Raw genomic sequence first — 57,671 nt, 5'->3', positions numbered from 1 at the left:
GCGAAATGCAGGACGGCTTCTACGTCAACCTCGGCATCGGCATCCCGACCCTGGTGGCCAACTACATCCCCGACGGCATGGAAGTGATGCTGCAGTCGGAAAACGGCCTGCTGGGCATGGGTCCGTTTCCTACCGAAGACACCATCGACGCCGACATGATCAACGCCGGCAAGCAGACCGTTACCGCACGCATCGGCGCCTCGATTTTCTCTTCCGCCGAATCCTTCGCCATGATTCGTGGCGGGCATGTCGACCTCACGGTACTCGGCGCCTTTGAGGTGGATGTACATGGCAACATCGCGTCCTGGATGATCCCAGGCAAGCTGGTCAAGGGCATGGGCGGCGCCATGGACCTGGTGGCCGGCGCAGAAAACATCATCGTGATCATGACCCACGCCTCCAAGGACGGTGAGTCCAAGTTGCTCAGCCAATGCAGCCTGCCGCTGACCGGTGCCAACTGCATCAAGCGCGTGCTGACGGACCTGGCCTACCTGGAAATCGAAAATGGCGCTTTTGTCCTCAAGGAACGCGCACCTGGCGTCAGCGTTGAAGAGATTGTCAGCAAGACCGCCGGTAAACTGATCGTCCCGGACCACGTTCCAGAAATGCATTTCCAGTGAGGACAGATTCCATGCAAGACGTCGTGATTGTTGCTGCCACCCGCACCGCCGTGGGCAGCTTCCAAGGTGCCCTGGCGAGCATCCCGGCACCGGAACTGGGCGCTGCGGTGATCCGCCGCCTGCTGGAGCAGACGGGTCTCGATCCTGCGCAAGTGGATGAAGTGATCCTCGGCCAGGTGCTGACCGCAGGCAGTGGCCAGAACCCGGCGCGCCAGGCGTCGATCCTCGCCGGCCTGCCGCATGCGGTGCCGAGCCTGACCTTGAACAAGGTCTGCGGCTCGGGCCTCAAGGCCCTGCACCTGGGCGCGCAAGCCATCCGCTGCGGTGACGCCGAGGTGATCATCGCTGGCGGCATGGAGAACATGAGCCTGGCCCCCTACGTACTGCCATCCGCCCGCACCGGCCTGCGCATGGGCCACGCGAAGATGATCGACAGCATGATCACCGACGGCCTGTGGGATGCGTTCAACGACTACCACATGGGCATCACCGCCGAAAACCTGGTGGACAAGTACGACATCAGCCGTGAAGCCCAGGACGCGTTCGCCGCCGCCTCCCAGCAAAAAGCCGTCGCCGCGATTGAAGCCGGGCGCTTTGCCGACGAGATAACGCCGATCCTGATTCCCCAGCGCAAAGGCGACCCGATTGCCTTTGCCGTGGACGAGCAGCCCCGTGCCGGCACCACCGCCGAATCCCTGGGCAAGCTCAAGCCAGCCTTCAAGAAAGACGGCAGCGTCACCGCCGGCAACGCGTCGAGCCTCAATGACGGCGCCGCTGCGGTGCTGCTGATGAGCGCCGACAAAGCCAAGGCCCTCGGCCTGCCGGTCCTGGCGCGTATTGCCAGCTACGCCAACGCAGGTGTCGACCCGGCAATCATGGGCATTGGCCCGGTGTCTGCGACCCGCCGTTGCCTGGACAAGGCCGGCTGGCAACTGGCCGACCTGGACCTGATCGAAGCCAACGAAGCGTTTGCCGCACAGGCACTGGCGGTGGGCAAGGAACTGGAGTGGGATGCGAGCAAGGTCAACGTCAACGGCGGCGCGATTGCCATCGGCCACCCGATTGGCGCTTCAGGCTGCCGCGTGCTGGTGACCCTGCTGCATGAAATGATCAAGCGCGATGCCAAGAAAGGCTTGGCCACCTTGTGCATCGGCGGCGGTCAGGGCGTGGCACTGGCCCTTGAGCGCGACTGATTCAACGAGCAACATGAAAGAGGCCCGGTTCCACGAAAACCGGGCCTTTTTTTGCCTATCTGATTTGCGAACGTCCTTCAATGTAGGAGCTGGCAAGCCAGCGCCTACAATAGATCGCCATCGTCAGCCAGGTTGGGGTACGGCGAAGACCGCATTGGCCCGCACCACGACCTTTTCTCCCACCTGCAAACTGACCGTGGCAAACGCCATCTGCCGCCCGCGCTTGTGATGCTCCAAGTGCACCTCGATCCACTCCCCTACCTGTACCGCCCCCAGATAATCGAGGGTCATGCTCGCGGTAATCAACGGCAACGGCGGGTCGCTGGAAAACGCCATGGCGTAACCCATGCCAACATCCGCCAGGGTCGCCAGCACGCCACCGTGGACCGTGCCGCGTCCGTTGGCATGGCGATTGTCGGCGCGCAGCCCCAGTTGCAGGTGCAGGCCTTCGCCACGGCAATACACCGGACCAAGCAAATCCAGGAGCGGGCTGCTGCGGGGCAATGGGATAAAACCTTCAGGAATAACAGTCATGGTCGGATCGTCCTTGTGTGCAGACACAAGGTTTAACCCTGGGCGCGCGTTGCAGCCATCAAGATCAATGCGGCAAATCTGTGGCGATAAGCCTACGCCCGCTTTGCGTTCGCCGGGCAAACCCGCTTTAATCGCCGCGCACTTTATCCCGCACACTTGAAGGAACTGTAATGCGCCATCTGGAAGGCAGATTCACTGCACTGTTGTTATTGACTGGCCTGCTGCTCGGCGGCTGCTCGCCCAAGGAGTACTCCGAGGCCACGGCCATCAGTGGCGAACAGGGCCGGGCCGGCGCGCTGCTGGCCTATGAGCATGAGTTGAGCCTGGCGATGCCAGTAGCCCTGCTGGCACCGCGCATGCAGGCCACTCGCCAAGCCTGTGAGTCGGCGCAGTTCGGCGCCTGCAATATCCTGCGTATCGAAGAGAACAGCGACGGCGGCATGATCGTGCTACGCATTGTTCCAAACGGTGTCGAGCCGTTGGTGAGCATGGCGGCCGAGGGCGGTCAACTGGGCCAGCGTATCACCAGCGCCGAGGACCTGGCCGACGCCGTGGCCGATGTGCGCCGTCGCCAGGAACGCTTGCAGGCCCAGCAAAAACGCCTGGATGAACTGGCTGCGCGCAAGGACATCACCGTGGGCGACCTGATCACCCTCAGCAAGGAACAGGCCGCCATCGAAAACGAGCTGCAGGAACTGGCACAGATCGCCGCCGGCCAACAGCGGCGCCTGGACACCAACCGCGTGACCCTGAACTTCCAACCCTCAGACGGCGAACATCAGCAATCGCGCTTTGCCAGGATGTTCGGTAACCTGGGCGACAACCTGGTCGATGGCACCGCCGATGCCCTGGAGCGCTCCAGCTATGTGCTGCCGTTTGTGATCCTCGCGTTCCCGGTGTTGTGGCTGTGGGTCTGGTTGTGGCGCAAGCTGGTCAAGCGTCGCCCCTGACCTCAGCGCTTGATGCAGCGCTGGTAACGCTCATCCACGCGCTGGGCGAACCAGGCCGTGGTGAGGTTGCGGGTGATCTTCGGGCTCTTGAGCACAATACCCGGCAGGATCGCCCGCGGCAGCGGTTTGCCTTCGGCTTTCTCGGCCAGGGCAAACACCCGCTGGTACAGGGTGGTCTCTTCAAAATCCAGGCGATCGCCCTGCTCTAGCTGGCTGCGAATGCTCGGGTTGCGCATGTCCAGCTTCTTGCCCAATGAACGCACCGCCAGCTCCGTGGTGCCGGGCATGATGGAGCCATGCAGGATCAGATCCCCATCCAGCGCCAGACGCGTGCCCGAGGCGCGGCTGACGGCAGCCTGGAACGCCGCATTGCGACTGGCGTACCAACCGGCGTTGAAATCCGCAAAACGGTACAGCGGCTGGCTGTAGTTCACCGGGTAGCCGAGCAAATGGGCGATGCCGAAGTACATGCCACCCCGTCGGGTAAACACTTCCCGGCGAATGCTGCCGTCCACGGTGTAGGGATAGCCCCTGGCCTGTTTCTCGGCAAAGGCAATGCTCACCTGCATCGGGCCTGCGGTATGCACGGGGTTGAAACTGCCAAACAAAGTGCGCCCCAACGGCACAGTGCCAATGAAATCATCAAAGATACCACTCAGGTCTTTTTCGGTACGCGCAGCGCTCAGGCGCTCGGCGTAGGACTTGCCCGTGGGCGAACGCAGTTGCAACGCGGTACGCACCAGCACGGCCGGCACATGCACTTTGCCTGCACGACGGAGGATTTCATCCTGGGCGATCTTGCCCATGTTCGGCACCGGCGGGTCGACCTGGTAGGTGGACTCCTGCTCGGTCACGGCCAGTACCGCGCAGATATTCTCGGTGCTGGGGTAGATGTCCTGGCTGTCGAAGGCGGTGTAGATATCCTGGGCCCAACCGGCGCGATCCGACACCTTGGCCGGCATCAGCCGCACGATCTGCGCCTTGACCTCGGCCTCACTGCGCTCGGGCTGTTGCTGGCTGCGTTGAGTTGAACAGCCGGCCATGACCAACAAGGCGGCCAGGCAGGGAATCAGCCGGGATGAAAGCATGCGGGGGTGTCCTGTAAGCCGATGAAAGCACCCACTATCTCACAAACCCACACCCGCCCCTGTAGGAGCCGGCTTGCCGGCGAAGAACGTCAACGGTAACGCGTACCACCTGAATGAACGCGTTGTTTGTGAGTTTTTCGCCGGCAAGCCGGCTCCTACAGGGGTGTAGCGTCAGGATCAGATCCCGGAAAGCGCCAGGTCCATCGCAAAGTAGGTGAAGATCAAGTCCGCACCGGCACGCTTGATCGAGCCCAGGGTCTCACGCACCACCCGTGCTTCATCAATGGCCCCTGCCTGGGCACCGAACTTGATCATCGCGTATTCGCCACTGACCTGGTAGGCCGCCACGGGCAAGCGCGAGGCTTCACGGATATCGCGGATGATGTCCAGGTAGGCGCCGGCCGGCTTGACCATCAGGCAGTCGGCACCTTCCTGCTCGTCGAGCAGGGATTCGCGCACGGCTTCGCGGCGGTTCATCGGGTTCATCTGGTAGCTTTTGCGATCGCCCTTCAGCGCACTGCCGCCCGCCTCGCGGAACGGGCCATACAGGGCCGAAGCGAATTTGGTGGAATAGGCCATGATCGGGATATGGTTGAAACCGGCCGCATCCAGGGCCCGGCGAATAGCCTGGACCTGGCCGTCCATCGCCGCCGACGGCGCGATCACATCGGCACCGGCGCGGGCGGCCGCCACTGCTTGCTTGCCCAGGTTGGCCAGGGTGCGGTCGTTGTCCACTTCATTACCGTGCATCACGCCGCAATGGCCGTGATCGGTGTATTCGCAGAAGCAGGTGTCGGACATCACGATCATCTCCGGCACCGCGTCCTTGCAGATCGCCGACATGCGCGACACCAGCCCACGCTCGTTCCAGGTGTCGCTGCCGCTGGCGTCCAGGTGATGAGACACGCCAAACGTCATCACCGACTTGATCCCGGCGCGGGCAAAGCGCTCGATTTCACTGGCCAGTTTCGATTCAGGGATGCGCATCACACCGGGCATGCTGGTAATCGGTACGAAATCGTCGATTTCTTCTTCGACAAAAATCGGCAACACCAGGTCATTGAGGGTGAATTCGGTTTCCTGGAACAGGCTGCGTAACTCGGGGGAACGACGTAGGCGGCGAGGACGGGTTTCGGGGAACTGGCTGGACATGAATGCTCCTGAAAAAAACAGGCGAAAAAACCTAGGGGCGAAAGCTTATGCCCTACGCACCCATCAGAACAAACGCTGGGGAACAACAGTTTATTCCCCTGGCGGTAACAATTGCATTGACCTACAGCCGTAGACAGCCCTCTATGCAGAGCGTCACGGCACCACCGATCCAGACTTCATCACCTTGCCGGGCGACACGGATTCGCCCTACACGCCCCATGGTAGTGCCCTGGCTGACCACATACGCATCGGGCGCCAAGCCTTCGCCCAGCAACCACTGCGCCAGGCCGGCATTCAGGCTGCCAGTGGCCGGATCTTCCGGCGCCCCATCACCAGCAATGAACGCCCGCACCTCAAACTGCGCATCAACCTCATCGCGGGCAGGATCACACGGGGCAATCACGCCCACCGCCAGCCCCAGCAACTTTGAATAGTCCGGCTGCAAGGCCAGTACCGCCTGCCGATCAGTCAACATCAGGGCCAGCCAGCCCGCGCCGTTATCGACCCATTGGCTGCGAAGGATCGCCTCGGGCTCAAGGTTCAGGGCCAGGCGTACACGCTCCAGCAACTCAACATCCAACGGGCCCGAACGGATCAAGGGCGGGGCGATAAACGCCAACTCGTCACCCTCGCGGCGGATGCGCACCAGGCCGATCTCGCATTCCTGGATGATCTCTCGGCCCCGGGGCACACCACCGGCTTGCAGCCATGCCTGGCAACTGCCCAGGGTCGGATGGCCGGCGAAGGGCAGTTCCTGCACAGTGGTAAAAATCCGCACTCGGTAATCGGCACGTGGGTCCCGGGGCTGGAGCAGGAAGGTGGTTTCGCTGAGGTTGGTCCATTGGGCAAAGTCGGCCATCTGCTGGTCGCTGAGGCTATCGGCGCCCAGCACTACAGCCAGTGGGTTGCCCTTGAGTGCGACCCTGCTGAACACGTCCAGTTGCTTGAAATCGAAAGTCGGCATAGGTCAGCTCGGAATATTCAGGCCACGGATCACCGCTGGCCGGGCGACAAAACCATCCAACGCCCGCAGTACATTGGGGAAGTCGGTAATGCCCACCAGATCGCCCGACTCATAGAAACCAATCAGGTTGCGGATCCAGGGGAAGGTGGCGATGTCGGCAATGCTGTACTCATCGCCCATGATCCAGGTACGGCCCAGCAGGTGCTTTTCCAGCACGCCGAGCAGGCGCCGGGCTTCAGCGGCGTAGCGGTCGCGGGGGCGTTTGTCTTCGTAGGCCTTGCCGGCGAACTTATTGAAGAAACCGACCTGGCCGAACATCGGCCCGATCCCGGCCATCTGGAACATCAGCCATTGCAGGGTTTCATAGCGCGCAGCGGGGGCCTGGGGCAGCAGTTGGCCAGTTTTTTCAGCCAGGTAGATCAGGATCGCACCCGACTCGAACAACGCCAGCGGTTCGCCGCCCGGGCCATTGGGGTCGATGATCGCCGGGATCTTGTTGTTGGGGTTCAGGGACAGGAACTCCGGGGAAAGCTGGTCCTGGGTGTCGAAGCTGACCTTGTGCGCCTCATACGCCAGGCCCACCTCTTCGAGCATGATCGATACCTTGACGCCATTGGGGGTCGCCAGCGAGTACAACTGCAAACGCTCGGGATGCTGGGCTGGCCATTTGGTAATAATCGGAAACGCTGCGAGTGAAATCATCGATATACCCCAAGCTGAGAAAAACCCATGATAGCCATCTAGCGGCCAGGCTGCATTGGTCTTCAATCCGCAACATCGGCGCGCTAATCTCGGGTTTCAGCGAACCAAAACGCTATGGCGCACTCTTAGAAGCGCTTGAACGGTTGAATGGAGGCATACCGCCATACTCATGGAAAACCGCACGATGCTTGGAGCGTCGCTGTGGCTGGGCCTTGCGGTCTTGATCCGAAGCACTGAAGACTCGAAACCTCATGACAATCAAGCCTCTGTGCCTTGGTAAACGCTTTAAACGATATGCTTACTACCTGCTACCGATGTTCTTCGTAGGCGGCGCCTTGATGCTGGCCTTCGAAGCTCGCGAAAGCAGTGCCGAGCCGAAGAACGGCGTACAGACCCTGGTCTTCCTGCGCCATGGCGAAAAACCCGCCGGCGGCCTGGGCCAGCTCAATTGCCAGGGCCTCAACCGCGCGATGAACCTGGCCACGGTGCTGCCGGAAAAATTCGGCGCTGCCGATTTCGTGTTCGCCGCCAATCCGACGCGCAATGTCGAGGAAGGCGAGTTCGACAATTCCTACAGCTATATTCGTCCATTGATGACCATCAGCCCCAGCGCGATCAAACTTGGGCTACCAGTCAACATCGAGTTTTCGGCCAACGATACCAGCGACCTGGCTGACGAATTGATGGAAGACAAATACCACAACTCCACCATCTACACGGCCTGGTCCCACGGCTACCTGCCGGAGTTGATCAATAAGGTGGCGAGCGAAGCGGTCGGTGAGAAATACACTATCACCGAAGACTGGTCCGGCGGTGACTTCGACACGTTGTACGTGCTGACCCTGACCTGGCACAACGGCAAGGCCAGCCTGCTCAGCCGCAACTACAAGCAAGGGCTGGATAACGGCTTGCACACGTGCCCGGATGCGACGCACGTAAACAACGCCGATGCATGACCTTGCCGGCGATTGCGTCCCGTCTGACAGGCTGCTATCGCCACCAAGCTGGCTCCTACAAGGTTCATGACCGCGTATGATGCGTCGCTATCGACTTATCTGCGGATCTTGACCATGTCTAACCTCACCTCTGCCAGCCCTGCACGCGGCTGGTCCTTCTGGTGGAAACCGGCGCTGTTCCTGTTGGTGGCCTGCGTCGGCCTGTATTACGTGAAGTGGTCGCCCTACTACTTCAAGGCCTTCATCGCGGCCGACAGCCACAGCATCGGTAACTCGATTCTCAATGACCAGCAAGGCTCGCCATTGGCGGCGGCCCTGGCCTATGCCCAGGTGTATTTCCTCGCGATCTGGAAAGCCGCCGTGCTGGCGGTGATTCTCGGCTCGTTGCTGCAGGTCTTGATTCCACGGGACTGGCTGTTGCGCTTGTTCGGCCGCGCCGGGCTTGGCTCCACGGTACGCGGCGGGCTGTTCGCCCTGCCGGGCATGATGTGCAGTTGCTGCGCCGCGCCAGTGGCGGCCGGCATGCGCCGCCAACAGGTTTCGGTGGGGGCCGCGCTGGCGTTCTGGATGGCCAACCCGGTGCTCAACCCGGCCACGCTGGTGTTCATGGGCTTTGTCCTGGGCTGGGACTTTGCCGCGCTGCGGCTGGTGGCCGGGATCGTGCTGGTGATCGGGGTAGCGTTGATCGCCCAACGTATCGCTCGTCCTGAGCAAGTGCCACAGGTGGCGCTGGAGGCCGTGGCCGACGCCAGTGGCACCGAGACCCAGCCGTTCCTCAGCCGCTGGTTGCGCACCCTGTGGCAGTTGTTCTGGAGCACCATCCCGGTGTACATCCTGGCGGTGTTGCTGCTGGGCGCGGCGCGGGTGTGGCTGTTTCCCCATGTGGATGGCGCAATGGCCGACAGCTTGCTGTGGCTGGTGCCGCTGGCGATTGTCGGCACCTTGTTTGTGATCCCGACGGCGGCGGAAATCCCGATTGTGCAAACCATGATGGCCCTTGGGCTGGGGACCGGACCGGCGGTGGCACTGTTGATGACCCTGCCGAGCGTGAGCCTGCCGTCACTGTTGATGCTGCGCAAGGATTTCGATGCGCGGGTGCTGGTGACGGTGGCTGGGCTGACCATGCTGATGGGGGTGGTGTGTGGGTTGGTCGCGGTGGTGGTTCTTTAGTGACTCGGTGAATGTTGGGGCACTCCCACATGTTTGACCGCATGCACCGCAAGATCAGTGACCTGACGCCGCCGGCCCCGCCTTCGCGGTAAACGGCGGTTTGGCCAGCCACACCAGCAGGATCAAGCCCATGAACATCCACCCCAGCAACGTGAAGTAATCCACGGTGGACATCATATAGGCCTGGCTGGTGAGGACCTGGTCCAGTTGCGCATAGGCCTTGTGCCCAGCACCGCCCAGGGCATTGAGCGCATCCCGCGTGGCGGAATCATAGGTGCTCATGCTCTCGCTCATGTAGGCATGATGCTGATCGGCCCGGCGAATCCAGATCCAGGTGGTCAGCGATGCCGCAAAGCTGCCGCCCAGGGTCCGCAGGAATGTCGCCAGGCCTGCGCCGTCGGCGATCTGGTGGGGTGGCAGGTCAGACATCAGGATGCTCAAGGTCGGCATAAAGAACAGTGCCACACCGATGCCCATGAACAGTTGCACCATGGCGATGTGCTGGAAATCCACTTCATTGGTGAACCCGGCGCGCATAAAGCAGCTCAGGCCAATCGCCAGGAATGCCAGGCCGGCCAGCAGGCGCAGGTCGAACTTGTGCGCATATTTGCCGACAAACGGTGACATCAACACCGGCAGAATCCCGATCGGCGCCACGGCCAACCCGGCCCAGGTCGCGGTGTAGCCCATCTGCGTCTGCAACCACTGCGGCAGGATCAGGTTGATGCCAAAAAACCCGGCGTAGCCCAGCACCAGCACAATAGTGCCAATGCGAAAATTGCGGTGGGCAAACAGCCGCAGGTTGACCACCGGGTGTTTATCGGTCATTTCCCAGATCACGAACACCGCCAGGGCGATCACCGAGATGGCCGCGCCGATGATGATGAAGTTGGACTCGAACCAGTCCAGGTCGTTGCCCTTGTCGAGGATGATCTGCAAGGCCCCGACCCCGACGATCAGGCTCAACAACCCGACGTAATCCATCGGTTGATGGCTGGTCACCACCGGGCGCTTCTTGAGCTGGGAGCGCACCACCATCACCGCAAAAATCCCGATGGGCACGTTGATAAAGAAGATCCACGGCCAGCTGTAGCTGTCGGTGATCCAGCCACCGAGAATGGGACCTGCAATCGGTGCCACCACCGTGACCATCGCCAGCAACGCCAGGGCCATGCCGCGCCTGGCGGGCGGATACACCGCAATCAGCAGGGTCTGGGTCATCGGGTACAACGGCCCCGCCACCAGGCCTTGCAGCACCCGAAACCCGATGAGCTCGGGCATCGAGGTGGAGACACCACACAGGAACGAGGCCAGCACAAACAGGAGGGTGGCCCACAAAAACAACTTCACTTCGCCAAAGCGCCGGCTCAACCAGCCGGTCAGCGGCAAGGCAATCGCATTGCTCACCGCAAACGAGGTGATGACCCAGGTGCCCTGCTCCGAACTCACCCCCAGGTTGCCGGAAATGGTCGGCAACGCCACGTTGGCGATGGTGGTGTCGAGCACCTGCATGAAGGTCGCCAGGGACAGGCCAATGGTGGCCATCAGCAAGCTGGGCGGTGTGAAAGAGGCGTTATCGCTCATTAGCGTTGCGCTGCCTTGGGCACGGCCACGCTGTTGTCATGGATCAGTTGGGTGATCATCGCGTCGGCTTCGCTCAACTGGCGGTCATACACATTGGTGCTGAACGAGGCTTTTTGCGGCGGCTGTTGCGCCAGCACCGGGCCGCTCTGGTCGTGCAGATTGACCTCCACCTGGGTCGACAAACCCACCCGCAATGGGTGTTTGGCCAGTTCCTCGGCATTGATATGAATGCGCACCGGCACCCGCTGCACAATCTTGATCCAGTTACCGGTGGCGTTCTGCGCCGGCAGCAAGGCAAATGCGCTGCCGGTTCCGGCGCCGAGGCTGTCGATGGTGCCGCTGTACTTCACATCACTGCCGTAGAGATCGGCCTCGATGTCCACCGGCTGGCCAATGCGCATATTGCGCAGCTGGGTTTCCTTGAAATTGGCGTCGATCCACAGTTGGTCCAGGGGAATCACCGCCATCAATGCGGTGCCCGGTTCGACACGCTGACCCAGTTGCACGGTGCGCTTGGCGACGTAGCCGGTGACCGGTGCGATCAGGGTACTGCGCGCATTGGCCAGATAGGCCTGGCGCAATTGCGCAGCGGCGGCCTGCACATCCGGGTGGGACGAAATCACCGTGTCATCCACCAGCGCGGTGGAGGTGTTGAGTTGCTGTTGCAGGTTGGCCAGGGAGTTGCTCGCCGCACTCAGGGCGTCGCGGGCATGGGACAGTTCTTCCAGGGAAATCGCGCCACCCTGGGCGAGGATTCTGCGGCGGTTGAAGTTGTCCTGGGCGGTTTGCACCTGGGCTTTTTGCGCCAGTACCTGAGCCTTCATGCCATCGACATTGCTGTACAAGCCACGCACCTGGCGCACCGTACGCGCCAGGTTGGCCTGGGCGCTTTGCAGGCCGACGGCGGCATCGTTGGGATCGAAGTTGATCAGCACCTGGCCTTCATGCACCAGGTCGCCATCATCGGCACCAATGCTGACCACGGTACCGGTGACCAGCGGGGTGATTTCCACCACATTGCCGTTGACGTAGGCGTCATCAGTGCTTTCGCTCCAACGGCCATACAGTTCGTGCCAACCCCACACACCGACGATGCCGAGAACCACGATCAGGGTCAGGCCCAGCAGCATGATTTTGCGTTTGCGCGGGTTGCTGTCGTTGGGTTGGGATTCAGCGGTGTTGTTTGCTTGGGCAGTCGCCATGACAAGTACCTTGGGTTAATCAGTACGCCCTACGCGCTGCAGCGTGATGGGATCACCTGCCGCGATAAGGATTTTCTTGAGGATGCGTTCCAGGGTCTGCAACTCACCGGGTTCCAGCACGCCGGCCAACTGGTTCAGGGCCTGGGCGCCGATCTGCGGCAACAGGTCTGCCAGGCGCTGGCCTTCAGCAGTGAGCACAAGCTGCACCTGGCGCCGATCCTGTTCGGAACGCTTGCGCGCCAGTAGGTCCTTTTGCTCCAGGCGGTCGAGCATGCGGGTCATCGAGCCACTGTCCAGGGACAGGTTGCGGCACAGTTCTGCCGGGGTATCGACGCCGAACTGGGCCATGATGATCAACACCTTGAACTGCGCGGCGGTGATGCCGTGGGGTTCCATGTGGGTATCGATGATGCGGTCCTTGAGGATCGCGGCGCGGCCCAGCAACAGGCCGAGGTGGCAGTTATGGAAGTTTTGCGGGGTGAAGTGATCCATCGGCAAGTCACCTTATTACTGCCTAGGCAGCGAATATGTGACTAAATATTACTGCCTAGGCAGTGAATGTCAAACAAAATGCTTAGCTTGCTTGGCAATTGACTACTCAACGGTATGTTCTAAGGATCACCTGATAGGCAGCAGCGGATGGCGTGATTACCGTGTAGCCCTCCTTTGCCAGCACGTATAGCCCCTCATGCAGCGTTCAACACTTCCGCGCCCCTTGCTCACCTTCATCGTCATGATGACGCTGGCTTGCTCCTCAGTCGCCATGGCGGGCAGTTGCACGGCCACCGATTCCGTCACGCAAACCCTCAACTTCGGCGCCAGCCTGGCCAGCGCCGGCCTGACGATACCCGCCGACACTCCCAATGGCACCGTGGTCTACCAAGACACTCTGTCCGCAAGCGCTCACCTCTGGAGATGCACGGCAACCTCGCAGTACGGCGTACTCCTCAATCCGTCGCACGGGACGATCACTGGCAGGGAATCGATCTTCCCCCTGGGCAAAAGCGGGCTCTCCTACCGTATCTGGATGGATTCGTTAAACCGCTACGAACTCTCCTTGCAGCCAATCCCCTCAAACGCCAACTACGGGATCAGTGCAGGGTCGGTGCGCCTGGAAATCATCAAGACTGGCGAACTGACGGATAAAGTCAGGATCAGTGCAGGCCTCCTGGGCACTTTGCAAGACGATGATCTGATCCTGAAAAGATTCAACCTGACCAATGCCATCGTCTTGAACAGCGCCTCCTGCCAGACCCCTTCCGTCCCGGTGGACATGGGGATCGACTACACCCTCGAAGACTTCCCCCGGACTGGTCCCACCCAACGTCGAGTACCCTTCAACATTGCCCTGAAACAGTGCCAGACCGGCATCAAGAAGGTGACCTACTCGATCAAGGCCAACACCCCGGTCATCGACGCAGCCAAAGGCATTGTTGCGCTCAGCAACGACAAGACCAACGCCAAGGACATCGCCCTGCAATTGATGAATCAGGCCGGACAGCCCCTGGCACTGGATACCACCTATCCCTTCAACGCTTTCACCACGAGCGGCACCAGCTTCAACATCCCGCTGTCGGCGGCCTACTACCGCCTGGGCAGCACTGAACTCAAGGCCGGCAACGGCAACACCAGCGTGACGTTTATCGTGAACTACCTGTAGCAAACTAAGGATCGTCTGATTTTCCCTACACCCGGCGACACCTAAAGTGCCGGCATGCGATTGAAGACCTACCTGCACCAGATCAGCCCGATTCTGTCTACCCCCGACGCCGCCCGCCGCCTGTTGCGCATTTTTGCGTTGGTGGTGCTGGTGGGCATCCTGGGTGGGGTGTACAGCTTCCTGCTGTTCACGTTCAACAATGAAATTTCCCAGCGGCGCAGCTATATGAGCAGCGCCATTGCCGAAGCTCATACGTTTTTCACCACCCGAGAATCCCTGCTCGAAAGCCTCAGCCTGTCGGCCACCCGGCGCGTTAAAAATGCCGACAGCGCCGTGTCCGCCGAAGAAATCCACCTGCTGCTGGGCACCCGCCCCGCCAAGCAATGGAGTATCTGGCTGACCCAGCGCATGCGCGATTACCTCAAGGACAAGCAACTCAACCTGATCTACGTCACCAGTGGCGCCGAGGCCAAGGTGCTGCGCCTGTACAACGCCACCCCGCCAGCGAGTGATTTGCCAAAGGACCTGCTCAAGCAATTGGACCACCTGAAACAGGTAAACCCTCCCGCCCTGCAAGAACTGTGGCTGACCCAAAGCACCCAAGGCCACTCCCAGTTGTACATTTTCATTCGCCTGGACGAGCGCGATGCGGACTCCGGCTGGCTGGGCCTGGAAATGGATGACCGCGAAGTCTCCAACACCCTGAGCGATCACAGCGCCGGGGAGTTCACCATGTTCAACTCCCAAGGGTTGCCGTTGTTCAGCAACAGCGCCCGGCCCCAGGCCAGCCAGGCCTTGCCGCGCCTGCTGCAACATGATTTCTTTGGTTTTGTCGGCAATGGATGGCTGCCCGAGCAACTGGTGCTGCGCAAACAGCTGAAGTCCTCGGACTGGCAACTGACCTACTCCATCGACCTGCGTGCGGTGCTGTTATCGTTGTGGCCACAACTGCTCGGCGCCCTGGCGTTCTGTGTGTTTGGTATCAGCCTGGTGTGGCTGCTGACCCGCCGCATTGAACACCGCTTCATTGCGCCCGCGATCCACCGTATCCAGGCCCTGGTGGAAAGCGAGCTGTTCAGCCGTGACGTGATCCAGACCGCCCCTGTGGCCCTGTGTGTATTGCGCCGCACCGACGGCCAAGTGGTGCTGGAAAACACCCTGTGCCAGCAATGGCTGGGCCAGAGCGGTGAACGCGAACAGCTGAGCCCTGGCTGGATCCGCCAAGCCTTCGATACCCAGGCGCCGACGCTTTCCGATTACTTTGAAACCGCCGACGGCCGCCACCTGTACCTTAGCTGTGCGCCCACCCGCTACAAAGGTGAGGACGTGTTGCTGTGCACCTTCAGCGACATCAGTACGCGCACCGAGATCGAAGCGGCGCTGGAGCAGGCGCGGCAACTGGCCGACGCCGCCAATGAGGCCAAGACCCTGTTCCTGGCGACCATGAGCCATGAAATCCGCACCCCGCTGTATGGCGTATTGGGCACCCTGGAACTGCTGGCCCGCACCCATCTGGACCCGCAACAGAAAAGCTACCTGCAAGCCATAGAAGGCTCCTCCGCTACCTTGTTGCAATTGATCTGTGACGTGCTCGACGTGTCCAAGATCGAGGCCGGGCAACTGGCCCTGGAACTGAGCGAGTTTTCCACCCTGGCCCTGGTCCAGGAAGTGGTCCACGGCTATGCCGCGGCGGCCCAGAGCAAGGGCTTGCACCTGTATGCCTGCATCGACCCACAGATGCCGGACCGGGTCATCGGCGACATCAGCCGGATCCGCCAGATCCTCAACAATCTGTTGAGCAATGCAGTGAAGTTCACCGACTCCGGGCGCATCGTCTTGCGGGCCACGTTGTTGAGCCGCGATGGCGAACGCGCCAGCGTGCAATGGCAGGTCTCGGACACCGGCAAAGGCATCGCCGGTGACGATCAACCGTTTATTTTCGACCCGTTCTACCAGACCGCCGGCAACACCAATGTAGTGGCCGGAACCGGCCTGGGCCTGCCGATCTGCCTGCGCCTCACACACTTGATGAATGGCAGCCTGCGCATGGTCAGCGAGACCGGGCTGGGCAGCAGTTTTTCCCTGACCCTGCCGCTGGTGGAGTGCGCCAAAGACGTGTTGCCCACCAGCATGACGGCCTTGTTGCCAGACGTCATTTACGTGGTGTCGCCGGTCCGCGAACTGGCCGAGGCCGTCAGCGGCTGGTTGCGCCGCTGGGGCGCCCGCCCGCAGATCGGCTTGCCATCGGCCATGGACCCGGCCGGCGCGGGCCTGTTGATCGAGCTGCACCCCGGCCAGGCCGAGCTACGCCTGGCACCGCAGTGGAACGGGCCACTGGTGCTGGCCAGCAGCGACGGCTGCACAGTGCCGCAGATCATGCTGGGCGGCTGCAAAGTCAACCTCAATGACCTGCACGCCATTCACCACGCGGTGAGCCAGGCCCAGGGCATACCGGTGGCGACACCCCAGGCGAGCCATGAGCAGCGCCATCTGCGCAAGTTGCACCTGCATATCCTGGTGGCCGAGGACAACGTCATCAATCAACTGATCCTGCGCGATCAATTAGAAGAGCTGGGCTGCACCGTGGAACTCACCTCGGACGGCGAAGAAGCCCTGTCACGCTGGCGCGCCGGAACGTTCGACATCGTGCTGAGCGACGTCAACATGCCCAAGCTCAACGGCTACGCACTGGCCCAGGAACTACGACGCCTGGGCTGCAACGTGCCAATCATCGGCGCCACCGCCAACGCCATGCGTGGCGAAGCAGCCTTATGCCTGGCGGCCGGGATGAATCACTGCCTGGTCAAACCCTTCACCCTGCGAGCCCTGTTCAATGAACTGGCTCCCTATGAACGAGCCCTCCATGAATCGCTGTAGCATTTTGATCGTCGAAGACCACCCCTTCCAGCATCAGTACCTGCAGCATCTGTTCAGTGAGCTGGGGGATTTCCATGTGGAATCGGCGCGCGATGGCGAAGAGGCATTGACCTGTCTGCGCCGGCGCACTTTCGACCTGGTGCTGACCGACCTGCTGATGCCCGGCATGGACGGTGTGCAATTTATCCAGGGCCTGGCCACTCTGCGCGCCAAGCCGGCACTGGCGATCATGAGCGCCGCCTCCCGACGCATGCTGATGAGCGCAAGCCTGGTGGCGAGTAACCTGCAAGTGAATGTGATCGGGCTGATATCCAAGCCGGTGAACATCGCAGCCTTGCGCAACCTCACCGAGCAATTGCTGGGCCTGCGCCAGGTGGTACTGCCCGAAACGGCGCCGGGCATCGAGCGCCAGGCCATTCTTGAAGCCCTGGACAACGGCGAGTTGCAAGCCTGGTTCCAACCCAAGAAAGCCCTGGCCAACGCGCGCATTGTCGCCGCCGAAGCCCTGGTGCGCTGGATCCACCCCGAGTACGGCGTGTTACTGCCCGGTGCATTCCTGCCCGCACTCAAGGCCTACAGCCTGGAGGAGCGCCTGCTGTGGCGGGTACTGGAACAGGCCATCGCCGCCCAGGCCCGCTGGCGGGTACAGGGCTATGACATCCCGGTGTCGATCAACTTGCCCACGCACCTGCTCAACAGCTATGACCTGGCCGACCGCATCCTCGCCTTCGTCCTGGAACACCAGGGCATTCCCGGGCGCATTTGTTTCGAGTTGATGGAGTGCTCGGTGCCCCAGGACATCAGTAATTTCTACGCCGGCGCCTGCCGTTTGCGGATCAAGGGTTTTGGCCTGTCCCAGGATGACTTCGGCAAGGGCTACAGTTCGTACATGAACCTGGTGTCGACGCCGTTTACCGAACTGAAGATCGACCGCGCACTGGTCCAGGGCTGCAACGACAACGAAGAACTGGCACAGGCACTGACCAGCATTGTCGCCCTCGGCCGACAATTGGGCCTGACCGTAGTGGCCGAAGGCGTGGAAACCGCGCAAGAACTTGCGCTGTTGCGTAAGATCGACTGCACTCAGGTCCAGGGCTTCCTGATTTCCCACGCGGTCTCTTCAGACCAGTTCCAGCAGTTGCTGAACCAGGATGGTCCGGCAAGCACCTATTGAGACTTTATTTCAGAGGCCATTGTGTCCGACCGTTTTCCCCTTCCCGCCTGCCGGGTCGCGTAATGAATCAGCCCAATGCCTTCCTGGAGAAACTGGCCAGCAGTTCACTGCGCCTGAACAAAGGCTTGATGGTGCTCGGCGCCCTGGTGCTGGTGCTGGCGGGGATCAGCTACGTGGGCGTGCAACGCATGATCGGCGAACAGAGCGACACCACGCGTTTTCACTTTGCCCGGTTGATGGAAAACATCGCGGAACAACAGGCCTTTCTTGCCACGGTTTCCCAGCAAAGTGCCCAGGGCGACCTGTTGCCACCGTTGACCTCTGCGCAGCCCACACCCAGGGCGTTGCCCGAGCAGGGGCCGAATATTTATGAAGGCCGGGAGTTCAGCTATTCCCTGCCTTACAGCGTGAAGCTCAACCCGGCACGTATTGCCCCCAGCCAACGCACCAAGGTGTTTGACCTGGCCGCCCACCTGACGGCTTTCTACAGCGCCTTCTGGTCGGCTTCGCACTATCAGTCACCCCAGGTTCTGCTGTTCAACGGGCCGGACAACTTTGATATTTCGGTACCTTCAGCCGGTGCCCTGCGTGATGCAGGGCAGATCCAGGGCGGGGCCTTTGCCAATGTGGTGCACCGGGTAGAAACCAGCCTGCACGAAAACCCTCGCCAACCGCCGGACAACCAAGTCCACTGGAAAGCCTTCGGTGACGCCTCCAGCAGCGCGGTGACCCCCACCTTGCTCGCCTATATCCACATTGACCTGGCCCCGACAAGCCTGCATATCCAGGGCGCCAGCAGCCATGTACTGGTCGCCTCGCTGCTGGCACCGTCCCAGGTCAATAACATCGAGCGCCTCATGCAGTGGTCGATCTACGACCACTTCACCCTGATCGCACCGTCCGGCGAAGTGCTGGCCGGGGCCCAGAACGCAGGAAAAGTCCTGGAAAACGGGGTGAACTTCACCCGTGATGGGCTGGTGTTCAAGCTGACCAGCCCCGATGCACAACCCTGGACGGCGATCTATGTCATCGGTTTCAAGAGTTTCTTGAGCTATGCCTTGTGGCCGCTGCTGTGCCTGGCCGTGCTGATACTGGCAGGCCTGGGCGGCGGCCGAGCCTTCAATCGCTGGTACAAAAACCATGTAATCCTGCCCGCCCACCAGGCCCACGCCAGCATTGCCGAAAGCGAAGCCTTCAGCCGTGCCGTGATCGATACCGCACCGGCCGGCCTGTGCGTGATACGCCGCAGCGACCATCACGTGCTGCTGGAAAACCAGCGCGCGCGGCAGTGGCAAGGCACGCCAAAGCTGATCAATGCCCTGTGCCAGCACTGCAACCTCAGCGAGTCCGGCCAGGCCGACCTGGAGATCGACGGGCGCCATCTGCAAGTGGCCTTCATCAATACCCGCTATCAAGGCCAGGACGCCTGGCTGTGTGCCTTCCATGATGTGACGCGGCATATCGAAGATGCGATTGCCCTGGAAGACGCCCGCCTCGCCGCCGACTCGGCCAATGAAGCCAAGACCCGCTTCCTGGCGACCATGAGCCATGAAATCCGCACGCCTTTGTACGGCGTACTCGGCACCCTGGAATTACTCGGACTAACGCCGCTGCAACCGCGCCAGCAGGATTACCTGCACACCATCCAGCGCTCCTCCGCCACACTGTTCCAACTGATCAGCGATGTGCTGGATGTGTCGAAGATCGAGTCCGGGCAAATGACCCTGGAAGCCCAGGACTTCTGCCCCCTGGAATTGACCGAGGACACCGTGCGCACCTACAGCGCCTTTGCCCGGGCCAAAGGCTTGCAACTCTATGCCTGCATCGACGCGACGGTGCCGGACCGGGTGCGGGGCGATCCGTTGCGGATCCGGCAGATTCTCAACAACCTGCTGAGCAATGCCATCAAGTTCACTGACCACGGGCGAGTGGTGCTGCGGCTACGCTCACTGGATGCCAACCGGGCGCGCCTGCAATGGCAGGTCAGCGACTCGGGCGTGGGCATTTCACAGGCCCAGCAGGTGCAGTTGTTCGACCCGTTCTATCAGGTCCACGGCACCGGCCATCAAACCGGTGCGGGGCTGGGCCTGGCGATCTGCAAATGGTTGTGCGAGTTGATGGCAGGCTCGCTGACCGTCGTCAGCGAGCCTGGCCTGGGCAGCAGCTTTACCCTGCAACTGGACCTTGAACCGGTAGCCGGCACACTGGCCGACTGCCCCGAGTTCGCGCCGCAGGCGCCTGCGATTTATGTGCGCGCACCAGTGCCGGAGTTGGCGCAGCACCTGTGCGCCTGGCTCAATCGCCTGGGCGTGGAAGCCAGCCCTCAGTTGCCACCAGCCCTGTCGTCAGCCGTGTGGGTGGATGTATTGCCGAGCGCCAAAGATGCGCCCTGGCCTGGATCACGTGTGATCGCCAGCGCCGACGGGCCAAACCCGCCGGCCTACGCGGGCGGCGCCTGGCAGGTCGATGCCTATGATGTACGCGCGATTGCCTGGGCCGTGTGCCTGGCGCAGGCTGGCAGCACAGGACCGAGCCGGCCAGCGCAGCCCGAACACACGCAACGCCTGAACCTGAAGGTCCTGGTGGCCGAAGACAACCCGATCAACTCGGCGATCATCAAGGAACAACTCGAAGCCCTCGGCTGCTCGGTGGTGACCGCCGTCAACGGCGAGCAGGCTCTGGTGCAGTGGCGGCCTGGGCAGTTCGACCTGGTGCTGACCGACGTCAATATGCCGCTGATGAATGGCTATGAACTGGCCCAGGCCCTGCGCCAACAAGATGCCGATATACCCATCATCGGCGTCACGGCCAACGCCTTGCGCGAGGAAGGCGAGCACTGCGCGGCGGTCGGCATGAACGCCTGGATGGTCAAGCCACTGAGCTTGTCTACCTTGCGCAAGCAACTGTTGCTGCATTGCAAGGCAAACGTGGCAGAGCCTGGCATCGTCGTGATGGACCAGGTGCAGTTATCGCCGAAAATGCGTGAGCTGTTTGCCAGCACCCTACAGGTCGATATACAGGGTGTGCGCGCAGCACTGGAGCGTGCCGATGCCAATGCCGTTGCCCAGCAACTGCACAGCATGGCCGGCGCCCTGGGCGCGGTGCGGGCAGAAAACCTGGCCACGGCCTTTGTTGACCTTGAGTGCCGGTTGATGGGCTTGAGCGTCACCCCCGCCCTGGCACAGGAGGTTCGGGGGCAGCTCGAACGCCTGGAGGCTTTAATCAATACGCTTGGGTAACTTCACCGTCTTTTCGCCCTTATGGATATTGCGTCATGGAAAAGTTAAACGTAGTCATTGCCGACGATCATCCGATCGTACTGGTGGGCGTTCGCGAGTTGGTAGAGCGCGATAAGCGCTTCAACGTGGTGGGCGAAGCCCTGGACTCCACCGAACTGGTCAACCTGCTTGAGCAACAGTCGGTCGACGTGGTGATCACCGACTTCAATATGCCGGCCGACTCCCCCTACGGCGACGGCCTCAAGCTGGTGGAGTACCTGACGCGGCACTTTCCTGCGGTGCATATCCTGGTGCTGACGATGATCTCCAACCCGCTGATCCTGACCCGCTTGCAGGAGCTCGGGGTGGTCGGGGTGATCCAGAAGAACCAACTGCACGACGAAATCCAGGTAGCGCTCAAGTCCATCGCCAATGGCACGCCTTTCCACAGTGCCGGGCCACAATCGACTTCGGTCATTGAATCCGTCGACCTGGACGAACGCTTCACCCTGTTATCGCCCAAGGAACACGAAATATTGCGCCTGTTCATCAGCGGGCAAAGTGTCAATGAGATTGCACGGGGGTTGAATAGAAGCGCCAAGACCATCAGTACGCAAAAAGTATCGGCCATGCGCAAACTGGAAGTTACCAGCGACCAGGCGTTACTTGCTTACTGTATCGAGCGCAAACTTTTCAACTAACAATAACAACTAAAAAACCCTGCGGCAGCGCTCAAATCCGCGCTTCTAAGGATCGTCTGATTCCTCCCTTTGGGGGGGTTCTATATCGTGTTCTGGCACTTCATAGAACCTCTTAACCCAAACAATGGAATTGAGCATGAAAAAGCTTTCCCTCGCACTTCTGACCCTTTCGATGTTCGCCGCCACTGGCGCCGCTTATGCAGCTGGAGGTGATCCGGTAGCTCCTGTCAAGGCTGGCAGCGGCACCATCAACTTCACCGGCGTGATCAACAACGACGCATGTTCCGTTGAAGGCGCTGGCCTCAACAAAAACATTTCCGTGGAAATGGGTGAAGTGTCCATCAAGGACATGGGCACTGCTGCTGCACCGATTGGCAGCGGCAAACTGAGCGCTGAAAACTTCGACATGAAGATCAACTGCAACGCGGGTACCAAAGTGGCGATGCTCTTTGAACCCACCCGAGGCGCAGGCACGGGCATCGTGGCCGGCACCAAGGTCTTGAACGTGATTGGTGGTCTGGGCGCTGCCAAGAACGTCGGTATTGCCCTGCTCGACGCCAATGGCGCGATCATCGACCTGAGCTCGCCAGCCGCGGCCAAGATCGAGAGCAATCTGCAAGATAGCAACGCAACGCTGAAGTTCTCCGCAGCCTACGTCACCACTGCTGCACTGGACACCGTGGTTGCCGGTCGTGCTGACGCTACCCTGCCGTTCACCCTGCAATACGAATAAACCTGCAACACGCCTGAACCCTGGTGCGGGGCTTTACAGCCCCGCCCTTTCTTCCAAACCAGCGGTACTCATCATGTTTTCTCATTCCTCTCGGTCATTGTGCCTGGGCCTGCTTGGCCTGTTCGCCATCAGCCAGGCCCATGCCAGCATTTCCCTGAGCGCCACCCGCCTGGTGTTCGACGGCCAGCACAAGGAAGCCGGCATTACCGTGCGCAACAGCGGTGACGCCGTGCTGATCCAGTCCTGGATCGATACCGACAGCGCTGATGCAAACTCAGTGCCTTTTGCAGTCACCCCGCCGTTGGCCCGGGTCAGTGGCCAGGAGCAGCAGTTACTGCGGGTGATCTACGAAGGCAAAGGCATGCCAACCGACAAAGAGTCGGTGGTCTGGCTCAACGTCCAGGAAATCCCCCAGGCCTCGAAAACACAAAACACCTTGCAGCTTGCAGTGCGCCAGCGCATCAAGGTGTTCTTCCGCCCTGCCGGGCTGGAATCCAACGCCTATCAGGCCCCAGTAGCGTTGTTATGGCGCCTGGAAGAGCGTGCTGGCAAAACCGTCCTGCGTGTCAATAATCCGGGGCTTTATCACGTTTCAATCGCGGATATAACACTTGAGTCAGGGCAACTAAAAGATAAGCCTTTTGATTCAACGATGATTGCACCCGGCGAACAAAAAGAGTTTGCACTGAAACAGCTAGATCGCACCCACACAGCCACATTGCTATTTAGCAGCATCAACGATTACGGCGCACAAGATCGATATACCGCGAAACTGTCCAACACTGCCGACTCCCAGGCCACACCAGACAAAGAGTCGCCTTAACGTACCTGCCTGGTTGGCACACGTACTTCTACCGTATTTCTCTTCGCTCCGTTAGTTCGTATCGGAGGTGATATAGGTTTCCTACATGTTTTTATTTATGCGCAGCAGATTAAATCTTGGCGGGAACCGCTGTGGGCGGCTGACTCAGTGGGCGCCACTGCTTATTGTCATCACCTCCAGCACCACGTGCCTGGCCGAAGGCAGCGAGCAGGACTCCACTGAACAGTTCAACACCACGTTTCTGCAAGGCGCACCGTCCTCCGTCGACCTGCAACTGCTGCTGGCAGCCAACAGTGTGTTGCCTGGCAACTACCGGGTTGACCTCTACAGCAACGACACCCTGGTGGGCCGTCGCGATATCGACTTTCGCCGCAACCCCGCCAACGGCAAGGTTGATCCTTGCCTGACCCTGGAAATGCTGCAACAACTGGGCATCGACATCGCCAAACTGCAAGCCAGTGAAAAACTCACCCTCGATGACCCACAAGCCTGTTATGACCTGCCCGCCCTGATTGAGCACGCCAGCGTGCGCTACGACGTCCCCCGCCTGCGCCTGCTGGTCAGCGTGCCGCAACAGGCCATGGAGCGCGGCCGCCGTGGCTACGTGGACCCGGCCTTGTGGGACGACGGCGTGTCGGCGGCGTTTATCAACTATCAGTTGAGCAGCAACCGTAACCACACCGACTACAACACCACGCTGTCCAATAACCTGGGCCTGCGCAACGGCATCAACCTGGGCGCGTGGCGGCTGCGCAACGAGTCGAACTTCAACAGCAGCACCGGCCGACCCAGCACCTTCAAGAGCAACCGCAGTTACCTGCAACATGACGTGACCGCCTTGAAGGGCCAATTCAGCGCCGGCGATATCTTCTCCGATGCCGACCTGTTCGACAGCGTGCGCTATCGCGGGCTGAAACTGGCGTCCGACGAGGGCATGCGCGCCGACAGTGAGCGCGGCTATGCGCCGATCATCCGTGGCGTGGCGCAGACCAGCGCGACCGTGGAGATCCGCCAGAACAACTACATCCTGTACACCGCCAACGTGCCGCCGGGCCCGTTCGAAATCAGCGATATCTACCCCAGCGGTTCCAACGGCGACCTGGAAGTGACCGTCATCGAAGCCGATGGTCGGCGCCGGGTCACCATGCAAGCGTTTTCCAGCCTGCCGATCATGGTTCGCCAGGGCCAGGTGAAATACAGCGTCTCGGCCGGTAAGTACAACAGCAATAACGACGACCAAGCGACGCCACAGTTTGTCAGCAGCACCCTGGCCTATGGCATCAGCAGCAACCTGTCGGGCATTGTCGGGGTACAGGCAACGGAGAACTTCCAGGCCCTGTCCCTGGGCGCCGGTCGCAATACGCCGATTGGTGCGGTTTCGGTGGACGTGACGCACTCCTCCAGCCGCACCGAAGGCCAGAAAGTCCAGGGTAATAGCCTGCGGGCGTTGTATGCCAAGACGTTCACCGGCACCGATACCAGTTTTACCCTGGCCGCCTATCGCTACTCCACTGAAGGCTATCGGACCCTGACCGACCACGTCGAGGAACTGAGCGCCGATGGCCTCAAGCGCACGGGCAACTCGAAAACCCGTACCGACCTGACCGTCAACCAGAGCCTGGGCCGCAACCAGCAGTACGGCAACGTCTATATGAACGCCAGCGACCAGCGTTATTGGGGACGCGGCGGCTCCCAGAGCGTGTCGGCGGGCTACAGCAACTACTGGGGCGAAATGAGCTACAACCTGTCAGCCACCTATTCCAAGGATGTTGGCAATTACGGGCCGGCGAACAATGACACCCTGGTCAACCTGTCGCTGTCGTTCCCCTTGGGTTCGGCACCTCGCGCGCCACGGGCATTTGTCTCTGCCAGTACGCAAAAGAACAGCGACAGCACCCAAGTGGGCATCAACGGTTACCTCTCGGAAAACAGCGACACCTACTATTCGGTGCAAGGCGGCAATAGCAGCAACGGCGGCAGTACCGGTTCGGCCAACCTCAGCACCCGCACCTCTGTCATGGATATCAGCGCAGGGTATGGCCAGGGCAGCGGCTACAACTCGCAAAACCTCAACCTGTCCGGCTCGATCGTGGGCCACGCAGGCGGTATCAACCTGGGGCAGACCGTGGGCGAGACCTTTGCCCTGGCCGAAGTGCCGGACGTGGCCGGGGTGAAAATTGGCAGCTACAGCGGCGCCGAGACAGGTCGCAACGGCTTTGCCGTGGTGTCCAACGCCCAACCCTATCGGGTGAACTGGATCAGCCTGGACACCCGCGACCTGGGGGCAGACATCGAGATCGATAACGCCACCCAACAGGTGGTACCACGCCGTGGTGCAATCGTGTTGGCGCGGTACATCAGCAAGACCGGGCGCCGCGTGCAGTTCGCGTTGTTTGATGCCCAGCGCCAGCCGATTCCATTTGGCGCGGCCATCGAGGACATGGCAGGCAAACAGATCGCGATTGCCGACCCTAGCGGCAAGGCACTGGCGCTGATGGAGCAGGACTCAGGCACCTTGGTCATCAAGTGGGGCGAGCAACAATGCCAGGCGCCCTATGCGCTGGCAGAACGTGACAAGGCGCTGAACTTTGAGCGGGTGTCGCTGGTGTGCCAGCCCTAGGCCCGAGGATCACGCAAAACATGTGGGAGCTTGCTCTAATGCCAGTCAGTTAAGGCTTTTTTGTAGGAGCGAGCTTGCTCGCGAAAAACTTACAGGCGCCGCATTCATTCAGTAAGCACGCGTTATCGTTGACGTTTTTCGCGAGCAAGCTCGCTCCTACACTTTTTGACCACGTCACGTCAGAAATCCCGTTTGTAGAAGATATCCAATGAGCTGGCCACGCCGCTGGCCACTTCCAGATACACCCTCTTGCTCAACAGATAGCGCAAGGCAATGGTGCTGGCCGGCTCAAACACCCCAACCCCGTAACGCAGGCTGAGTTTCTCGGTGATCTTGCCGCTGGCCACCACTGCCGTGTTGTTGCCACTGCCCTGGGTATCGAGTTCGAAGTCCTGGATCCCCAGGTTCTTGGCGATGTCCGAAGTCACCCCGGCACTGCCCATCAAGCCCAGGCCCAGCGCTGCCTGCGCCAGCATGTTGTTGTCTTCACCCGTAGTGCTCAACGGACGCCCCAGCACCAGGTACGACAGCGCCTGCTCCTGGCTCATCGCCGGCTCCGAGAAGATCTGTGTGGTGGGCTGTTCGGCGCTACCGCTCAGGCGGATCCCGGCGATCACGTCGTCGGTCTTGCGGATGGCTTCGATGTCCAGATACGGCTGGTCGAGGGGCCCGGCAAACATCAGGCGCGCACGGCGTACATCGAGTTTCTGGCCGTAGGCACGATAGCGACCATCGTTGAGCCAGAGCTCGCCACGGGTGTCCATGTTGTCGCCGATATGCACCTGGCCCTGAACCTTGGCGGTCAGGCCGAAGCCGGCAAAGTTGAGCTGGTCCTCGCCCACCACCACGTTGATATCCATGGCCATCGCCATCGGCGGCTTGCCCTCTTCGGTCTGGCTGCCGACGATCACCGTGTCGTCCGAGACCTTGACGGTCGACGGCGGCAGTTCGCGCACGGTGATATCACCGCGCGGGATGTGGACCTTGCCGGCAATCGCCAACTTGTCGTCCTTGAGGGTGATTTTCAGGTCCGGCGCCACTTCAAGTTCCGCGTAGGGTTCGACCGTGACCGGCAGTTGCGAGCCTTGCAGGCTGAGATCGACCGCCAGGGCGCGGCCCCAGTCGATCTGGCCCTTGAGGCTGCCCTGCCCGGCCTTGCCACTGCGCCAGCCGCCGTTGAGTTGCACGCTTTCACCGGCAATCAGCGCCTGCAGGTTCAGGCCTTCGAGGCTGATGGGCAGTTCAGGTCCGGAAATCTCACCGGCGATCAGGTTGACGTTGCCGTTGACCTGCGGCGCCAGCAGCCCGCCGGAAATCCGCCCGCTGCCGTTGAGCTTGCCGTTGAGGGTTTCCACCATCGGCACGAACGGCCGTGCTACCGCAAGATCGAGGCCGGTAAGGCTGAAATTGCCGGAGATCGGCTTGTTCTTCGCCAGTGGGTTGATCTGCGCCTGCAACAGCAACTCACCGAGCTTGCCGCCGCGGAAATTCAGCTGGGTATCAATGCGCGTGGGATTGAGCGTGGTTTCCAGCTTGAGGGTGTCGTAGGGGAAATCCAGCCACTGGTCCTTGTCCTTGACACGCAAGGTACCGCCGCTGGCATCCACCGAGACCAGACCTTTGGGGCCGCTGGCCGGCAGGTCGAGCTGGATATCGGCGTTGAGCTTGCCCTGCCAGGCAAAATCCTTGGGCAGCCATTGCGCCAGGCTGTCGATGGGGAATTGCTTGAGGTGGTAGCGCAGCTTGGGATCGGGCATCAGACGCTGGTCTTCACCACACAGGCTGGCGGGCCCGGAGACCCAGCAATGGGCGGCGAAGGTCAGCTTGCCGTCGGCCATGCGCTCGATTTTCGCCGGGGCTTGCAGCTTCCAGTCCTGGCCGCCGGCTTGTACATCGCCGCTGGCCAGGCGCCCGCGCCAGTTGCCTTGGTCGAGGTTGCCGTCCAGGGCCAGGGCCAGCTTGACCAGCGGCCCCATCAGGTCCAGTTGGACTTTCTGGCTCTTGATATCGCCCTGGGCGCTGGCGGTCAGGGTGCCGAGCTGGGTGTCACCGGCCTGGATGCCGCTGCCCTTGAGGTCGATCTTCGCGCGCTGGGCATTATCCAGGGTGGCGTCCAGGCTGAGGGCTTGCAGGCGATTATCTTCAAATGCCAGTTGCTGGCCCTTGAGGTCGAGCTTGCCTTGCGGCGCCTTCAAGGTACCGGCCACATCGAGCCGGCCATTGACCTGCCCACGCAACTGCGGCCACAACTGGGCCAGGCGCGCGAGCTTGATATCAATCTGCCCAGCCAGGCGTTGTTGCAGGCTGCCACTGCCGTTGATACGGTTGTCGCCCAGGCGGATATCCAGGTTGGCCAGGGTCCACTGCTCACCCGCACCTTCGGCCTTGGCGGCCAGCACGGCGGTTTGGCCGCGCAGACGGCCCTTGAGGTCGAGGTCGGCATTGAGCTTGAGTTGCTCGTTTTTCATTTCGCCCTGGCTGCGCAGCGGCCCGGCGAGCGTGCCCGGCAGTTCCGCGACCCAGTACGCCGGGTTGATCGCCGACAGGTCCAGCGCGGTATCCCAGGCGATGCCATCGGCAAATTTCAGGTTCAGGTGGCCTTCGGCCTTGCCCTGGCCGGCAACCAGCTTCAGCTCCGGCAGGAACACTTGGGTCAGGTCGCCACTGAAGGGCGTGACCAGGCTGAACTTGCCGGCCGGGCCATCGAGGTCGGCCTTGAGATTGCCCAGGTAGTTGCCGTCTTTATAAGAGACTTCTCCATTGAAGGTACGCAGCGCTACTTGCGGCTCATCAATCACTGGGTAGAGGCGATGCCAGGGAAAGTCCAGCCAGTCGATTTTTGCGTCAGCACTGAAACCCTGCTGCCAATCCAACTGAGCACTGAGCTTGAGGCTTTGCTTGTCACCGGCCGTCAGGTCCAGGCCGGCGATCTGCGCGCCCTTGGCATCGACCCGGCCTTGCAGCAGCAGGTCGACCGGGCCTTTCTCGGCGGGCAGCACGGCTTTGCCCAGCAGTTGATAGCCTTTGCCCAGGTCGCCCTTGGCGGTGAGGTCCAGCTGATTGAGCTGCAAGGTATCCGGCAGGTCGGCGCTGGCCTTGAAACCATCGGCGGTAATGCGCACCTGCGCCGGCAGGTTCTCGACCAGGGGTTGCAGCTCGCCGCTGAGCTTGGCCGGCAGGTAGCCGCTGCTGTCGGCGTCGAGCTTGAGGGTCTTGAGCAAGTTGCCCTCGACGTTCAGTGCCACCGTCCACGGCGCACCGCCAGGGGCGTAGGGCAGGCTCAAGTTGCCGGTCGCCGTCAACGGCCAATCGCCACTTGGATTAAGCAAGCCACTGAGGTCCAACACCAGGCCGTCGCGCTGCAGGTGTACCGTGTCGATCTTTATCCCTTCGGCGGTCCAGTGTGCCGCCAGTTGCAGGCCTTTGAGCTCTTCGCTGCCATTGAACAGCAGACTACCGACGCGCACGTCGCCCAGCTCGATGGCTACGGGCAGGTTCAAGTCCGGCAGGGTAATCGGGCCACTGCTTTCTTCGGTGCTGGGCGGGAATTGCAGGCTGATCTGCTCGACGTCCAGTTGCTGGATACACAAGGTCATGCGCAGCAGGCACGCCGGCGACCAGTCGAACTTCGGCGCATTGAGTTCCACGCGGCTGCTGTCTTGTTGCCACAGCAGGCGGTCGGCGCTCCATTGCCCGCCGAGGCGGCCCTGGAAATTGTCCACGGCCAACCCCGGCACCTGGCCCAGGGTCCAGCGGCTGCCGACTTGTGTGCCCAATACGGTCCACACGGCCAGCAACACCAGGGCGATCAGCGCCACCACGCTCAAGCCCGTTATTTTCAAAGCACGCATCACAACTCAGGCCCCATGGAAAAGTGCAAACGAATACCGCCCGGATCTTCCAGGGCATGGGCCAGGTCGAGACGAATCGGGCCGACCGGCGAAACCCAGCGCACCCCCACACCGACACCGGTTTTCAGGCTCGGCAAATCCAGGTTGTTAAAGGAGTTGCCCTGGTCGACAAACGTCGCGATCCGCCACTTTTCGGCGATGGAATACTGATATTCGGCGCTCAAGGCCACCATGTAGCGGCCACCGATGCGGTCGCCCTTGTTGTTTTCCGGGGACAGGGTCTGGTACTCGTAGCCGCGCACGCTCTGGTCGCCACCGGCAAAAAAGCGCAGGGATGGCGGCACGGACTTGTAGCCATTGGTGGCACTGCCGCCAAACTGCGCACGGCCGAGGAAACGGTGCTTGTCCCACACGGTGGTCAAGCCCTTGATCATGGCGGTGCCATAAAGCAGGTTGGTGTCCGAGCCCACCCCCTCCTTGGCCACCTTGGTGTCGAATTGCAGGCGGTAGCCGTTATGCGGGTCGATGCGGTTATCACTGCGCAGGTAGGAATAGCTCAGGCCCGGCATCAGCAAATTGCTCAGGCCGGAGTCATCGCCCAGGCGGTATTCTTCGCGCTGCCATTTCAGCGAGATCACCCGTGTCCAGCCGCTGGGCAACTTGCTGTGCCATTCCGGGCCGAGGGTGAGCAGCTTGCTCACGGTGTCGGTATTGGCCATTTCTTCGTTCTGGTAACCACCGGCGAAGCGCAGCTTGTCGGTCAGCGGCGGATCGAGGGGGATGTCATACCACAGGCCGACGTTCTGCCGCGGCGCCGACAACTCGGCCTCCCAGCCATAGCTGTGGCCTTGGGGGTTGACCCAGTGACGGGTCCAGTTGGCCTTGCCGCGCGGGCCGACGTCGGTCGAGTACCCCAGGCCGAGGCCCATGGTCCGTGGTTTGCGGGTTTGCAGTTGGACGGCCACCGGGATCACATCATTGGCTGCCGCAGCCGGGGCGGCATCCACCCGCAAGCTCTCGAAAAAGCCGCTCGATTGCAGCGCCTGGTTCAGTTCGGCAATCAATTCGGAGTCGTAAGGCGTGCCACTTTTGAACGGCACCATGCGTTGCAGCAGTTCTTCGTCAAAGGGTGTATCACCGGCAAAACTGACCTTGCCAAGGGTGTAGCGCGGGCCGCTGTCGTAGACCAACTCGATATCGGCCACACCGGCCTGGGGATCGACGGATAGCTTCTGGCTGCTGAAACGACCACTGAAAAAACCGAACCGCGAGGCCTGATTCTGAATCAGGCGCTTGGCATCTTCGTAATGGCCATGGTTGAGAACGGCGCCGGACTTGAGGTCTTTACTGTCGGGGACACGAAAGGACTTGAGCTCGGCCGCCGGGCCGTCGACCCGAATCGTGACATTACGCAGATGCACGGGCTCGCCGGGGTCGATGCTGAGGATCAGGCGCGGGTTCTTGCCGCCCTTTACCTCACTGGCAATCTGCGGCTGGTAAAAGCCCAGTGCCTGGGCGGCCTTGCGGGCCTGCTCCTCGGCACCACGACTGAAGCGCTGCAAGGCTTCCTCGTCACGCTCGCCAACCCCGCCGATATAGCCTTCGATATTGGCTTTCAGCGCGTCGTTTGAAGGTTTGATGCGCACGTCCAACTCGCTTTGCGCCAATGCGCCGCAGCTTGTGAACAGCAGAATCAAGCCGCTGGTAACTCTATTGGGAAACTTCATAGGCGCGGATGCTACACGAGCAAGGGAGCACCTTAGAACCGGGAATCATCTGAATAATTCTGTGTTAAGGCGTTGCAGGTTGTAACACCTGTGGATTCGGGTGAAAAAACACATGCTCCAGGATCGGTCCTACGGCCACCTCGCCCACTTCTTCATAACCCTGTCGCTTGTAGAATTCCAGGTACAGCGGGTTGCCGGTGTCCAGCACCACGCCCTGGGAGTGCGGGTCTTCGGCACACCAGTTATGCACGGCCTCAAGCAGTTGCTCACCGTAATGTTTGCCCTGAAATTGCGGGTGAATCCCCAGCAACGGCAAGACATGCACTGACGCGGACGGCAGGCAGGCCAACACCGCCTGATGGTAGTCGAGGTAGCGCCGGGTGCATCTGAAACCGGTGCCCAGCCACATGCGCAATTGCCAGGCCCAGCTTTCAGTGATGCCCAGGCGCCGCTGCGGCGGTGCAATCAGGGCAATGCCGATCAGGCGGTCATTGACCAGCAGGCCAATGGCCGGTAATTCCTGGAGAAAGTGCTGCTTGACCAACTCGCGCACGGTGGCGCGTACCCGCTGCTCGTAGCCGGAACGCTCGGCTTCGAACAGGTAGGCAAAGGTCGGCTCATGGCGATAGGCGTGATACAGCAGCGAACGCGCTTCGCGCGAATAGCCGCTGTCGAGCAGGTGGACCTGGGCAATAGCGGTCGAGGTGTCGGGCATCAGTCGTCTCTCCCCTGGACGCAACTCAACAGGTCGCGCTCTTATTGTTACGAGCCCGGGGCAACTGAGTCGTTCCCTGCCATTGGCTCCCTGAGAGACATTAGCAGTGCATCTGTCCTATCGCCACGCTGGCCCCCGTCCGACTTGTCGGCTAGCATCGCCCTTTTGCCAGACTGGACTGCCGACCATGAAAATCGTCTCCTTCAACATCAACGGGCTGCGCGCCCGGCCTCATCAGCTGGCGGCCCTGATCGAGAAACATCAACCGGACGTGATCGGCCTGCAGGAAACCAAGGTCCACGACGACCAATTCCCGCTGGCCGAAGTCCAGGCCCTGGGCTATCACGTGTACTACCACGGGCAGAAAGGCCACTACGGTGTCGCCCTGCTTTCGCGCCAGGAACCGCTGGCCTTGCACAAGGGTTTTGCCAGCGACGAAGAGGATGCCCAGCGCCGGTTTATCTGGGGCACCTTTGCCGATGAGCATGGCAACCCGATCACCATCATGAACGGCTATTTCCCACAGGGCGAAAGCCGCGATCACCCGACCAAGTTCCCGGCCAAGCAGCGCTTCTACGAAGACCTGCAACAGTTGCTAGAAAGCCAGTTCAGCAATGACCAGGCCTTGGTAGTGATGGGCGACGTCAACATTTCCCCCGAGGATTGCGACATCGGTATCGGTGCCGACAACGCCAAGCGCTGGCTCAAGACCGGCAAATGCAGCTTCTTGCCGGAAGAGCGCGAGTGGATGGCCCGCCTGAAGAACTGGGGCCTGACCGACAGCTTCCGGCACTTGAACCCGGACGTGGCAGATCGCTTCAGTTGGTTCGATTACCGCAGCCGTGGGTTTGAAGACGAACCCAAGCGCGGCCTGCGCATCGACCTGATCATGGCCTCCAATGGCCTGTTGCCACGAATCAAGGATGCCGGCGTGGACTATGAACTGCGCGGCCTGGAAAAGCCCTCGGATCACGCGCCGATCTGGCTTGAACTGAGCTGATTCTTGCGACAACGCAGTCAAAAATATGGGAGCGGGCTTGCCCGCTCCCACATTTAGATCTGTGAATACATTTGGCTCTGTTGGGCGCCAGTCATATTATGGAAACCTTACTGACTTAATCTGCCCGCACTTCCTATGGCTTGAGAAGGTGGCGGCATGATGCTGCGCGCTCTGTACCTGCTGGCACTCTGCAGCACTTTTCCTCTTGTGGTCCTTGCAACCCCTCTTCACTTTCCCGAACACGGTCCGGCCCTGCGCATCCAGGGCTCCAACACCATTGGCGCGGCGCTGGGGCCGGCACTGGTCAAAGGCTTGATGGAACAACAGGGGCTCAAGGCCATACACCGCGAGCCGGCGCCCCGCCCCAATGAGCAACGCATCGTCGGCAGTACGGCCCAAGGCCAGCGTGTGTCAGTGGAAATCGCCGCCCATGGTTCCAGCACCGGCTTTGTCGCGCTGAAAAATGCCGAGGCGGACCTGGCCGCCGCTTCGCGCCCGATCAAGGACCGTGAACTGGTCGAGCTCGAACCCCTGGGCGACCTGAAAAGCCCCGGCGCCGAACAGGTGATCGCCATTGATGGCCTGGCAATCATCCTGCATCCACGCAACCCACTGCACACCTTGAGCAGCGGGCAACTGGCGCAGGTTTTCAGCGGTGAAATCAGTACCTGGGAAGCCTTGGGCGGCAGCGGTGGCAAGATCCAGCTATACGCCCGCGATGATCAATCCGGCACCTACGACACCTTCAAGGAACTGGTGCTCAACCGTCACGGCAAAACCCTCGACAGCACGGCAAAGCGCTTCGAATCGAGCGAGCAATTGTCCGACGCGGTCAGTCGCGACCCACAAGGCATTGGTTTTATTGGCCTGCCCTACGTACGCCAGGCCAAGGCGGCGGCCATCAGTGACGGCGACTCCCAGGCCATGTTGCCGCAGAACAGCCTGATCGCCACCGAGGATTACCCACTGTCGCGCCGCTTGTTCTTCTACCTGCCACCCAATAATACGAACCCCTGGGCCGCAGCGCTGGTGGACTTTGCCCAAGGCGCCCAAGGCCAGGCCATCGTTGCCGCCAATGGGTTTATTGCCCAACAGGTCCAGGCCATCACCGTGCAGCCACGGGCGCCGATGCCCGCGACCTATCAGGCCATCGCCCGCGAGGCGCAGCGCCTGACTGTGAACTTCCGCTTCGAAGAAGGCAGTGCCAGCCTGGACAACAAGGCACGCCAGGACCTGGCGCGGGTGGTGGCTTATCTCAGCAGCCACGACAAGCTCGACAAACGGGTGACGCTGGTGGGGTTTGGCGATGCCAAAAGTGATCCGCAGCGCGCGGCATTGCTCTCGAAATTGCGCGCGATGGCGGTACGCCGGGAACTGCTCAAGAGTGGTGTGGTGTTGCGCGATATTCGCGGCTTTGGCGCCGAGATGCCGGTGGCGACCAATAGCGTGGATGAGGGGCGGATCAAGAATCGTCGGGTGGAGGTCTGGGTTTATTGAAGCCTGAAGACGGGGGTTGATTGCCCCCCGCTATCGCGGACAAGCCCGTTCCCACAGTGTGGAAGCGGGCTTGCTCGCGATACAGGCGACGCGGCCTTACTGGCCGCTGCGCATCAGCTCTTTAGGCACATATTTGCCAATTTCAAACTTGCCAATCGCCGCCCGGTGCACTTCATCCGGGCCGTCGGCCAGGCGCAGGGTGCGCTGCATGGCATACATATAGGCCAGCGGGAAGTCATTGGAGACCCCGGCACCGCCGTGGATCTGGATCGCCCGGTCAATCACCTTCAAGGCCACGTTCGGTGCCACGACCTTGATCTGGGCGATTTCACTTTTCGCCACCTTGTTGCCGACCGTGTCCATCATATAAGCGGCCTTCAAGGTCAGCAGGCGTGCCATGTCGATTTCCATCCGCGAGTCGGCAATCTTGTCGATGTTGCCACCCAGGCGCGCCAGCGGCTTGCCAAAGGCAGTGCGACTGATCGAGCGTTTGCACATCAATTCCAGGGCGCGCTCGGCCATGCCGATGGAGCGCATGCAGTGATGGATACGCCCGGGGCCAAGGCGACCCTGGGCAATTTCAAAGCCTCGGCCTTCACCCAGCAAGACGTTTTCGTACGGCACCCGCACGTTGTCGAACAGTACCTCGGCATGCCCATGGGGTGCGTCGTCGTAGCCGAACACCGGCAGCGGGCGGACGATTTTCACACCGGGCGCATCCACCGGTACCAGAATCATCGAGTGCTGCTGGTGGCGCGGCGCATCCGGGTTGCTCAACCCCATGAAGATCAGGATCTTGCAGCGCGGGTCACAGGCGCCGGAGGTCCACCACTTTTTACCGTTGATCACCCATTCGTCACCCTGGCGTTCAGCGCGGGCGGCCATGTTGGTGGCGTCGGAAGAAGCCACGTCCGGTTCGGTCATGGCGAACGCCGAGCGGATCTCCCCGCGCAGCAGCGGCTCCAGCCAGCGCTGTTTCTGCTCTTCGTTGGCGTAGCGCACCAGCACTTCCATATTGCCGGTGTCGGGCGCCGAGCAGTTGAAGGGCTCCGGCCCGAGCAAGGAACGGCCCATGATTTCTGCGAGCGGCGCGTATTCCAGGTTAGTCAGACCAGCGCCCAGCTCGGACTCCGGCAGGAACAGGTTCCACAGGCCTTCAGCCTTGGCGCGGGCCTTGAGCTCTTCCATGATCGCGGTGGGCTGCCAACGGTCACCTTCGCTGACCTGGCGTTCAAACACCGGCTCGGCGGGGTAAACGTAAGCATCCATAAACGCGGTGACGCGTTCACGCAGTTCCTGAACCTTGGGCGAATAGGCAAAATCCATGAGCAGCTCCCTTCTTTGAGAGGTTGTTTAGGTCATGCAATCGATGCTAGAACAGCGTTGATAATTTACCTAGCCTATTCTCGGCGTGTATTAACATTCATCACCGATATATGATCGGCGCATGAAAACCTAACAAGAAGAGCGCAGCGAAATGAATCTGAGCAAGGTCGACCTCAATCTTTTCATCGTCTTTGACGCGATCTACACCGAAGCCAACCTGACCCGCGCCGGGCAGATCGTCGGCATTACCCAGCCGGCCGTATCCAACGCCCTGGCACGCCTGCGCGAGACCTTCAACGACCCGCTGTTCGTGCGCACCGCCCAAGGCATGGTGCCGACGCCCATGGCCCAGAACATCATTGGCCCGGTGCGCAACGCCTTGTCGCTGTTGCGGGTATCGGTGCAGGAAAGCCGGATCTTCAACCCGTTGCAAGCGGCCAAGACCTACCGCATCAGCATGACCGACCTCACGGAGGCCGTGATCCTGCCGCCGCTGTTCCAGCGCCTGCGCCGCCTGGCGCCCACGGTGATCATCGAAAGCTTTTTGTCCAAGCGCCGGGAAACCACCAAGGAACTGGCCGCCGGGCGCCTGGATTTTGCGGTGGACGCGCCCCTGAACACCGACCCGCAAGTGCGTCACGTCAAGCTGATGGAAGACCGCTACGTGTGCGCCATGCGCAAGGGGCATCCGCTGGCGGGCAAGGAAAAATTCAGCCTGGATGACTACCTGGGACTGACCCATATTCATATTTCCAGCCGCCGCAATGGCTTGGGCCACGTCGACCTGGCACTGGGCAAGATGGGCATCCAGCGCAAGATCGCCCTGCGTTCGCAGCATTACCTGATGGCTTCCCAGGTATTGCAGCAGACCGATATGGTGATGACCGTACCCGAGCGCTTTGCAAGGCGTAACGACCTGCACTCGTTCAACCTGCCGGTCAATGATGTGCCGCCGGTGGAAACCCACTTGTACTGGCATGAAAGCACCGACCAGGACCCGGCCAACCGCTGGATGCGTGAGCAGATGATCGAGTTGTGCCAGCAGGTCACGGCGCGCGAGAAGAAGTTGGATAACCCGTAGGCGGTGATTTGCTTGACGTTTACGTCAAGCAGCCATTAGCGTAGCGCCAAGACCCTCCTTGAGCGCCACCATGAGCACGACCTACAGCATCTCCGACCTGGCCCGCGAGTTGGACATCACCACCCGGGCCATTCGCTTCTATGAAGAACAAGGTCTCTTGAGCCCCGAACGCCGGGGCCAGGAGCGTATCTATTCGCCACGGGACAAAGTCAGCCTGAAGCTGATCCTGCGCGGCAAGCGCATCGGTTTTTCCTTGGCCGAGTGCCGCGAGTTGATCGAGCTCTACGACCCCACCAGCGGCAATCAAAAACAGCTGCACAGCATGCTGGCGAAAATCAGCGAACGTCGCGAGCAGTTGGAACAACAGTTGCTCGACATCGAACAGATGAAGCTGGAGCTGGACACCGCCGAAGAACGTTGCACCCAGGCCCTGGAACAGACAATCCAGAGCCAGGTCGGCCAACCCCAATAAAAAAGGTAGATCCCATGTCTCTCCCCTCCCATGTGCGCCTGGTCGAAGTCGGCCCGCGCGACGGCCTGCAAAACGAAGCGCAACCGATCAGCGTGGCCGACAAGGTACGTCTGGTCGACGCCCTCAGTGCGGCGGGCCTGGGCTATATCGAAGTCGGCAGTTTTGTCTCGCCTAAATGGGTGCCGCAAATGGCCGGATCGGCCGAGGTGTTTGCGCAGATCCAGCGCAAGCCGGGGGTGATCTACGGCGCCCTGGCACCGAACCTGCGCGGGTTCGAGGACGCGCTGGCGGCCGGGGTCAAGGAGGTCGCGGTGTTTGCGGCGGCGTCCGAGGCGTTTTCCCAGCGCAATATCAACTGCTCCATCAGCGAAAGCCTGGAGCGCTTTGCGCCCATCATGGCGGCAGCGCAGCAGCATGGCGTCAGTGTGCGCGGGTATGTGTCCTGCGTGCTGGGCTGCCCGTATGAAGGCCAGGTCGCCCCAGAACAAGTGGCCGCAGTGGCCCGTGAGTTGTATGCCATGGGCTGCTACGAGGTGTCTTTGGGCGACACCATCGGCACCGGCACCGCAGGCGCCACTCGGCGGATGTTCGAGGTGGTGGGCAAGGACGTGCCACGGGCAAAACTCGCCGGGCACTTCCATGACACCTATGGCCAGGCCATCGCCAATGTCTACGCCAGCCTGCTGGAGGGTATCGAGGTGTTCGACAGCTCTATCGCCGGCCTCGGCGGCTGCCCCTATGCCAAGGGCGCCAGCGGCAACGTGGCGACCGAGGACGTGCTGTACCTGCTCAACGGCCTGGGCATCGAGACCGGCATCGACATGGACACGTTGATCGTGGCGGGCCAACAGATCTGTACGGTCCTGGGTCGCCCCACCGGCTCACGCGTGGCCAAGGCCCGCAGTGCCCATTGAGTAGCGCACCCGTGACGATGTGTTACCTCGCGGCTACACATCGGGTAACACGGGAACATATTTTGTCGCATTTCCTGAAGTAAATTTCCCACGAAAAAATCAAACCATTGATTTTAAAGGGTTTTAAAAAGTTGGCACGGCTTCTGCTATCTCTATGGCATAACAAGAATAAAAAGCACCAAACCTAATAAAAATAAGACGTAACGACTCTGACATAACAAAAACAACACGGCAGAGACGCAGCTAACAGATTTTTTTGGAGAAGATGTGCTTCGCAGGGTACGGCGCAAGCCGCCACTCGCAACCGGGCAGAGAACAATAAAACTACCTCAAGGTAGCTACCCACTGGTTGGATCGCGTGCGAAGAAGCAGATCAGCGCTCAAAAAAATACGTTTGCTCTTGACCCCGGATGGGGGTCGCCAAAAACAGCGGTAAAGGGCCACGGTTGCCAAAAACAACAATAGACCGCCCCTCAATAATAAAAAAAGAGCACGTAACAACAAATTAAAGGGGAGCTTCGGCTCCCCTTTGTGCTGTCTGGGTGAAATGCATTTTGTGCCCCCTCAATCCCCTGTGGGAGCGGGCTTGCTCGCGAAGGCGGTGGGTCAATTGATGAATACTTGACTGATACTCCGCTATCGCGAGCAAGCCCGCTCCCACACAAGCCCAACCCCACATCAGGTTTGGGCCAGGCCTCAGGGTTCGCGCCCCAGTTCCTCGATCGTGATCTCACGCATACGAAACTTCTGGATCTTGCCCGTCACGGTCATCGGAAACGCTTCGACAAACCGAAAGTGCTTCGGCGTCTTGAAGTGCGCAATGCGCCCCTTGCACCAGGTTTGCAGTTCCAGCTCGTTGGCCACATGCCCCGGATGGAACTTGATCCAGGCCACGATCTCTTCACCGTAGCGCTCATCGGGAATGCCGATGATCTGCACATCGGCCACCGCCGGGTGGGTGAAGAAGAACTCCTCCAGTTCCCGCGGGTACACGTTCTCGCCACCGCGAATGATCATGTCCTTGTTGCGCCCGGCGATGCACACATAGCCCTGCTCATCCATGCTCGCCAGGTCGCCGGTGTGCATCCAGCCGGCGTCGTCGATGGCTTCGCGGGTGCCCTCGGGGTTGTTCCAGTAGCCGAGCATCACGCTGTAGCCACGGGTACACAACTCGCCGATCTGCCCGCGTGGCACGGTGTTGCCGGCCTCGTCGATGATCTTGCTTTCCAATTGTGGCTGGGTGCGCCCGACCGTGGTCACGCGACGCTCCAGGTCGTCATCCGCACCGGTCTGCAGCGACACCGGGCTGGTCTCGGTCATGCCGTAGGCAATCTGTACTTCGCTCATATGCAGGTCGCTGATCACCCGGCGCATCACCTCGATCGGGCAGGTAGAGCCGGCCATGATCCCGGTGCGCAGGGTCGACAGGTCGAACTCGTCGCGCTGCGGATGATCGAGCATGGCGATGAACATCGTGGGCACGCCGTACAGGCCAGTGGCGCGTTCTTCGGCCACGGCCGTCAGGGTCAGCAGCGGGTCGAAACCGTCATTGGGATAGATCATGGTGGTGCCATGGGTAATGCAGCCCAGATTACCCATGACCATGCCGAAGCAATGATAGAGCGGCACCGGGATCACCAGGCGGTCCTGGGCGGTCAGGCCCAGGCTTTCGCCGACCATGTAGCCGTTGTTGAGGATGTTGTGATGGCTGAGGGTGGCACCCTTGGGAAAGCCCGTGGTGCCGGAGGTGTACTGGATGTTGACGGCTTGGTCGAAGTGCAGGCTGGCCTCGCGCTGGTGTAACTGCTGCACGGGGACTCCTGCACCGAGGGTCGACAAGTGCGACCAGGGCAGGAGCCCCGAGGGCGGTCGTGCATCCAGGCTGATCACCCCGCGCAGTTCGGGTAACCGATCACAGCGCAATTGGCCAGCGCCCTGCTCCGTCAGCTTGGGCACCAGCGCCTGCAACATCCCGTGATAGTCGGAGGACTTGAACGAACCGGCGCAGATCAACCACTGGCAACCCGACTGCTTGAGCACGTATTCCAGCTCGCTGCTGCGGTAGGCCGGGTTGATATTGACCAGGATCACCCCGAGCTTGGCGCTGGCCACTTGGCTGATGCACCACTCGGCACAATTCGGCGCCCAGATGCCGAGGCGATCCCCGGCTTGCAAACCCAGGGCCAGCAGAGCGCGTGCATGCAGGTCCACGGCTGCGGCCAGTTGTCGCCAGGTGTAGCGCAGGTGCTGGTGGCGCACCACCAGGGCCTCGCCCTGCGGGTACTGCGCCACTGTGCGGTCAAATGCCTGGCCAATGGTCATGGCCAGCAGGGCCTTGTCCTGTGGGCCACGGCTGTAGCTCTGATTCGGTTGATCCATGACGACCCCTATTGTCTTTTTTGTAGGTGGACGGTGCGCCGATCAGGCGCGAGCTTGACGTTAACGTAAGCTACGATTGACAGTCATGCAACGCAAGTTTACGTTAACGTAAAGGTGATCGCCCAATGGCATCGCCAGCCCCACAACAATAATGTTTATAGGTGCCCTCCCATGAGTTACCCGACCCTGAACTTCGCCCTCGGTGAAACCATCGACATGCTGCGCGACCAGGTGCAGGCCTTCGTGGCCAAGGAGCTGGCGCCACGGGCGGCGCAGATCGACATCGACAACCTGTTCCCCGTGGATATGTGGCGCAAGTTCGGTGACATGGGCCTGTTGGGCATCACCGTGCCGGAAGAATACGGTGGTGCCGGCCTGGGTTACCTGGCCCACGTGGTGGCCATGGAAGAAATCAGCCGCGGCTCGGCCTCGGTGGCGCTGTCCTACGGTGCGCACTCCAACCTGTGCGTCAACCAGATCAACCGCAACGGTAGCCACGCGCAAAAACTCAAGTACCTGCCCAAGCTGATCAGCGGCGAGCACATCGGCGCCCTGGCCATGAGCGAGCCGAATGCCGGCTCCGACGTGGTCTCGATGAAGCTGCGCGCCGACAAACGCGGCAGCGTGTATGTGCTCAACGGCAGCAAGACCTGGATCACCAACGGCCCCGATGCCCACACCTACGTGATCTACGCCAAGACCGACCTGGAAAAAGGCGCCCACGGCATTACCGCGTTTATCGTCGAGCGCGACTCGAAAGGCTTCAGCCGCAGCAACAAGTTCGACAAGCTGGGCATGCGCGGCTCCAACACCTGCGAGCTGTTTTTCGACGACGTCGAGGTGCCTGAAGAAAACATCCTCGGCGCGCTCAATGGCGGCGTCAAAGTGCTGATGAGTGGCCTGGACTACGAGCGCGTGGTGCTCTCCGGTGGCCCGACCGGGATCATGCAAGCCTGCATGGACCTGATCGTGCCGTACATCCACGACCGCAAGCAGTTCGGCCAGAGCATCGGCGAGTTCCAACTGATCCAGGGCAAGGTCGCCGACATGTACACCCAGCTCAACGCCAGCCGCGCCTACCTCTATGCGGTGGCCCAGGCCTGCGAGCGTGGCGAAACCACACGCAAGGACGCCGCCGGGGTGATCTTGTACAGCGCCGAACGCGCGACGCAGATGGCCCTCGATGCGATCCAGATTCTCGGCGGCAATGGCTATATCAATGAATTCCCGGCCGGCCGCCTGCTGCGCGATGCCAAGCTGTATGAAATCGGCGCAGGTACCAGTGAAATCAGGCGCATGTTGATTGGCCGCGAACTGTTCAACGAAACCCGCTGAGGGAGTGCACCATGGCCACCCTGCACACCCAACTCAATCCACGCTCGGCAGAGTTTGCCGCCAACAGCGCGGCAATGCTCAAACAAGTCGATGCCCTGCACACCCTGCTTGCCCAGGTCCAGCAAGGCGGCGGCAGCAAGGCCCAGGAGCGCCACACTTCCCGTGGCAAGCTGTTGCCGCGCGAACGCATCAACCGCCTGCTCGACCCGGGTTCGGCGTTCCTTGAGCTCAGCCAACTGGCGGCGTATCAGGTCTACGGTGAAGACGTACCCGCCGCTGGCGTGATCGCCGGAATCGGTCGGGTCGAAGGCGTCGAGTGCATGATCGTCGCCAACGACGCCACGGTAAAAGGTGGCTCCTATTACCCGCTGACCGTGAAAAAACACCTGCGCGCGCAAACCATCGCCGAACAGAATCGCCTGCCGTGCATCTACCTGGTGGATTCCGGCGGCGCTAACCTGCCGCGCCAGGACGAAGTGTTTCCCGACCGCGAGCACTTTGGGCGGATCTTCTTCAACCAGGCCAACATGAGCGCCCAGGGCATCCCGCAGATTGCCGTGGTCATGGGCTCCTGCACTGCCGGTGGTGCCTATGTGCCGGCGATGGCGGACGAAGCGATCATGGTGCGCCAGCAGGCGACCATCTTCCTCGCCGGGCCGCCGCTGGTGAAGGCCGCCACGGGCGAAGTGGTCAGCGCCGAAGACCTTGGCGGTGCCGATGTGCACTGCAAGATCTCCGGGGTAGCCGACCATTACGCCGACAGCGACGAACACGCCCTGGCCCTGGCCCGCCGCAGCATCGCCAACCTCAACTGGCGCAAACAGGGGCAGTTGCAACAGCGCACACCCGTCGCGCCGCTGTATGCCAGCGACGAGCTGTACGGCGTGATCCCGGCCGATGCCAAGCAGCCGTTCGATGTGCGCGAAGTGATTGCGCGGCTGGTGGACGGCTCGGTATTCGATGAATTCAAGGCGCTGTTCGGCACCACGCTGGTCTGCGGTTTTGCCCATTTGCATGGCTATCCTGTCGCGATCCTCGCCAACAACGGGATCCTCTTCGCTGAAGCGGCGCAAAAAGGCGCGCACTTTATCGAACTGGCCTGCCAGCGCGGGATTCCCCTGCTGTTCTTGCAGAACATCACCGGCTTCATGGTCGGCCAGAAGTACGAGGCCGGCGGCATCGCCAAGCACGGCGCCAAGCTGGTCACGGCGGTAGCCTGCGCCAAGGTGCCGAAATTCACGGTGATCATCGGCGGCAGCTTTGGTGCCGGTAACTATGGGATGTGTGGGCGCGCCTACGATCCGCGATTTTTGTGGATGTGGCCCAACGCACGTATTGGCGTGATGGGCGCCGAACAGGCCGCCGGTGTGCTGGTGCAAGTCAAGCGCGAACAGGCCGAACGTAGTGGCCAGGGGTTCAGCGCCGAGGAAGAGGCGCAGATCAAGCAACCGATCCTCGACCAGTATGAAACCCAGGGCCACCCCTATTACTCCAGCGCCCGCCTGTGGGATGACGGCGTCATCGACCCCTTGCAGACCCGTGACGTGCTGGCCCTAGCCCTGTCCGCCGCGCTGAATGCCCCCATCGAGCCGAGCCGCTTCGGCGTGTTCCGCATGTAATTGGAGCTGCACCCATGAGCGATTTCAACACCGTGGAACTGGTGAACGACCCCCGTGGCTTTGCCACGCTGTGGTTGAGCCGGGAACAGAAGAACAACGCCTTCAACGCCGAAATGATCCGTGAGCTGATCATTGCCCTGGACCAGGTCCAGGCCGATGCCTCGCTACGTTTTTTGCTGGTACGCGGGCGCGGCAAGCATTTCAGCGCCGGCGCGGATCTGGCCTGGATGCAACAGTCGGCTGAGCTGGACTACCACACCAACCTCGACGACGCCCGCGAGCTGGCGGAGTTGATGTACAACCTGGCCAAGCTGAAGATCCCGACACTCGCGGTGGTCCAGGGTGCGGCCTATGGCGGCGCCCTGGGCCTGATCAGTTGCTGCGACATGGCCATTGGCGCCGATGACGCGCAGTTCTGCCTGTCGGAAGTGCGCATCGGCCTCGCCCCGGCGGTGATCAGCCCATTTGTGGTGCAGGCGATTGGCGAACGCGCGGCACGGCGTTATGCCTTGACCGCAGAGCGCTTCGACGGCCACCAGGCCCAGGCCATCGGGCTCCTGGCGCAAAGCTACCCCCTCGCCGAGCTGAATCAACAGGTCGAGCAATGGACCGCCAACCTGCTGCTCAACAGCCCGGCGGCCATGCGTGCCAGCAAAGACTTGCTGCGCGAAGTCGGCAACGGCGCGCTCACTCCAGCGTTGCGCCGTTACTGCGAAAACGCCATCTCGCGCATCCGCGTCAGCGCCGAAGGCCAGGAAGGATTGCGCGCGTTTTTGCAAAAACGTGCACCCAGTTGGCAGTCCCAGGAGCCTCGTTCATGAGTTCACCGTTGATTACCTGCGTGCTGGTGGCCAACCGTGGCGAAATCGCCTGCCGGGTCATGCGCACGGCCAAGGCACTGGGGATGACCACCGTCGCCGTGCACAGCGCTACTGATCGCGATGCGCGCCATAGCCGCGAAGCCGATATCCGCGTGGACCTGGGCGGCAGCAAGGCTGCCGACAGCTACCTGCAGATCGACAAGTTGATCGCCGCCGCCAAGGCCAGCGGCGCCCAGGCGATTCATCCGGGGTATGGCTTTCTTTCCGAAAACCCGGGCTTTGCGCGGGCGATTGCTGACGCCGGGCTGATTTTCCTCGGCCCGCCCGCCTCGGCCATTGATGCCATGGGCAGCAAGTCCGCCGCCAAGGCCTTGATGGAAACCGCTGGCGTACCGCTGGTGCCGGGTTATCACGGTGCCGCCCAGGATCTGGAAACCTTCCGCCAGGCTGCTGCGCGCATTGGCTACCCGGTGCTGCTCAAGGCCACTGCTGGCGGTGGCGGCAAGGGCATGAAAGTGGTCGAGGACGAAAGCCAATTGGCCGAAGCCCTGGCCTCGGCCCAGCGTGAAGCACAGTCGTCGTTTGGCAACGCGCAGATGCTGGTGGAGAAATACCTGATCCAGCCACGCCACGTGGAGATCCAGGTATTTGCCGACCAACACGGTCATTGCCTGTACCTCAATGAACGCGACTGCTCGATCCAGCGTCGGCATCAGAAAGTCGTCGAAGAAGCGCCGGCACCCGGTCTCAGCCCTGCCCTGCGCCAGGCCATGGGTGAGGCGGCAGTGCGTGCGGCCCAGGCGATTGGCTATGTCGGTGCTGGCACGGTGGAGTTCCTGCTGGATGCGCGTGGTGAGTTCTTCTTCATGGAGATGAACACCCGCTTGCAGGTGGAACACCCGGTGACGGAGGCCATTACCGGCCTGGATCTGGTGGCCTGGCAAATCCGTGTCGCTCAGGGCGAACCGCTGCCGATGACCCAGGATCAGGTGCCGTTGCGCGGTCACGCCATCGAAGTGCGGCTGTATGCCGAAGACCCTGCCAATGATTTCTTGCCGGCCACCGGGCGCCTGGCGCTGTACCGCGAGTCGGCGCCAGGCCCGGGACGCCGGGTGGACAGCGGCGTCGAGCAAGGTGACGACGTCTCCCCGTTCTACGACCCGATGCTCGGCAAACTGATTGCCTGGGGCGAGGATCGCGAACAGGCGCGCCTGCGCCTGCTGAGCATGCTGGATGAGTTTGCGGTCGGTGGTTTGAAGACTAACCTGGGCTTTTTGCGACGCATCATCGGCCACCCTGCGTTCGCTGCGGCGCAGTTAGATACCGGGTTTATCCCGCGGTACCAGGAGCAACTGCTGCCTGCCGCCAGTGAGTTGAGCGATGAGTTCTGGCAGGCGGCTGGCCATGGTTTCATGCAGAGCCAGCCAGCCCGGCTGCGCGAAGATGACCTCGCCTCGCCGTGGGCTGCGGCATTGGGCTTTCGCGCGGGCCTGCCCGCCGAGACGTCACTGCATTTGAGCTGCGACGGCCAGGACCGCCTGGTGACCCTGCAAACCAACGCCGCGCCACAACTGCGTAACGAGCACCTGCTGATCGAGGATGCCGGCCTACGCCGTTCGCACCTGGCTGTACGCCATGGACAGACGCTGTTCCTGCGCTGGCAAGGTGAGATGCGCAGTGTGACGCTGTTTGATCCGATCGCCGCCGTCGATGCCGGGCAGGCGCATCAGGGCGGCCTCACTGCGCCGATGAACGGCAGCATCGTGCGGGTGCTGGTGGACGTCGGGCAGACGGTCGAGGCTGGCACGCAACTGGTGGTGCTCGAAGCGATGAAGATGGAGCACAGCATTCGCGCACCCCATGCCGGTGTGATCAAGGCGCTGTATTGCCAGGAAGGCGAAATGGTCGGCGAAGGCAGCGCCTTGGTGGAGCTGGAGGCCTTGGCCTAGAACTTCACCGTGGCCTGTACCACCACGCCGATGATCTGGCAGGCATCGGTCAGCAGCGCCTTTGGATAGGTCGGGTTGAGCGGCACCAGATAACGCTGGCCGCTTTCCTCGATCAATTTGCGAAAGGTCGCCTGGCTGCTGCCGGCCCATTGGGCCACCACCAACTTGCCGGGCTCGGCGTCGAGGGCCGGGTCCACCAGGATCATCATCCCATCGGCGATACTCGGCCCGCTGGGTGCGGTCATTGCATCGCCGTAGACCTGGAGCCAGAACGCTTCGCCGTCGGCATCGTAGTCGCTCGCCTGAAAACGCGCCTGGCCATAGGCTGGCCGCTGCTCGTGCACCTGGATGGGCTGTTTCCAGTCTTTCACGGGATAGCGAAAATACGGGTTGTATTGAACGGCCGACGCGGCTTCGTCGTCTGCCGGGGCGTCGCCCTTCTCGCGGATCACCAGCGCCGCTTCCAGATAACCCAGGCCCAGTTCTTCGAGCACCCGGTTCATGTCGGCGAGGCTGGGGACACGGCGCTTGCCCAGCCAGTGGCCGATGCCGCCCTGGGACATGCCCAGCCGCGTGGCCAATTGCTCTTGCGTGACCTTGCGGTCTTTCATGTTGGCTTTGACCAACGCTATCCATTTATCCATGGGGCAGACGATACCGGGTGTATTCAGCGCGACAATAAACAGTTTGTAGTAATCAATCAAATGACATAAATACAGATCGTATTATTATCAGCTCCACCTGTTCACCTTCCCACCCAGAGCACCGACCTCATGAACACAACCCCGGATCACCTGCCTGGTACACCTGATGATGAAATAAAGCTCTTGCAGGACAGCGCCGCTGCCCAGCGCGCGCTGGACTACTACTTGAAAGAAGATCCAGGCCTGGCATCGGACGATGTGACATGGTTCGAGGCCAACCCCGCTGTCAGCAGTGAAGAAGCCCTGATCCACGCGTCGGACCTGCTGCGCAGCGCTGCCGCCATCGCCTATGAACTGGCCGACAACAAGCTGGGAGGCACCCGGGACCTGGCGTTTTCGGTGGTGTACCTGATTGATATGGCCAAGGCCATGCTGGAGCGTCCACTGCAACTGGCAGGCGGGAAAACCCCATAGCCAGGTAGGCATGCAGGAACAAAAGGAAAAATATTTCTATCTGGCTGATAAAAACATTTGACTTGCAAATGATAATGATTATTATTGCAAGCAGCTGGTCGCGAGATCAGTCGATAGACCAAGAGACCTTAGGTCGGACTCTTGGAATATCTCCTCATCAGGCTAATCACGGTTTTTGACCCGGCTCTTTGGCCGGGTCTTTTTTTGCCAGTTATTCTGGCGTGGCTTCAGGCTAATGAAGACTGTGTGTTGCTTGATGGCGCGCATGGTAGCAAAAGACTATCGCGAAAAGAAAGTCGATAAAGCGCTCTGGCCCGGATCTTTCCAAATTAGCACTTGAGAATCAATCTCACAGACTCTAAGCTGCGGCTGCGTCATGGACGACGCCCCCTTCTTTTTCGCAAAAGTTTGCGTCCAGACTTTACCCCGCGCCTGTGTAAACTACCCGCCACACCCCTCATATTCAGGCAACCAGACTATGACCGTGGCCTTGACCTCCATTAAGATCAGCACCGATTTCGACAGCGGCAATATCCAGGTGCTCGACACCAGCGATGCCCATCAATTGTTGCTCGCAATCAAACCCGATACCCGCAGCCAGCACTTCCAATGGTTCCACTTCAAGGCCGAAGGGATGCACATTGGCCATACCCATACCTTCCGCCTGAGCAACGCCGGCCAGTCCTCCTACAAACATGCCTGGAGCGGCTACAACGCCGTGGCGTCCTACGACCACATCAACTGGTTCCGGGTGCCAACGCGCTTTGACGGCGAAACCTTGCACATCGAATTCCAGACCGAGCAAAAACACGCCTGGTTCGCCTACTTCGAACCCTACAGCCGCGAGCGTCACGCCTGGTTGATCGACCAGGCACTGAACCGCGCCGGCACGCAATTGCTGGCCACCGGCAAGAGCGTCGAAGGCCGTGATATCCCGCTCCTGCGCCGTGGCAAGGGTGGCGCAGGGCAGCGCAAAGTCTGGATCATCGCCCAACAACACCCGGGCGAGCACATGGCCGAGTGGTTTATGGAAGGCATCATCGAGCGCCTGCAACAGCACGGTGACGACGAACTGAACAGACTCCTGGCCGCTGCCGACCTCTACCTGGTGCCGAATATGAACCCGGATGGCGCGTTTCACGGTCATCTGCGCACCAACGCCATGGGCCAGGACCTCAATCGCGCCTGGCAAAGCGCAAGCCAGGAACAAAGCCCGGAAGTGCTGTTCGTCCAGCAGCAAATGGAGCAATACGGCGTCGACCTGTTCCTGGACATCCACGGTGACGAGGAAATCCCCTACGTGTTCACCGCCGGTTGTGAAGGCAACCCCGGTTACACACCGCGTATCGAAGGCCTGGAAAAACACTTCCGCAGCCACTTGAGCGCCCTGACCCGCGACTTCCAGACCACCCATGGCTACACGCGTGACTTGCCGGGCCAGGCCAATATGACCCTGGCGTGCAACAGCGTGGGCGAGAAATTCGATTGCCTGTCCCTGACCCTGGAAATGCCGTTCAAGGACAACGACGATGCACCCGATCCGCATACCGGCTGGTCCGGCAAACGCTCGCTGCAACTGGGCAAGGACGTGCTGAGCACCGTGGCGGATATGGTCAGCGTGCTGCGCTGATCCTGCTTACCCCGGGGGCCAGGTTCAGCCCCCGGATTGCGCCGCCACCCGCAGGCAATCCTGCGGCCCGAGCACCCGGCCATCCGCTGCACGCACCGCCAAGGCCTGCAGCGGCTGCCCGTGCTCACGGTCCAACATCACCGAACGAGCCTCGCCCTCGTCGTAAAAAAAACCCTCGCCCCATTGCCGCAGCCCAATGATCACGGCGAACAGTCCCCTGCCCTTTTGCGTCAACACATACTCCTGGTAAGCGCTGCCATCCGAAGCCGGGACAATCTCGAAAATCCCGTGGGCCACCAGATTGCGCAGGCGCGTCGACAGAATGTTCTTGGCCATCCCCAGGCTGCGCTGGAACTCGCCGAAGCGGCGGATGCCATCGAATGCATCCCGAATGATCAATAGCGCCCAACCATCACCAATGGCCTCCAGTGAGCGTGCCACCGGGCATTCGGCACTTTCAAAGCGAGTGAGTTTGACCATGCGCAACACCTGCCTGATGAAAAATGTAGTTGCAATATAAAACCGGCCTATCTACCGTACAACTAGTTTCATTTTAAAACCACAAAGGAATCCAGCATGCCAACTCCCCCTTTGAGCGGCGCCGTGGTGCTGCTGTTCGCCATTGCCTGTGGTTTGTCGGTGGCCAATGTCTATTACGCCCAACCCCTGCTTGATGCCATGGCCACCACGTTCGCCATGGACCCCGCCACCATCGGCATGGTGATCAGCCTGACTCAGGTCGGTTATGGCATGGGTCTGTTGCTGCTGGTGCCGTTGGGCGACCTGCTCAATCGCCGGCACTTGATCGTCGGCCAGTTACTGCTGTCCACCGCCGCGGTTTTGCTGCTCGGCCTGTCCAGCAGCAGCCTGTGGTTTCTGGCTGGCCTGCTGCTGACCGGCTTGCTCGCGGTGGTGGCACAAGTATTGGTGGCCTACGCCGCAAACCTGGCGCGGCCCGAGCAACGGGGCCATGTGGTGGGCCTGGTGACCAGCGGCATCGTGGTCGGCCTGCTGCTGGCACGCACGGTGTCCGGGGTCATGGCAGACCTGGCCGGCTGGCGTTCGGTGTACCTGTTGTCGGCTGGCCTGACGCTGCTGATGACACTGTTGCTCTGGCGCGTCTTGCCGGCCACCGAGCAGCCCCGGGCACCAGGTTCGTATCTACAGCTGCTCGGCTCGGTGTTCAGCCTGTTGCGTGAAGAAAAAGTGCTGCGCGACCGCGCGGTCCTGGCGTTTCTGATTTTTGCCGCTGGCACCGTGCTCTGGACCCCGCTGGTACTGCCCTTGAGCGCCCCGCCATTGTCGCTGTCCCACACCCAGATCGGCCTGTTCGGCCTCGCCGGTGCTGCTGGCGCGCTGGGCGCGGCTCATGCCGGACGCCTGGCCGACCGGGGCCTGGCCCAGTGGACCAGCGGCGCAGCCCTGGGGCTGATGTTGGTGTCGTGGCTGGCCATCGCCTTCACCCAGTCCTCGCTGTGGGCGCTGCTGCTCGGGGTGATTACCTTCGACCTCGGCCTGCAAGCCGTGCATGTCACCAGCCAAAGCCTGATCTACAGCGTGCGCCCCGCCGCCCAGAGCAGGTTGGTGGCCGGCTACATGCTGTTCTATTCGGCAGGCAGCGCCCTGGGCTCGGTCGCGGCGACGATGATGTATGCCTGGGCCGGCTGGCTCGGCGTGTGTGGCCTGGGCGCCGCCATCAACCTGCTGGCCCTGGTTTACTGGCGGGCGACCCTTGCACCTCAGTCCTTGCCGAGCATGCTTTGCAGCACGCCATCGCGACGAACCCAGCCATGGAACAACGCCGCCGCCAAATGCAGCAACACCGTCAGAAACAGCAAATAGGCGAGGTAACCGTGGGCTTTGCGCAGCACCGCAAACAACTGCGCATTGGCCGGCACCCATCCGGGCAACTGCAAGGCGCTGGACAGCATCACCGGATCACCGGCCGCCGAAATCATCGCCCACCCCAGCAACGGCAGGATCAGCATCAAGCCATACAGCAGCACATGCGAAGCCTTGGCCGCCATCACCTGCCACGCCGGCAAGTCGACAGGCAACGGCGGCTGACGGGTAGAAAAGCGCACCCCCAGCCGCACGATCACCAACAGCAGAATCGCAATGCCCAGCGGCTTGTGCAGGTGCAACAACCACTCATGGCGCTCGGAAACCGACGCCACCATGCCAGCGCCGATAAACAGCATGGCGATCACCATCAGCGCCATCAGCCAGTGCAGCAGGCGCGCCAGCGGCGCAAAAAAACGCGGTTGGGCATTCATGGCCGGGACTCCTGAGGGGCGCTGTGCAACTGGCTGACTTCGCCGGTGCGACGCAAATATGAACTGGCATAGGCGGCAGAACGTGCGGCCAGCAGCGGGTCATTGGAGGCTTCGATACCGCTGGGCAGGATCAAGGGGTCAAAGTTGATATCACGGCAATCGCCGTCCAGTTGCGGCTGGCTGCTTTCAAGCACCAAGGTGCCGGCGTTCAGCACCGTGTGCGCGCCGACCCAGGCCTTGCTGGCGTCATCTACCAGGTCCGAGGGGTTGGCCAGGGTGATCTGCAATTGCCAGCGCAGCGGCCCGGCCTTCAAGCGTTGTATCAAATCTGCCTGCAGGGAATCCGCCCCTTCAGGCGTGATGGCGCCGCTGGCATCCTGGCTCAGCGGTACCACGCCCCAGCGCACGGCCTGGCGTTGCCCGGTGGCATTGATCAGGTAAAAAGCGTTAATCGCGTTATAGGTCTCGGTGGCATAGCTGGCAGAGGGCTTGGCGGTCTTGACCCACGCCAGAAACGGCGCGGCCTCGGGATGGCTGGCAAAAAACGCCGGCATACTGGCCGGGTTCGGCTTGCCGGTCGCAGGGTCTGGGGCACCGGCCTTGAGCATCTGGTAGAACGCCTCAGGCGTGCCCACCGGGAACACCGGCATGCTGTTCATCCCGGTGCGCCATTGCTGGCCGTTGGCCTGGCTGAACTGCACGGCCAGGCTGCGGATCGGCACGCTGTTGTCCGGGGCATAGGGGTTGCCGCTGGGCAGGGCGAAACGCCCGATCACCTGGGTGCGGGCCTCACTGAATACCTGTGCGCTGGAATACGCCCGAGCCGCAGGACTGCTCTCGAAATAGCCGGCCACGCACACACCTTTAGCGTGATTGCGTCGGTAGCCTTGGTGTACGCCATTATTGGTTTCCAGGGCATTGACCAACGTCTTGGGGCGCAAACGCTGTGGGTCAAGTGTGCCGTTGACGTAGGCAAAAGCCCCCGCCACGACACCAACAACCGCGCCAATAGCCGCCAGGCGCAGCATCAGGCTGGCACGCCCCAACGGCGGGCGTGGTGGGGATGGATGATCTGGCATGAAATGCTCCGAGGCCTATGGCCACAGGGGATAGGTGCAATAGGACGCCGCTCGCACGGGCTTATTCCCCCAGGGCCGTAGGCATTTTCATCAGAGCCTTGTTCAGGAGTCCCAGATCGCCCCATAGGCGGGTATCCCCCGAGCCTCCATTTCCTCGACCACCCGCTGCGTCACCGCCTGGTTGGCGATACAGATCACCGCTTCGGCAGCGAAGTCCTGCACCGCCGCGTAGGCCAGTTGCACCAGGTCAGGTTTGCCCCGTACATCGGTGTCCCAGATCACTGCACCGGGTTGTGCGCGAAGGATTTCTGCAACCAGTTCCTCGCCATAGGTCTTGGCCGGGCTGCGGGTCGACCACACCAACTGGATCGGCACCTGCTTGGCCAGCAAATGCGGCATCACCGGGCCAATGCCGCTGCCAGTGGCGATGTACACCACCGACTTGAACAAGGTCTCGACGTTGGCCACCCCCGCCGTGGTAATACCCTTGACCCACACATGGGACGGCATCTGCTCGATAAAGCGCCCCGTCCAATCCCCGGCCCGGGAAATAATCAGGCGAAAACCCGGCTGGCCCGGTGTCGGGATATTGGCAAACGAGTGCCACTCCAGCAGCGGTTGCAGGCTGATCGCGGTGGACGACCCCGCAAAGGGCGTGGTGTGGCGCAATGTGCTGATCACGGCATGGCCACTAGGCCGCTGATGACTGACTACCACTTTGCGCAAGCGTAACCAAGGCAGCGCAATACTCAGGGTCAGCACCAGCAATACCCAAACCGCCCCCGCGGGAGCCTCGGCCAGCAGTGTCTGCACCCAGAACAACAGCAAGGCCGCCCACCCCGCAAACCGGTGCACGCGCTCAAAGCCATTGTGAAAGCGGCGGCGAATCCCCGGCTGCGCCATCACCACCATCAACAGCAACACACCCAGCAGCGCCGCACTGACCAGCAACCACGGCACCGACACACTCGAAGGCTGTTGCAGATAGCGCCAGCCCTGGCTGCCGACCAGCACCGCGAACCACACCGTGGCAGCCAGCGCACCGCCGCTGTGCAGCCCGCCCAAGTGATAGACCTTGGCGGCGCGGCGGCGTATATACAGCGGCCAGCTCACGGGAATACGCGTCGCCAACCAGAACAGCCCGTTGATTACATACTGCTGGCGCACCAGGATCGCCAGGGACAGGTTAATCATCACCAGCAGCGACACCTGTTGCACGTCGATCAAGGGCAGGGTCAAGCCCGCCAGCGCAAACCAGCCGTTGCCCATCAGCACCCCTGCCACCAGACAGTTGTAATGGGAAAATATCGGCCTGCCACGCCAGCGCCGCCACCCGCCAGGCCGGGCGGGCAGCACCGTGGCCATCCACCGTTCAATCATGCTCGGCCACCTGTGCTCAGGAGCAACTGGCGCCCCTCCTCGCTGTCACGGGCCCATTGCAGCAGCAAAGCCTTGTCGACCTTGCCACGCGCTGTGAGCGGCAGGAGGTCCACGGCGAAAATCACCGCGGGCACACAGTAGTAGGCCAGCCGTTGCGCGCAGTACTGCCTGGCTGCCGGGATATCCACCGTGGCGGGGGTCACGAATGCCACCAGGTGCTGGCTGTCGAACTTCAACGCCACCGCCCGGCTACAGGCACCGCAGGCCTCAAGCGTGGTGGCAAGCGCATCCAACTCCACGCGAAAACCGCGGACCTTGACCTGATCGTCAACCCGCCCCAGATGCTCCAACGCCCCTTCGTCCGTCCAGCGGCCCAGGTCGCGGGTATGGAACATCATCCGGCCCGCCCCCAGGAATGGATCAGGTCGGTAGCGTTGCGCAGTCAACAACGGGTTGTGCAGATAACCGGCCGTCACCCCATCGCCCCCGGCCCACATCTCCCCCACTGCCCCTGGCGCGCAGGCCTGGCCATGTTCATCGAGCACATACACGGTGTTATTGGGTGTCGGCTTGCCGATGGTCAATCGCGCCCCTGGCACATGCCGATGCAGGGTATTGACGATGGTCGTTTCAGTCGGCCCGCAACCGTTGTAGAACGTGCAATGGGCCGCCCAGCGGTCCGCCAGGGCCTGGGGGCATGGCTCGCCCGCCACCGCGACCACCTCAAGCGTGGGGCATTGCCGGGGATCCAGGGTCGCGAGAATCGACGGCGTGGCGATCAGCACCTGGCAATGGCGTGCCGTTTCCCCGATGTCTTGCTGGCGGATAAGCAACGTCGCCCCATGGGCCAGACAACCGAGGATCTCCCAGGCCGCCATGTCAAAGGCGATGTTGAGTATCTGCCCAACGCTCATGCCTGGCTTGATGCCGAGGTTTCCCGGGGCCGTCAGCAAGATATTGCAGACATTACGGTGGGTCACCCGCACCCCGTTTGGCCGGCCTGTGGTCCCGGAGGTAAACAGCACAAAACACAGGCTGGCAGGGTCTGGCGCGGCGACGTCCAGCAGGCATTCCTCGGCCACCCAGGGCTGTTGCGCCAGGAACTCATCCAGGCACACGCACGGCTGGCCCGCCGCCAGCGGCAATCGGTCCTTGAGCCCGGATAGGGTCAAATGTCTCAAGGATCATCGTCAACTGGGCCGGCGGAGTGATCCTGGCATCCTGCGGCACGTACGCCGCGCCGATTTTCAACACGGCCAGCAGGCCCACCAGCATGGGGATCGACCGCTCGACAAACAGCGCTACCGTGTCTCCCGCCACCACGCCCTGCTCGATCAGGTGCCGGGCCAGCCGATTGGCCTGGCGGTTCAACTGCTCATAGCTGATGCTCTGCTCCAGACAGAGCGCGGCTATCTGCTGGGGAGCTGCTGCGGCTTGCGCCTCGAAGGCCAGGTGTATACACGCGTACGGCAGTGGCCCTGCCGGCCCGCATCCCCAACTTTCAAGGGTATTACGTTGGATGATGGGCAAATGGCCCAGTGCCTTGGTGCAAGCAAATCCGCTATCTGCTGCTGTCGCCGATATCATGTGTCAACTCCTCATCTGGCGCCTGCCTCACAGTGATCGGGCAGGCTGGGAGCTGGACTGAGGACGATTCACGACATTACAGGGCTACGGGAGCCTACAAACGATAAAGACCAAGGCCATCTGTAGCGTTTATTTTTCCTACAAATGGAACAACCTTTGCCGGTAGGCGTCTCCCTCAACACCGCCCACGACACGCAGGCCCCCATGCACGAACTCGACGAACAGTTGCGTGAACTCCTTCCCAGGCTGCGGCGCTTTGCCCTGTCCCTGACGCGCAACCCCAGCAGCGCCGATGATCTGGTGCAGGCCAGCCTGGAGCGCGCCATCGTCAGTTGGCGTGACAGGCGCGTCGACGGTGATTTACGCGCCTGGTTGTTCTCGATCCTCTACCGGCAGTTTCTCGACGCGCACCGGCGTTCGCGACGCTATGCACGGATGCTGGAGTTCTTTACCGGGCGCGATGACACGCAACCCTCGGTCGAACGCGAGGTGATCGCCCAATCGACCCTGCAAGCTTTCGACCAGTTGACCGGCGAGCAGCGCGCCCTGCTGCTGTGGGTCTCGGTGGAAGGCTTGAGCTACAAGGAAGTCGCCCATATCCTCGACGTGCCCATCGGCACCGTGATGTCACGCCTGTCCCGCGCCCGCCAGGCCTTGCGCCAGCTCAGCGACGGCGACATCAACCGCCCCTCCCTGCGGATACTCAAATGATCAGCCTGCCCCCCAACGAACGCGACCTGCACGCTTACGTCGACCACCAACTCTCGGAGGTGGAGCGACGCCAATTGGAGATCTGGCTCGCCGCCCACCCCGAGGTCGCGGCCCAGGTCCACGCCTGGCAACAGGATGCCCAGCACCTGCGCGCGGCCCTCGGCGCTGCGCCAGCGGCTAATCCGCAGTTGGATCCGGCACTGATTCGCCAGCGTCTCAAGCACCAGTCGCGCCGCCAACTGGCCACTGCCGCCATGCTGGTGCTCGCCGCCAGCCTGGGCGGCCTGGGTGGCTGGCAAGCACGGCAGGCAACCCTTGTGGCCACGGCACTGCCGATGACCGACGCCATGCAGGCCTATCGCCTGTTCGCCCAGGAGCGGATCATGCCCGCCGATTACCAGGTGCAAGGCAGCGGCGATATGCAAGCCTGGCTCGACCGTTACTTCACCCAGGCCCATCGCCTGCCAGACCTGAGCCAGGCCGGTTTCAACCCGGTCAGCGGGCGCCTGCTCACCACTGATCAAGGCGCAGCGGCGATGGTGCTCTACGAGAACCCGCAGGGCCGGCGCATCAGTTTCTACATTCGCCCGCCGGGCCCGCAGAACACCTTGCTGCCACCGGGCAGTCGCAATGCCGACGGGCTCCAGGCCCAGTACTGGTCCAGCCCCGGCTACAACTATGCGATGGTCAGCCAAGAGGACGAGCCGACCACCCCATTGCTCAAGCAGACCACAAGGTTCTAGGACACCAACGCCATGCCTTTTCGAGATAGCCGCCCCCGTCGCCTGCCCTTGTTCAAACGGCTGCTGGGCAAAACAACCACCACCGATAATGCCCCAGCCATTCAGCGGTTCTTTGAAGACAAGGCCCGGCAACAGGGCTACACCCTCAGCCCCAGCCAATGGCAGGTGATCGCGGCCATGACCCGGCAAACCGCGCACTTGCAGGCCCGGCGTCCGACCCGCAGCTTGTACCTGCACGGGGCCGTCGGCCGGGGCAAAAGCTGGTTGCTCGACGGGTTTTTCCAGGCCTTGCCGTGCCCGGACAAACAGCGGGTGCATTTCCACGACTTTTTCGCCCGCCTGCACCGAGGCATGTTTGCTCACCGCCAGCAGGCCGACGCCCTGGCCGCCACCCTGGATCAATTGCTCGACGGTTGCCGGGTGCTGTGTTTCGACGAATTCCATGTGCATGACATCGGCGATGCGATGTTGATCACCCGCCTGTTCAAGGCGTTGTTCCAACGGGGCATCCTGGTGCTGCTCACCTCCAATTACCCGCCA

At 61.5% G+C, this 57,671-nt stretch carries 46 protein-coding genes and 1 pseudogene (2 of these 47 cut by a window edge); 28 read left to right on the top strand and 19 right to left on the bottom strand.

The genetic code is table 11. The features are described from left to right. A protein-coding gene (locus tag BFQ03_RS17975; RefSeq protein WP_032860219.1) for a CoA transferase subunit B crosses the window boundary here: on the top strand, positions 1-620 show its 3' portion. 40 nt of this gene lie to the left of the window's left edge; only the last 620 of its 660 coding nucleotides appear in the window; the start codon falls outside the window, past its left edge; the stop codon is at positions 618-620. 11 nt (positions 621-631) lie between these two features. Then, entirely contained in the window at positions 632-1,813 is a 1,182-nt protein-coding gene (locus BFQ03_RS17970; protein WP_065943678.1) for an acetyl-CoA C-acetyltransferase, read from the top strand. Between the two features lie 123 nt (positions 1,814-1,936). Here BFQ03_RS17970 and BFQ03_RS17965 read toward each other — a convergent pair whose 3' ends face one another. Further along, positions 1,937-2,347 carry a PaaI family thioesterase gene (locus BFQ03_RS17965; protein WP_032860221.1) on the bottom strand — a complete coding sequence of 137 codons (411 nt, stop codon included), beginning with the start codon at positions 2,345-2,347 and terminating at the stop codon, positions 1,937-1,939. 170 nt (positions 2,348-2,517) lie between these two features. Here BFQ03_RS17965 and BFQ03_RS17960 point away from each other — a divergent pair, with 170 nt between their 5' ends. Then, on the top strand, positions 2,518-3,297 hold the full coding sequence (locus tag BFQ03_RS17960; RefSeq protein WP_032860222.1) for a DUF4349 domain-containing protein: 780 nt from the start codon (positions 2,518-2,520) through the stop codon (positions 3,295-3,297). Positions 3,298-3,299: 2 nt separating this feature from the next. On the opposite strand, the gene BFQ03_RS17955 is transcribed toward BFQ03_RS17960, so the two are convergent. The 4 genes from BFQ03_RS17955 to BFQ03_RS17940 form a co-directional block, all read right to left on the bottom strand. Continuing rightward, positions 3,300-4,385: a DUF1615 domain-containing protein gene (locus BFQ03_RS17955; protein WP_032860224.1), complete on the bottom strand. Its 1,086-nt coding sequence runs from the start codon at positions 4,383-4,385 to the stop codon at positions 3,300-3,302. Between the two features lie 177 nt (positions 4,386-4,562). Then, positions 4,563-5,537, bottom strand: a complete 975-nt coding sequence (hemB, locus tag BFQ03_RS17950) for a porphobilinogen synthase (RefSeq protein ID WP_032860226.1) — start codon at positions 5,535-5,537, stop codon at positions 4,563-4,565. 121 nt (positions 5,538-5,658) lie between these two features. Beyond that, the gene (locus BFQ03_RS17945) at positions 5,659-6,501 is read right to left on the bottom strand and encodes a PhzF family phenazine biosynthesis protein (protein ID WP_065943677.1); all 843 of its coding nucleotides are present in this window, start codon (positions 6,499-6,501) and stop codon (positions 5,659-5,661) included. Positions 6,502-6,504: 3 nt separating this feature from the next. Continuing rightward, on the bottom strand, positions 6,505-7,203 hold the full coding sequence (locus tag BFQ03_RS17940) for a glutathione S-transferase N-terminal domain-containing protein (RefSeq protein WP_065943676.1): 699 nt from the start codon (positions 7,201-7,203) through the stop codon (positions 6,505-6,507). Positions 7,204-7,454: 251 nt separating this feature from the next. On the opposite strand from BFQ03_RS17940, the gene BFQ03_RS17935 reads away from it, so the two are divergent. Next, entirely contained in the window at positions 7,455-8,159 is a 705-nt protein-coding gene (locus tag BFQ03_RS17935) for a hypothetical protein (protein WP_032860232.1), read from the top strand. A gap of 114 nt (positions 8,160-8,273) precedes the next feature. Beyond that, positions 8,274-9,329 carry a permease gene (locus BFQ03_RS17930; RefSeq protein ID WP_065943675.1) on the top strand — a complete coding sequence of 352 codons (1,056 nt, stop codon included), beginning with the start codon at positions 8,274-8,276 and terminating at the stop codon, positions 9,327-9,329. Positions 9,330-9,383: 54 nt separating this feature from the next. Here the strand turns inward: BFQ03_RS17930 and BFQ03_RS17925 are convergent, their stop codons facing one another. From BFQ03_RS17925 to BFQ03_RS17915, 3 genes are read right to left on the bottom strand one after another with little or no spacing between them, the layout of a single operon-like run. Then, complete coding sequence (locus BFQ03_RS17925; RefSeq protein WP_032860234.1) at positions 9,384-10,913, bottom strand: DHA2 family efflux MFS transporter permease subunit; 1,530 nt, start codon at positions 10,911-10,913, stop codon at positions 9,384-9,386. Further along, positions 10,913-12,115, bottom strand: a complete 1,203-nt coding sequence (locus BFQ03_RS17920) for an HlyD/EmrA/EmrK family protein (protein ID WP_032860235.1) — start codon at positions 12,113-12,115, stop codon at positions 10,913-10,915. The genes BFQ03_RS17925 and BFQ03_RS17920 overlap by 1 nt, the downstream gene beginning before the upstream one ends. Positions 12,116-12,130: 15 nt before the next feature. Next, positions 12,131-12,607: a MarR family winged helix-turn-helix transcriptional regulator gene (locus BFQ03_RS17915; protein WP_032860236.1), complete on the bottom strand. Its 477-nt coding sequence runs from the start codon at positions 12,605-12,607 to the stop codon at positions 12,131-12,133. Between the two features lie 196 nt (positions 12,608-12,803). Between BFQ03_RS17915 and BFQ03_RS17910 the strand changes: the two genes are divergently transcribed. The 8 genes from BFQ03_RS17910 (at position 12,804) to BFQ03_RS17875 (ending at position 25,921) form a co-directional block, all read left to right on the top strand. After that, the gene (locus BFQ03_RS17910) at positions 12,804-13,775 is read left to right on the top strand and encodes a fimbrial protein (RefSeq protein WP_050593347.1); all 972 of its coding nucleotides are present in this window, start codon (positions 12,804-12,806) and stop codon (positions 13,773-13,775) included. Between the two features lie 54 nt (positions 13,776-13,829). Next, a complete protein-coding gene (locus BFQ03_RS17905; protein ID WP_065943674.1) occupies positions 13,830-16,652 on the top strand; it encodes a response regulator in 2,823 nt (940 codons plus the stop codon). Beyond that, on the top strand, positions 16,639-17,826 hold the full coding sequence (locus BFQ03_RS17900; protein WP_032860238.1) for a response regulator cyclic di-GMP phosphodiesterase PvrR: 1,188 nt from the start codon (positions 16,639-16,641) through the stop codon (positions 17,824-17,826). Before BFQ03_RS17905 ends, BFQ03_RS17900 begins: the two co-directional genes overlap by 14 nt. Before the next feature lie 62 nt (positions 17,827-17,888). Next, a complete protein-coding gene (locus BFQ03_RS17895) occupies positions 17,889-21,065 on the top strand; it encodes a hybrid sensor histidine kinase/response regulator (RefSeq protein WP_065943673.1) in 3,177 nt (1,058 codons plus the stop codon). Between the two features lie 35 nt (positions 21,066-21,100). Continuing rightward, positions 21,101-21,745 carry a response regulator gene (locus BFQ03_RS17890; protein WP_032860240.1) on the top strand — a complete coding sequence of 215 codons (645 nt, stop codon included), beginning with the start codon at positions 21,101-21,103 and terminating at the stop codon, positions 21,743-21,745. Between the two features lie 136 nt (positions 21,746-21,881). Next, entirely contained in the window at positions 21,882-22,478 is a 597-nt protein-coding gene (locus tag BFQ03_RS17885; RefSeq protein WP_065943672.1) for a fimbrial protein, read from the top strand. Positions 22,479-22,551: 73 nt separating this feature from the next. Beyond that, entirely contained in the window at positions 22,552-23,301 is a 750-nt protein-coding gene (locus BFQ03_RS17880) for a fimbrial biogenesis chaperone (protein WP_032860242.1), read from the top strand. Positions 23,302-23,398: 97 nt separating this feature from the next. After that, the gene (locus BFQ03_RS17875; protein ID WP_065943728.1) at positions 23,399-25,921 is read left to right on the top strand and encodes a fimbria/pilus outer membrane usher protein; all 2,523 of its coding nucleotides are present in this window, start codon (positions 23,399-23,401) and stop codon (positions 25,919-25,921) included. A 179-nt stretch (positions 25,922-26,100) separates the two neighbouring features. Here the strand turns inward: BFQ03_RS17875 and BFQ03_RS17870 are convergent, their stop codons facing one another. The 3 genes from BFQ03_RS17870 to BFQ03_RS17860 all read right to left on the bottom strand — a co-directional run bounded on the left by BFQ03_RS17870 (position 26,101) and on the right by BFQ03_RS17860 (position 32,214). After that, positions 26,101-29,772 carry a translocation/assembly module TamB domain-containing protein gene (locus tag BFQ03_RS17870; protein WP_083204867.1) on the bottom strand — a complete coding sequence of 1,224 codons (3,672 nt, stop codon included), beginning with the start codon at positions 29,770-29,772 and terminating at the stop codon, positions 26,101-26,103. After that, complete coding sequence (locus BFQ03_RS17865) at positions 29,772-31,499, bottom strand: autotransporter assembly complex protein TamA (RefSeq protein ID WP_032860244.1); 1,728 nt, start codon at positions 31,497-31,499, stop codon at positions 29,772-29,774. The genes BFQ03_RS17870 and BFQ03_RS17865 overlap by 1 nt, the downstream gene beginning before the upstream one ends. 64 nt (positions 31,500-31,563) lie before the next feature. Further along, positions 31,564-32,214, bottom strand: a complete 651-nt coding sequence (locus BFQ03_RS17860; protein WP_032860245.1) for a GNAT family N-acetyltransferase — start codon at positions 32,212-32,214, stop codon at positions 31,564-31,566. A gap of 187 nt (positions 32,215-32,401) precedes the next feature. On the opposite strand from BFQ03_RS17860, the gene xthA reads away from it, so the two are divergent. Both xthA and BFQ03_RS17850 read left to right on the top strand, forming a co-directional pair. After that, a complete protein-coding gene (gene xthA, locus BFQ03_RS17855; protein WP_032860246.1) occupies positions 32,402-33,214 on the top strand; it encodes an exodeoxyribonuclease III in 813 nt (270 codons plus the stop codon). 156 nt (positions 33,215-33,370) lie between these two features. Then, a complete protein-coding gene (locus tag BFQ03_RS17850; protein WP_065943670.1) occupies positions 33,371-34,711 on the top strand; it encodes a substrate-binding domain-containing protein in 1,341 nt (446 codons plus the stop codon). Positions 34,712-34,807: 96 nt separating this feature from the next. Here the strand turns inward: BFQ03_RS17850 and BFQ03_RS17845 are convergent, their stop codons facing one another. Next, positions 34,808-36,037, bottom strand: a complete 1,230-nt coding sequence (locus BFQ03_RS17845; protein ID WP_065943669.1) for an acyl-CoA dehydrogenase — start codon at positions 36,035-36,037, stop codon at positions 34,808-34,810. 151 nt (positions 36,038-36,188) lie between these two features. Here BFQ03_RS17845 and BFQ03_RS17840 point away from each other — a divergent pair, with 151 nt between their 5' ends. The 3 genes from BFQ03_RS17840 to BFQ03_RS17830 all read left to right on the top strand — a co-directional run bounded on the left by BFQ03_RS17840 (position 36,189) and on the right by BFQ03_RS17830 (position 38,504). Next, positions 36,189-37,118, top strand: a complete 930-nt coding sequence (locus tag BFQ03_RS17840) for a LysR family transcriptional regulator (RefSeq protein WP_032860249.1) — start codon at positions 36,189-36,191, stop codon at positions 37,116-37,118. A 70-nt stretch (positions 37,119-37,188) separates the two neighbouring features. Continuing rightward, positions 37,189-37,590: a MerR family transcriptional regulator gene (locus tag BFQ03_RS17835; RefSeq protein ID WP_029298346.1), complete on the top strand. Its 402-nt coding sequence runs from the start codon at positions 37,189-37,191 to the stop codon at positions 37,588-37,590. Between the two features lie 14 nt (positions 37,591-37,604). Continuing rightward, positions 37,605-38,504, top strand: coding sequence for a hydroxymethylglutaryl-CoA lyase (locus tag BFQ03_RS17830; protein WP_065943668.1), 900 nt, complete (start codon positions 37,605-37,607; stop codon positions 38,502-38,504). 696 nt (positions 38,505-39,200) lie between these two features. On the opposite strand, the gene BFQ03_RS17825 is transcribed toward BFQ03_RS17830, so the two are convergent. Further along, a complete protein-coding gene (locus tag BFQ03_RS17825) occupies positions 39,201-40,883 on the bottom strand; it encodes an AMP-binding protein (RefSeq protein ID WP_065943667.1) in 1,683 nt (560 codons plus the stop codon). A gap of 171 nt (positions 40,884-41,054) precedes the next feature. Between BFQ03_RS17825 and BFQ03_RS17820 the strand changes: the two genes are divergently transcribed. From BFQ03_RS17820 to BFQ03_RS17805, 4 genes are read left to right on the top strand one after another with little or no spacing between them, the layout of a single operon-like run. Further along, positions 41,055-42,218, top strand: coding sequence for an isovaleryl-CoA dehydrogenase (locus BFQ03_RS17820; protein ID WP_032860252.1), 1,164 nt, complete (start codon positions 41,055-41,057; stop codon positions 42,216-42,218). An 11-nt stretch (positions 42,219-42,229) separates the two neighbouring features. Continuing rightward, positions 42,230-43,837, top strand: coding sequence for a carboxyl transferase domain-containing protein (locus tag BFQ03_RS17815; RefSeq protein WP_032860253.1), 1,608 nt, complete (start codon positions 42,230-42,232; stop codon positions 43,835-43,837). A gap of 14 nt (positions 43,838-43,851) precedes the next feature. Next, positions 43,852-44,658 (top strand): gamma-carboxygeranoyl-CoA hydratase, encoded by an 807-nt coding sequence (locus BFQ03_RS17810; RefSeq protein WP_032860254.1) that lies wholly within the window; start codon positions 43,852-43,854, stop codon positions 44,656-44,658. Beyond that, positions 44,655-46,607, top strand: coding sequence for an acetyl/propionyl/methylcrotonyl-CoA carboxylase subunit alpha (locus BFQ03_RS17805; protein ID WP_065943666.1), 1,953 nt, complete (start codon positions 44,655-44,657; stop codon positions 46,605-46,607). Before BFQ03_RS17810 ends, BFQ03_RS17805 begins: the two co-directional genes overlap by 4 nt. On the opposite strand, the gene BFQ03_RS17800 is transcribed toward BFQ03_RS17805, so the two are convergent. Continuing rightward, entirely contained in the window at positions 46,604-47,251 is a 648-nt protein-coding gene (locus BFQ03_RS17800) for a LexA family protein (RefSeq protein ID WP_032860308.1), read from the bottom strand. The genes BFQ03_RS17805 and BFQ03_RS17800 overlap by 4 nt on opposite strands. A gap of 129 nt (positions 47,252-47,380) precedes the next feature. Here BFQ03_RS17800 and BFQ03_RS17795 point away from each other — a divergent pair, with 129 nt between their 5' ends. Both BFQ03_RS17795 and BFQ03_RS17790 read left to right on the top strand, forming a co-directional pair. Continuing rightward, positions 47,381-47,725, top strand: coding sequence for a DUF6124 family protein (locus tag BFQ03_RS17795; protein ID WP_065943665.1), 345 nt, complete (start codon positions 47,381-47,383; stop codon positions 47,723-47,725). Positions 47,726-48,203: 478 nt separating this feature from the next. Next, positions 48,204-49,355, top strand: a complete 1,152-nt coding sequence (locus tag BFQ03_RS17790) for a M14 family metallopeptidase (protein ID WP_032860257.1) — start codon at positions 48,204-48,206, stop codon at positions 49,353-49,355. Between the two features lie 24 nt (positions 49,356-49,379). On the opposite strand, the gene BFQ03_RS17785 is transcribed toward BFQ03_RS17790, so the two are convergent. Then, on the bottom strand, positions 49,380-49,835 hold the full coding sequence (locus BFQ03_RS17785) for a winged helix-turn-helix transcriptional regulator (protein WP_032860258.1): 456 nt from the start codon (positions 49,833-49,835) through the stop codon (positions 49,380-49,382). A gap of 96 nt (positions 49,836-49,931) precedes the next feature. On the opposite strand from BFQ03_RS17785, the gene BFQ03_RS17780 reads away from it, so the two are divergent. Continuing rightward, positions 49,932-51,197, top strand: a complete 1,266-nt coding sequence (locus BFQ03_RS17780) for an MFS transporter (protein ID WP_083204866.1) — start codon at positions 49,932-49,934, stop codon at positions 51,195-51,197. Here BFQ03_RS17780 and BFQ03_RS17775 read toward each other — a convergent pair. The 4 genes and pseudogenes from BFQ03_RS17775 to BFQ03_RS17760 all read right to left on the bottom strand — a co-directional run bounded on the left by BFQ03_RS17775 (position 51,095) and on the right by BFQ03_RS17760 (position 55,677). After that, positions 51,095-51,631: a cytochrome b gene (locus BFQ03_RS17775; RefSeq protein WP_065943664.1), complete on the bottom strand. Its 537-nt coding sequence runs from the start codon at positions 51,629-51,631 to the stop codon at positions 51,095-51,097. The two genes, BFQ03_RS17780 and BFQ03_RS17775, sit on opposite strands and share 103 nt — an antisense overlap. Then, on the bottom strand, positions 51,628-52,710 hold the full coding sequence (locus tag BFQ03_RS17770; protein WP_065943663.1) for a catalase family peroxidase: 1,083 nt from the start codon (positions 52,708-52,710) through the stop codon (positions 51,628-51,630). The genes BFQ03_RS17775 and BFQ03_RS17770 overlap by 4 nt, the downstream gene beginning before the upstream one ends. Before the next feature lie 102 nt (positions 52,711-52,812). Beyond that, complete coding sequence (locus tag BFQ03_RS17765) at positions 52,813-54,090, bottom strand: membrane protein (RefSeq protein ID WP_032860261.1); 1,278 nt, start codon at positions 54,088-54,090, stop codon at positions 52,813-52,815. Beyond that, a pseudogene (locus BFQ03_RS17760) lies at positions 54,087-55,677 on the bottom strand (AMP-binding protein). Before BFQ03_RS17760 ends, BFQ03_RS17765 begins: the two are co-directional and overlap by 4 nt. 204 nt (positions 55,678-55,881) lie before the next feature. Between BFQ03_RS17760 and BFQ03_RS17755 the strand changes: the two are divergent. The 3 genes in view from BFQ03_RS17755 to zapE are tightly spaced (at most 12 nt apart) and all read left to right on the top strand, a layout consistent with a single transcriptional unit that may run on beyond the window. Next, positions 55,882-56,388: an RNA polymerase sigma factor gene (locus tag BFQ03_RS17755; protein WP_032860311.1), complete on the top strand. Its 507-nt coding sequence runs from the start codon at positions 55,882-55,884 to the stop codon at positions 56,386-56,388. Beyond that, on the top strand, positions 56,385-57,131 hold the full coding sequence (locus tag BFQ03_RS17750) for an anti-sigma factor family protein (RefSeq protein ID WP_065943662.1): 747 nt from the start codon (positions 56,385-56,387) through the stop codon (positions 57,129-57,131). Before BFQ03_RS17755 ends, BFQ03_RS17750 begins: the two co-directional genes overlap by 4 nt. Before the next feature lie 12 nt (positions 57,132-57,143). Then, positions 57,144-57,671, top strand: partial view of a cell division protein ZapE gene (gene zapE, locus BFQ03_RS17745; protein ID WP_065943661.1) — the 5' portion only. The gene runs 585 nt beyond the window's last position; only the first 528 of its 1,113 coding nucleotides appear in the window; its start codon is at positions 57,144-57,146; the stop codon falls past the right edge of the window.

Origin of the sequence: Pseudomonas sp. 25 R 14 (assembly GCF_900004755.1) — a bacterium.
Classification (GTDB): domain Bacteria; phylum Pseudomonadota; class Gammaproteobacteria; order Pseudomonadales; family Pseudomonadaceae; genus Aquipseudomonas; species Aquipseudomonas brenneri.
Note: the sequence above shows the minus strand (reverse complement) of the source record. Positions and strands in the feature narration are given on the sequence as shown.

Excerpts from the sequence above, each read along its gene's own strand:
- BFQ03_RS17970 (WP_065943678.1), top strand. The coding sequence starts at position 632 with ATGCAAGACGTCGTGATTGTTGCTGCCACCCGCACCGCCGTGGGCAGC.
- BFQ03_RS17965 (WP_032860221.1), bottom strand. The coding sequence starts at position 2,347 with ATGACTGTTATTCCTGAAGGTTTTATCCCATTGCCCCGCAGCAGCCCG.
- BFQ03_RS17960 (WP_032860222.1), top strand. The coding sequence starts at position 2,518 with ATGCGCCATCTGGAAGGCAGATTCACTGCACTGTTGTTATTGACTGGC.
- BFQ03_RS17955 (WP_032860224.1), bottom strand. The coding sequence starts at position 4,385 with ATGCTTTCATCCCGGCTGATTCCCTGCCTGGCCGCCTTGTTGGTCATG.
- hemB (WP_032860226.1), bottom strand. The coding sequence starts at position 5,537 with ATGTCCAGCCAGTTCCCCGAAACCCGTCCTCGCCGCCTACGTCGTTCC.
- BFQ03_RS17945 (WP_065943677.1), bottom strand. The coding sequence starts at position 6,501 with ATGCCGACTTTCGATTTCAAGCAACTGGACGTGTTCAGCAGGGTCGCA.
- BFQ03_RS17940 (WP_065943676.1), bottom strand. The coding sequence starts at position 7,203 with ATGATTTCACTCGCAGCGTTTCCGATTATTACCAAATGGCCAGCCCAG.
- BFQ03_RS17935 (WP_032860232.1), top strand. The coding sequence starts at position 7,455 with ATGACAATCAAGCCTCTGTGCCTTGGTAAACGCTTTAAACGATATGCT.
- BFQ03_RS17930 (WP_065943675.1), top strand. The coding sequence starts at position 8,274 with ATGTCTAACCTCACCTCTGCCAGCCCTGCACGCGGCTGGTCCTTCTGG.
- BFQ03_RS17925 (WP_032860234.1), bottom strand. The coding sequence starts at position 10,913 with ATGAGCGATAACGCCTCTTTCACACCGCCCAGCTTGCTGATGGCCACC.
- BFQ03_RS17920 (WP_032860235.1), bottom strand. The coding sequence starts at position 12,115 with ATGGCGACTGCCCAAGCAAACAACACCGCTGAATCCCAACCCAACGAC.
- BFQ03_RS17915 (WP_032860236.1), bottom strand. The coding sequence starts at position 12,607 with ATGGATCACTTCACCCCGCAAAACTTCCATAACTGCCACCTCGGCCTG.
- BFQ03_RS17910 (WP_050593347.1), top strand. The coding sequence starts at position 12,804 with ATGCAGCGTTCAACACTTCCGCGCCCCTTGCTCACCTTCATCGTCATG.
- BFQ03_RS17905 (WP_065943674.1), top strand. The coding sequence starts at position 13,830 with ATGCGATTGAAGACCTACCTGCACCAGATCAGCCCGATTCTGTCTACC.
- BFQ03_RS17900 (WP_032860238.1), top strand. The coding sequence starts at position 16,639 with ATGAATCGCTGTAGCATTTTGATCGTCGAAGACCACCCCTTCCAGCAT.
- BFQ03_RS17895 (WP_065943673.1), top strand. The coding sequence starts at position 17,889 with ATGAATCAGCCCAATGCCTTCCTGGAGAAACTGGCCAGCAGTTCACTG.
- BFQ03_RS17890 (WP_032860240.1), top strand. The coding sequence starts at position 21,101 with ATGGAAAAGTTAAACGTAGTCATTGCCGACGATCATCCGATCGTACTG.
- BFQ03_RS17885 (WP_065943672.1), top strand. The coding sequence starts at position 21,882 with ATGAAAAAGCTTTCCCTCGCACTTCTGACCCTTTCGATGTTCGCCGCC.
- BFQ03_RS17880 (WP_032860242.1), top strand. The coding sequence starts at position 22,552 with ATGTTTTCTCATTCCTCTCGGTCATTGTGCCTGGGCCTGCTTGGCCTG.
- BFQ03_RS17875 (WP_065943728.1), top strand. The coding sequence starts at position 23,399 with ATGCGCAGCAGATTAAATCTTGGCGGGAACCGCTGTGGGCGGCTGACT.
- BFQ03_RS17870 (WP_083204867.1), bottom strand. The coding sequence starts at position 29,772 with ATGCGTGCTTTGAAAATAACGGGCTTGAGCGTGGTGGCGCTGATCGCC.
- BFQ03_RS17865 (WP_032860244.1), bottom strand. The coding sequence starts at position 31,499 with ATGAAGTTTCCCAATAGAGTTACCAGCGGCTTGATTCTGCTGTTCACA.
- BFQ03_RS17860 (WP_032860245.1), bottom strand. The coding sequence starts at position 32,214 with ATGCCCGACACCTCGACCGCTATTGCCCAGGTCCACCTGCTCGACAGC.
- xthA (WP_032860246.1), top strand. The coding sequence starts at position 32,402 with ATGAAAATCGTCTCCTTCAACATCAACGGGCTGCGCGCCCGGCCTCAT.
- BFQ03_RS17850 (WP_065943670.1), top strand. The coding sequence starts at position 33,371 with ATGATGCTGCGCGCTCTGTACCTGCTGGCACTCTGCAGCACTTTTCCT.
- BFQ03_RS17845 (WP_065943669.1), bottom strand. The coding sequence starts at position 36,037 with ATGGATTTTGCCTATTCGCCCAAGGTTCAGGAACTGCGTGAACGCGTC.
- BFQ03_RS17840 (WP_032860249.1), top strand. The coding sequence starts at position 36,189 with ATGAATCTGAGCAAGGTCGACCTCAATCTTTTCATCGTCTTTGACGCG.
- BFQ03_RS17835 (WP_029298346.1), top strand. The coding sequence starts at position 37,189 with ATGAGCACGACCTACAGCATCTCCGACCTGGCCCGCGAGTTGGACATC.
- BFQ03_RS17830 (WP_065943668.1), top strand. The coding sequence starts at position 37,605 with ATGTCTCTCCCCTCCCATGTGCGCCTGGTCGAAGTCGGCCCGCGCGAC.
- BFQ03_RS17825 (WP_065943667.1), bottom strand. The coding sequence starts at position 40,883 with ATGGATCAACCGAATCAGAGCTACAGCCGTGGCCCACAGGACAAGGCC.
- BFQ03_RS17820 (WP_032860252.1), top strand. The coding sequence starts at position 41,055 with ATGAGTTACCCGACCCTGAACTTCGCCCTCGGTGAAACCATCGACATG.
- BFQ03_RS17815 (WP_032860253.1), top strand. The coding sequence starts at position 42,230 with ATGGCCACCCTGCACACCCAACTCAATCCACGCTCGGCAGAGTTTGCC.
- BFQ03_RS17810 (WP_032860254.1), top strand. The coding sequence starts at position 43,852 with ATGAGCGATTTCAACACCGTGGAACTGGTGAACGACCCCCGTGGCTTT.
- BFQ03_RS17805 (WP_065943666.1), top strand. The coding sequence starts at position 44,655 with ATGAGTTCACCGTTGATTACCTGCGTGCTGGTGGCCAACCGTGGCGAA.
- BFQ03_RS17800 (WP_032860308.1), bottom strand. The coding sequence starts at position 47,251 with ATGGATAAATGGATAGCGTTGGTCAAAGCCAACATGAAAGACCGCAAG.
- BFQ03_RS17795 (WP_065943665.1), top strand. The coding sequence starts at position 47,381 with ATGAACACAACCCCGGATCACCTGCCTGGTACACCTGATGATGAAATA.
- BFQ03_RS17790 (WP_032860257.1), top strand. The coding sequence starts at position 48,204 with ATGACCGTGGCCTTGACCTCCATTAAGATCAGCACCGATTTCGACAGC.
- BFQ03_RS17785 (WP_032860258.1), bottom strand. The coding sequence starts at position 49,835 with ATGGTCAAACTCACTCGCTTTGAAAGTGCCGAATGCCCGGTGGCACGC.
- BFQ03_RS17780 (WP_083204866.1), top strand. The coding sequence starts at position 49,932 with ATGCCAACTCCCCCTTTGAGCGGCGCCGTGGTGCTGCTGTTCGCCATT.
- BFQ03_RS17775 (WP_065943664.1), bottom strand. The coding sequence starts at position 51,631 with ATGAATGCCCAACCGCGTTTTTTTGCGCCGCTGGCGCGCCTGCTGCAC.
- BFQ03_RS17770 (WP_065943663.1), bottom strand. The coding sequence starts at position 52,710 with ATGCCAGATCATCCATCCCCACCACGCCCGCCGTTGGGGCGTGCCAGC.
- BFQ03_RS17765 (WP_032860261.1), bottom strand. The coding sequence starts at position 54,090 with ATGATTGAACGGTGGATGGCCACGGTGCTGCCCGCCCGGCCTGGCGGG.
- BFQ03_RS17755 (WP_032860311.1), top strand. The coding sequence starts at position 55,882 with ATGCACGAACTCGACGAACAGTTGCGTGAACTCCTTCCCAGGCTGCGG.
- BFQ03_RS17750 (WP_065943662.1), top strand. The coding sequence starts at position 56,385 with ATGATCAGCCTGCCCCCCAACGAACGCGACCTGCACGCTTACGTCGAC.